The following is a 57671-nucleotide window of genomic DNA, read 5'->3' as shown; positions in this document are numbered from 1 at the left end:
AGCAATTTCATTTGGTGCTTGTGTTTGGTCTAATTGCGCAACTTGCTCTGGATTAAATAGAATATCAATCAGTCGATTAAATCTCTGACTATCTAATTGCTCATTGGCAGCTATACACACTAGTGTGTTTAATTTTTTTCCGTTTAGCTCTAGAGCATGGCGAGGTTTTACAATGCTGATCGCTGGTTGTTGAACAAACTTACTACTTGAAATAGACCAGATCTGATCTTGTAGTTGAATAACTTGATCAGGGTCAAGTGAACTTAGAAAACCGCACTTTACGAAATTGTGCTTTTTTAGAATCTGAGATGCAGACCAAAACAAATCTTCAATATCTTGAGATTCAATTTCAGTTTGAATTAAATTCTCATGCAAAGTTAAAGATAATGGTTGAGCTTGTAAGATTTCAATAATTTGTTCAGGTTGTTTAGCATTTTTTACCTGTTCACTTACATCATGCATTAAAGCTCGAGTTAATATTTGTAGAACTTGTAAATGTTCATCAGATTTTGCTGCAATAACAACAGCTAAATAAATTCTGTTTTCACCATCCCATATAATTCCTTCTGGAAAGTGAGCTAAACGGATACCTGTTTTTAGAATAAATTCGCGAGATTGGGGTGTACCGTGGGGAATAGCAATGCCTTGACCTAAATAGGTGGCACTTTGTTGTTCCCGATTGATGAGTCCTGTAATGTAGTCAGATGTAACTAACCCATCTTTTACCAATATATCTACTAGACACTGTAATGCATGCTTTTTATCAACAGCATGTTGATTCATATGAATATGTCGAGGCTCTAGTGCTAGCATACTTATCCTTGAACAATTTCTTTGGTTTAGCTAAACAGAAAAAAAGAAGCTGTTTGTGTTAAAAATAGGTTAGTTTAACCGTTTTTAAACAACAGCTTCGTATAAATAACGATAGCAGAACTTTAAAGCTATATCGACGTATTTACGTAAATAATGCTTGTTTTTAATACAAAGGAATAGGTGGTTAATATATTTTGATTTCTTATGATAATTATTAGGTTAATAAACTAACTTTATAAAAGAAGTGGGTATTAATATTAAAAAAAACCTCTATACCGGATTACGGGTATAGAGGCAAAAGTAAAAGATCAATAGATTAGTGTTGGATTTCCTGTTCTAGGAGTGACCATAAGTTTTGATGTGATTTTTTAAACATTAGCATGTGCCCAATTGATTTATGCCCAAGTTTCATGGGATTTAGCTCTAGCATTTTTGTAGGTGCATTAGGATAAAGTTTTAATAAATCTTCAACGTTACGCTCGGTTGCAATTTCATCGTCACTTGCCCAAATTGAAGTAATGGGGCAGATAATTTCACTATGAAAATCATGATGGACTGTTTTACCTATAGCATTTTTCACATAGCCAGGATGGCTGCAAAATTCTCGCCATTGTTGAGCGACTTTTTTAGGTAAGTTTTCTCCCATTCCAATAAATTGAGTAGCACCATAACCTTTAAAAGCACTAGAAATTGGAAAGATGACATTGAACATTACCGGTGCTAAAAACTTGGTTTTACCTTTAAGACCTTTTACATGGCCAGTGGAACCTGCGACCGCAATAACTTTTGCTACTTTATGAAAATTAGGAACAATTCCTAATAACTGACCACCAGCACTGTGGCCCAGAAGGGTAACTTGTTCTGCTTTAGTTTTTTCTAATAACGTATCAATTGCGCAAGGAATATCGAGAACTCCCCAATCATTAATACTTGCTGTACTTTGCTTCAAAGACCCGTGTAAGGAGCCTCCAATTCCACGGAAATCAAAGCTTAATACGTCATATCCTTGTTCGCTTAACCATGTAGCAAAAGAGTGATAGAAGTTTTTAGTAATACCTGTTGCAGGACAGATCAACACGGGATTTACTGATTTTGGGGATTGAGCTGGATAAAAATGTGCAGCAAGTTGATAACCATCTTTACAGGTCATCCAAAATGATTCAAAAGTGTTATCCATAATATTTCGTAGTGATTGGTTTATTGATATCTTTAATTTACACGAGTTCTGAAATGAAACTTGGTTAAAATGTGACTATAAAGTCAATATTTATGTTATATAGCTCATTAAATTTGAATAAAACAAATAATTGGAAAAAAGATGGATTTACCGAAAGCTGTACAGCTCGCAATTGTGTTTAGTGGCATATTTTTATGGATAGGGATGCTCACTGGGGTATGGAAATATTGGCGAATACGCCGTTCAGAATTAAGTCGTGCTCATTATTATGTGGATATCGCTCATCGAAGTAGTTTGTTATATGCATCTGCTAGCTTAATTCTAGCTGTATTAAGTTATTTTACTGTTTTAAATGAAAATATTACTTTATGGTGTGTGTTCGCAAATATTCTATTTTTTAGTTTTTCAATTCTGGTTTATATCATACATGGCTATTTACAGGACACAACAAATCAATTCAAACGTCCTCACAAGCTAGGTCGTTTTAGCTTACCTTCATGGATGATGACTTTAATGATGGTGGGATTAATTTTGACTGAATTATTAGCTACAGCTATTTTAGTTATCGGAACAATTTTTTTATTTTTGGATGTATAAAAATGGATGATTGCTCATCCATTTTTTAAGTATTCAAGTTTTGTTGACTAAGACGTCTTTTAGCTAGTTTTCGCATCTTATGGTCGACAAAGGCCCACACACAAAATATGAAAGAAACAACCATCGCATACATAAAGTATTCGGGTTTCAGATTTCCTTTAATCATACCTTGAAACAGTAAAGTCAGCATAAGAGCAAGCGGTGTTACTCCATAAACAACTGAATCTTTGCTGTTCAGAGTGTTAATGAAGACTTGTTTGTTGAAATGTAATGATAACATCTCCATCCCTCCTTGTGGTTGCGCTAAAACCGAATGTTTTAGTCAAGAATAAGTTTAATGTTGTACTTCTATTTTTAATTCAATTCAATAGTGAATAGAAAATTTTTTGAACAGTTTTATAAAAAACTCTATGTTTATAAATAGTTAAGGTATTAAAAAAGTAAATATTAAATATTTTTGTATAAAATACTTAATATTTTAGAAAAGAGAAAATATTTTAATGAAAAGTGTAATAATTTCTCTTTTCTATCATTTCAGTTTAGCTGTTTTGTTTTTTTAAAAATGTATCAATCGCATGTTGAGCAATTTCTGCATCTTCAAAAGATTGGACACCAGAAACGCCAATCGCCCCTAAAATTTGCCCGTCATAAATAATGGGTTTTCCACCTTCTAACATTCCTTGAGCACTAGGCATACTTAAAAAACCTAAGCGTCCACTTTGCAGAAGTTCTTCATAAAATTTTGAAGGTCTACCTGATATTGAAGAGCATTTTGCTTTTTCTAAACATAAATGTGAGGATAAAGGTGAAGCACCATCTAAACGCTTCATCAACAGTAGAGAACTTGTTTCATCAACAATAGCGATACTGACTTTAAAGTTGTGTTCAATTGCATATTTTTGAGCTTCTTCCATTAAAAACTCTGCATCTGCTTGTGTTAGGTAATATTTACTTTTCATTGTTGCTCTTCTTTCCTAGTAAGCTAAAAATTATTTTAGTGTAATTTTACAGTAAAAACTGATTATATCTATAGTTGATTTGTCATTGAAAGTAGTGTGGAAATAAAATGCCGGTTGGGTAAACTCAGCATTTTATTCAATATATAAAATCATGTTTGGGTAAAACTCGATTTCAAAAAAGACACTAGATTAAATGTTTTTAAATTTAACTTTGTCGATAATTACGGTAATTGCTAGAACAACTAAAGATGGGATCAACCAAGCTAAGTTTTGTTCATTTAAAGGTAAATGTTGAAGAAAATTAGGTAAATAATCACCAAAACCAGCAACTTTAATACCGTCAATAATACCGAAAATTAAAGCAATACTTGTTACTGAACCGACAATAAAAGAAGGTTTGTGCCAAAATTTCCAAAAGAAGCTCAGCATAATCACAACAATTGCTGGTGGATAAATTGCACTTAAAACAGGTACTGATACAGCAATAAGTTTGGTTAATCCAAGATTAGAAATAATGAAAGAGAAACCAACTAAAATGAATACTAAAAGTTTGTAAGGTAACTTAGTTAACTGAGCAAAATACTCACCGCAAGCACAAGTTAAGCCAATCGCTGTCACCATACATGCTAGAAAAATTAGGCCAGTTAAGAATAATGAGCCCATATTACCAAAAGCATGTTGAACATACGCATGTAAAATTACAGCACCATTTGCTGCATTTGGTGCTACTTCATGACTACCTACGCCTAATTTGAATAAGCTTAAATAGACTAAAGTAAGACCCGCACCAGAAATAAGACTGGCAATAATCGCATACTTAGTGACTAATTTTTTATCGGTAACACCACGCGAATAAATCGCTTGAATAATTACGATACCGAATACTAGTGCGCCTAAAGTATCCATAGTGAGATAACCATTTACGAAACCTTCCGAAACTGGAGATTCAACGTAATGGTTGATTGGAGCAGGGACGTAACCCGCTGGGATCATGACTGCTGCAATACCTAAAATTGCTAAAGCAATAATTTTTAGAGGAGCAAGCACATGGCCAACAGTATCTAATAACTTGTTTGGATAAAGTGAAACTACAGTTACAAATGAAAAATAAATTGCGCTGTAAATTAAAAGGCTACTACTTGATGTTCCAAAATAAGATGAAAAACCAATTTCATAAGAAACAGTAGCTGTACGTGGAGTAGCAAATAAAGGGCCTACTGATAAATAACAAACAACGGTTAAAATCAGACTTGCTACTCGACCAAGAGGAGAGCTAATAATTTCAATGGAACCCTGCATACGAGAGAGTGCCATGATGGTAATTACAGGTAGACCAACTGCAGTAATCAAAAAGCCTATAGAGGCTAGCCATACATGATCACCGGCTTGTTGAGCGACAATGGGAGGAAAGATAATATTGCCAGCCCCAATAAAAAGAGCAAAGGTCATAAAACCTAGGGCAATAATATCTCCAGTACGAAGATGTTGCATAAATTAAAATTAATAAAAAAGAAGGAATTTTAGAGCAAACGAGAGCATGATCAAGCGGTATTTTATGTGAAAAAGATTTTTTTCAGAGCATAAAAACCTTTAGTAGATATTAAAAATATCAATTGGTTAAGGTATGTATTTGAAAAACCATTGAAAGAAATTAGGAAATCATTTTTTGTCTCTGACTTTTTAAAGAAACTATGCAAAAATAAAAGTATGAATTTCTATTATGAATGTTGAATATTTGGGCATTTAATGCTTCCAGCCTATCCTATATCCGTTCTAGAATATTCTAAATTAACTTACATTTTTGTAGGCGTGGTAAAAAGCAGTGTCTACGAGGATAAAACTGAATGAGAGCTTCTACTGTTACAATAAAAACTGAACAAGATCTGGAAAAGTTAAGAATTTCTGGACGCTTGGCTGCACAAGTTTTAGAAATGATAGGGGCATATATTAAACCGGGTGTATCTACTGAATATTTAGATAACCTGTGTAATGACTATATTGTAAATACTTTAAAAGTTATTCCTGCGAATGTAGGATATCATGGTTTTACTAAAACAATATGTACATCAGTAAATGAAGTAGTTTGCCATGGAATTCCTTCACCGAATAAGATTTTAAAAGATGGCGATATTATTAATATTGATGTCGCAATTATTAAAGATGGCTATTTTGGTGATACGAGCCGCATGTATTTTGTGGGTGATGTAAACCCGCAAGCAAAAAAACTTGTTGATACAACTTATGAAGCGATGGTTGCTGGGATTCATACTGTTAAGCCAGGAGCTACACTAGGCGATATTGGTTATGCTATTCAGTCAGTTGCTCATCGAGAAGGGTATAGCATTGTTCGAGAATATTGTGGTCATGGGATTGGTAAGGTTTATCATGAACAACCAAATGTTCTACATTATGGACAGCGTGGCCAAGGCTTAGTATTAAAAAAAGGTATGGTCTTTACGATTGAACCGATGATTAATGCGGGTAGACCACAGGTTAAAGAATTAAATGATGGATGGACAGTTATTACTCAAGATCTTTCGTTATCTGCGCAATGGGAACACATGGTTGCTGTAACTGACACTGGCTTTGAACTCTTAACACCTTGGCCTGAAGGTGTAGGAAATTATCCTGCAATTTAAAAATAAAAAAAGTTCGATAATTATCGAACTTTTTTATTTTCATTCATTTTAATGCTCAGAAAGATGTTCTACCAAATAATCAATAAATACTCGTACAGCAGGTAGTAACCCTCGGCGTGATGGATATACGGCATGTAATATACCGTGAGGAGCTTTCCATTCCGGTAAAATTTGTACAAGCTGTCCAGATTTTAGAAAATCTTCTGCTGCGCTCTCTGGTAGTAAAGCGATCCCACAGTTTTGACTCGCTAATTGCGCCAACATATGAATATTTGTACCCATTACGATAGGGCTGACTTTGATTTTCTTTTGCTGATTGTCTGGACCATGCAAAAGGAATTGTTGATCAAGATGCTCTTCTGACAAACTTAAAATGCGATGCTCACTAAGTTGTTCTGGATTTTTTATATCTCCAAATTCATTTAGATATGCTTGACTTGCAAATAGACTCTGTTCAATAAGTGCAAACTGTCTAAGAACTAAACTTGGATCATCATCTAGTTTTGAGCGAACACGTAAAGCAATATCAATTCCTTCATTAATGACATCTACTCGACGATTGCTGACCATAAGTTGCAAACGAATTTCTGGATATTTTTTTAAGAAAGCAGGCAAAATTTTAGGCAGTTGATTTTGAGCAATATCAACAGGAACACTAACCTTTACAACACCTCTAGGTTGAATGCTTAGATGATCAACCAAATCATGAGCAGCTTGTGCAGCATTCATCATGACTTGAGCATGTCTATAAATATCCATCCCAATATCTGTAACAGCAAAATGACGAGAGCTGCGTTGAATCAGGCGAACGCCTAAGTTTTCTTCTAGGCTATATACGCGACGACTTAGTTTTGATTTTGGTATATCCGTTACACGCTCAGCAGCACTAAAACCACCATGCTCAACGACGAGAGCAAAACAATAAAAATCATCAAGATCAGTGAGCATTAAAATATCCTATTTCTGCAACAACCATGATTTTACATTATTATTTTTGCAACGATAATTCTTAAACTAAATTTTTTGTAATTAAAACATATACTAAGATATTTCCTTCAACTGAGAGTTTGAAATTATGTTGTCATTACAATGTAATTTTATTGTGTGTTTTTTGATGAGTGGTTCTAGCCTTTTCTAGAACTTTCAATTAATTTCTTTTACACTACAATTTTCTATTCTTTTCAAATCTAATGCACTATCAATTAATTGAACTTAACGATGCTTCTGCGAATATTGAATGTCCATTTTGCAAACAAGCAATAATTGACTGGGCGCAAGAACAATATATTCAGCCATGTGAACATACCTTATTTATTGCTATGGATTTGGGGTTTGAATTTATTGCTGATCGATTTGAAGAGTGTATGGATCAAAATGTGGATGAGTTGCACGAAGATCCGAATATGAATATTTTTGAAGCTCTCACGACAACAACTTATGAAAATCTAATTATTTTAAAATCTGATTTAGGTGTGGAAAATTTATTTCGCTATGTCGGGGTAAGTGATCGTTAAAATTGAGAGTATAAAAAAGCCAATCTATTGATTGGCTTTTTTATTATTTACGCTTCTGGCGCTGCGCTGTATTGTTCAACTAATGGTTTTAATTCGCCATTTTGGAACATTTCAAGCATGATATCGCTACCGCCAATAAGTTCGCCATTTACCCAAAGTTGCGGGAATGTAGGCCAGTTCGCAATTTTTGGTAATGTTGCACGAATATCAGGGTTTTCCAAAATATTTACATATGCAAATGGACGACCAATTTGACTGAGCGCCTCTACAGCACGTGCAGAGAAACCACATTGTGGAAACTGTGGAGTGCCTTTCATGTAAAGTAAAACGGGATGCTTCGCAATTTGATCGCGGATTAACGCTTCAGTATCACGTGCTTGTTCAGTCATAAAGAGATCCTCAACTAATCTAGCAGCATTATAGGGGGTGTTCACATCGCTTTGCAAACCACCTGATTACTTAAAGTTGCATTGAATATTCAATATTTTATTGTATAAACCGAAGCGATAGCAAAAAGCGGACGAAATTTTAGATAAATGAGTAATGAGACTTTTCATCAGAGCCAGTTTTTGCTTATATAAACCCTTCTTAAAACCTCATACAGACAGAGTTCGTTATGAATGATATTACCCTAGCTCCAATACAACCTGATCAACCATCACATTTAATGGCTACTTATGGTCGCCAAGCGATCAGTTTTGTACGAGGCCGAGGGGCATATCTATATACCGAAGATGGCACAGAATATTTAGATGCTTTAACCGGTATTGCTGTATGTGGTTTAGGTCATGCGCATCCAGTCATTGCAGAAGCAATTGCTGAACAAGCTGCAACACTTGTGCATACGAGTAACTTATTTGAGATTCCTTGGCAAACGGCAGCTGCTCAGAAGCTTGCTGAAGTTTCAGGAATGGAAGAGATCTTCTTTTCAAACAGTGGTGCAGAGTCAAATGAAGGCGCCATTAAAATTGCTCGTAAATTTGGTACTCAACAAGGTGTAAGCTCCCCAAAGATAATTGTGGCAGAGCAATCATTTCATGGTCGTACCTTAGCAACACTTTCAGCTACTGGTAATAAGAAAGTACAAGATGGTTTTGCTCCTTTAACCAATGATTTTATTCGTGTGCCATTTGGTGATGTAGAAGCAATTCAAGAAGCTGCTTTGCAGCACCCAGATATTGTTGCGATTTTGATTGAACCTATTCAAGGTGAGGGTGGTATTAATACAGCACCTCAAGGCTTTAGCTATCTTGAAGAAGTCCGCACCATATGTAATCAACATAACTGGCTAATGATGCTAGATGAAATCCAAACAGGTAACGGCCGTACCGGTAAGTATTTTGCTTATCAACATACAAACATTGTGCCTGATGTTTTGACGACTGCTAAAGGACTTGGTAATGGCTTTCCAGTAGGCGCGGTAATGACCCAAGGTAAAGCTGTTGGCTTATTAGGACCTGGTAGCCATGGGTCTACTTATGGTGGCACAGTGCTAGGTTCTCGTGTGGTTTATACAGTAATTGATACAATCCAAAAAGAGAATGCTATAGAAAACGCGGCAGTTGTTGGTGGTTATATTGTTGATCAATTACGTGCGCAATTAGTACATAAAGATGTGCAAGTACGTGGCTTTGGTATGATGATTGGTATTCAATTGCCTAGAGACTGCGCTGAGCTCGTTGCAATAGCTCGAGATCAACATAAACTTATTATTAATGTTACAGCTGGTTCAGTAGTGCGTTTGTTGCCACCAATTAACATGACTCAAGCACAGGCTGATGACTTGCTAGAGCGTTTAGTTGCTTTAATTAATAACTATCTTTAAGTTTTTACATTAATAAAAAATGGGCATATAAATGCCCATTTTTTATATGAAATAATTAACCAGAGATGTACTGTTTTAATTGTTCAATGAGGTTTTTCTGATCTTCCATCGCAGCTTTTACTAAGTCGCCAATAGAAATAAATCCAACTAGTTTTTCATTGTCTAATACAGGTAAGTGGCGTAAGTGACGATCTGTCATAAGCTGTAAGCACTCTTCAACTGTATTGTTTAGGCTTACTGTAAGCACTTTAGATGTCATAATTTCAGCAACGGTAGTGCTATATGATGAACGTTCCATAAGCGTTACTTTTCGTGTGTAGTCACGTTCAGACAAAATTCCGACAACTTTTTCACCCTCAGCTACGACGAGCGCACCAATTCCTTTATCCGCCATAATCTTAATTGCTTCAAGGACAGTGGCTTCTGGAGAAATTGTAAAAATATCTTGCTCTGCTTTGTTCTTGATTACTTGTGCAACGATTGTCATTTCTTCTGTCCTATGTTTTATCATTTTGTTTTAAATTAGCTTGATTTTATAAAAATGCAAAGACTGGATAGTCATTAAATACAAGTTTCACACTCAAGCGTTCAAAAAGCATTCTAATAGAGATTAAGAACCTAAAGAAAAGTTTACGCTCCTTGCCAATTCGGATGTTTGAAAAAGAAATGCTGCATTTGCTGAGTAGATAACTTTAATTTTCTATGAGATGAATTAAACAAAGCTGGAGTGACGTTGAGTCGAGTTAAAGTTGGTAGCAAAGACTCATGGAAATCTTTAGGTGTAATTCTTCTTGGTTTGTAATGTGGCCAATGCTCTTTTGCGTAGCGATGTGCTTGCAAGCCATTAAGCCAAAAAGGAAAAATAAAGTCTTCCTGATCTGATTTAATTGCCCATCCTTGATGAAATAATCCCCAAAGAACCCCGCAATACATCATGGTTCTTAAAATATAAATCTTAATCATCAAGTCTCTTGAAACCGGTTGTAGATTACTTAAACTTTTCATTGTGAATTTAAAGGTTCTAACTTGTCTTGCTTATTATAAAAAAATCAGATGACATTTCAGTTTAAACAGGTATCAAATCGTAAACAAATATTCCAGCTGTGAAATTCATATCCTTTACTTAAAGTGGCTAAAGCCTGAGTTGTAATACAATACGAACCAAGTGCGTAGTGAATTATATTATAGAAATTTTTTACAGCGTAAAAACGCCACCTGAGCCACGATTGAAGTGGCGAAATAAAGCTTTTGATAAATTTGGGTTTTTACGGGCATAAAAAAACGCCACCTAGGTGACGTTTCTTTATGCTTGCATTGTGGCTAACTTTTGCCAATATTGTGCTTTAAGTGAGTCACGTTCAACACGGAAACCTTGATAATACAATTCTGCTAAAAACAGAGCAGCTTTACCGTGCCCAGCACGAGCAACTTCTTCTAACTGTGCAACTGCATCCTGAAAATTCATTTGAGAGTGAATTGTGTTTACTGCGGTTGCGTACACATGTTCTAAATCATGATGAGAGATACGTTGAATCATAGAAAACTCCTTATTGTAATTATGATTACTTTTTCTAAAGGCCACTGCCTTTAAATTAATTTAACTTAGAATTATTAAACTAATATTACAAATTAATGGATTTGTCAACTATTAGTGCATACCAGTTAATTCACTATTAGGATACATGATTAAACATTATTCACAAATAATTTTGAGTAAAATCAATATGAGAATAAAAGACAAGGAGAATAAAATATGACAAATACAATCGATGGCTTTGTTTTTGACACGCCTCCTAAAGAGGAACAAATCATAGAACTGGCCCATTATCACCGTAAATTATTAGATGAAGCTATTTTTCATGAGGAAATCCATTTAGGGGATTACTGTCTTGCACAGCGCAAAAGGGTGTTTGATTTTGCTGGGCATTTGGAACCCGCCCAAAAAAACTGGTTTTATCAAGTTTATGATGGGGAACTTCGAAAAATTGCTGATGAAGACGAATTGCATCCAGCAGATGCAGAAGAAGGATTAAGTATTTTTGCTATGTTTCTAGTCTTGGTGATTATTGCGGCAATTTTATACTTTTCCGTCATTCGTTCACTAATAAGCTAAGTATTATGATCCAGTAAGGTACGATTCTTGGCCTTACTGGATGTTTGATCTTGTGCTTATGAGTATTGAACCCTACACTACACTAATTCGAGGTAGGTCATGCTCATATTCAAACAAAATTTTCTTAAATTAAAATCTGAGTTAAAAGTTGATCAATGTTTTAACCTATTTGTGGTTATTGTCATTGGCTGTATTTTTGTGCTGTCATATTTAGCATTACTTCGGCCTATTAGTCCGGAACAATATCAACGAATTATACAACTCTCTCAACAAGCCACTTATCCTAAAACTCAGGATATGGCTGAGCTGCTAATAGCTCAATCAGAAATTCATAGAGCAGAGTATTTAAGGTTAATGCATGCATATCAATTTGAAGGTGCTCATATTAGACAATATCCAGCACTTGCTCAGGAAGATACTCAGTAAATAGGTTAATCAGGCTAAATCTTGGTTTCCAAAGCTTTTTGAGCACTATTGTGGCAGGCAAAATTTTGAATTTATGCTAAACTTTATCTTTTTAAACGCGCTGCTTTTCAAGGAATCCGCATGGAGCAACAATCGAATATGCAAAATAAATTCTTGATAGATGCTGAGATCGGTGATGACGATGTCACATTACCTAATTTACCTGCTATCGATGTTCCCATCGTTGAATCTCCTGCTAAATCACAAGAAAATATTGAAGTAGCCAAAGACGAAGTGGCTTCTACAGAAACACCGGTTGAACAACCAAAAACTGGTTTTTTTGGCCGGATGAAAGAAGGCTTAACCAAAACTCGTCGTAATTTCGCTGATGGTATGGTCAATATCTTGATTGGCGGAAAGGAAATTGACGATGAGTTACTTGAAGAAGTCGAAGAGCAATTATTGGTTGCAGACATTGGTGTTGAAGCAACAAAAACCATCATTACCAATTTGACAGAGCGTACAGCTCGTGGTGATTTGATCTATTCCCACTCTTTATATAAAGCGTTACAAGAAGAGTTGGTTGCTTTGTTGGCTCCACGTGTTAAGCCATTACATATTGACCCTAATAAATCACCTTATGTGATTTTGATGGTTGGGGTAAATGGAGTGGGTAAAACTACAACAATTGGTAAGTTGGCGAAACGTTTACAAGGTGAAGGTAAAAAAGTGATGTTGGCTGCTGGTGATACATTCCGCGCTGCAGCAACTGAGCAATTACAGATCTGGGGTGAACGTAACGATATCTCTGTAGTAGCGCAAGGTCATGGAGCTGATAGTGCTTCTGTTATTTTTGATGCCTTTGAAAGTGCTCGTGCTAAAGGAATTGACGTATTAATTGCAGATACGGCAGGTCGTTTACATAATAAGAGTAACTTGATGGAAGAGCTCAAAAAAGTTAAACGTGTTATGCAAAAAATTGATGCAACTGCACCTCATGAAATTATGTTGGTAGTAGATGCAGGAACAGGTCAAAACGCCATTAACCAAGTACAAGAGTTTGATCAAGCTGTAGGTTTAACGGGTATTACCATTACCAAACTGGATGGAACTGCGAAAGGCGGTGTGCTCTTTAATATTGCAAGTCGCACCCATGTGCCAATTCGTTTTATTGGTGTAGGTGAAAAAATTGATGATTTAAGACCATTCTCGGCTAAATCTTTTGTTGCTGCGCTGTTTGAAACTGATAAGTAAATTGCTTGGTAACCCTAAAAAGCTTCACTAAATCGTGAAGCTTTTTTTATATGTATATCTTTTATTATTGTTGCGAAAATAAAACGAACTGTCATATTTTTAATGCTGATTATGAAAAATGACTTTAATACACTGTACTCATTCCCAAACAACGACCCTTGGTCAAATCAATAGGTAGGAAATAACAAAATGTCTACTTTCTTAGATAAAATTAAAAACCGTCGTACAATTTATGCAATTAGTAAAAACGTTGCATTAGATCGCACTAAAATTGAAGAAACTATCCGTGAAGCAGTTAAACATAGTCCTTCAGCTTTTAACTCACAATCTTCACGTGTAGTGACACTATACGGTGAATCTCATGCTAAATTCTGGAATTTAGTTCGTGAAGCATTGCGTAAAATTGTTCCTGCAGAAGCTTTTGCTGGTACAAATGCAAAAATTGATAGCTTTGTAGCGGGTGTTGGCACGGTTTTATTTTATGAAGACCAAGCTGTTGTTAAAAGCTTACAAGAGCAATTCGAACTATATGCGGATAACTTCCCAGTATGGTCTGAACACTCAAGTGCAATTGCTCAATTTGCAACTTGGACTGCGCTTTCAGAGCTTGGTTTAGGTGCTTCTTTACAGCACTATAACCCAATTGTCGATGCAGACGCAGCTGAAGCATTTGATGTTCCTGCAACTTGGAAATTACGTGCTCAATTAGTATTTGGTTCGGTTGAAGCACCAGCAGGTGAAAAAGCATTTATTAATGATGCTGATCGTTTCAAAACTTTCAATTAATTTAATTGAAGTTAAAAAAGAGCACCTATTTTAGGTGCTTTTTTTATATTTTTAGAATGAATAGGAAGAATATATAAAACGAAAATTTATGAAATTCAAATGCATATTTCAAAATAATAAATCAAGAAATTAGTCGATAAATGCTTTGTCATAAAATAGTCACAATCATATTGCATATTGCTCATGATTTAATAGCTTATCAAACACAGAGAAAGAGACAGATGACTTTAAGATTAGGTGTTGCTGCAATTGGTTTATTACTCAGCGGTTCGGTATTTTCAGCAGTTACAATTACAGCACCAGAGGAAATTGTAATCCTTGCGGTGAATGGTCAGGAAGTCAACTCTGGGTTATTTCGTTCATCTAAAAATAATTATAAAGTCGATGCTGGTGAAACAAGCTTAAGTGTGCGCTATCAAGAATACTTTGAACATTTAAGCGGGGAGCATGACATTGTTAAATCTGGAGTAGTCACAATTCAAACTCCGGCTCTCAAAGATGGGCAAACTTATAAGCTCAGAATGGTAGATGCACCAAAGCAATTTGAACAAGCAAAGAAATATGCTGAGCAACCAACTGTGGCTTTGTACAGCGCAAATAATGAATTAATCGTACAACAAACTGGTGCAAACAATGAGGCAAAACCATGGTTTGCAACGGGCTTATTAGGAAAAGTCACTGACTTTACGACTAAATCATCTAAATCGCAGTCTGAGGCGGTTTATGCATCTGCTAAACCTACTTCTGTTCAGGCGGCTGTACCAGCTCCAACATCTATGCCTGTAACAGGCGTAGCCCAAACGAATGATCAACGTTTAGTAGAAACTTGGCAAAAAGCTTCTAAAGCTGAGCGTCAAAAATTTATGGCGTGGTTAGCTGAACAATCAAATTAATTTAATATTAGTACCTATTAATTTAATCGAAATGAAAAAAGACCTCAGATGAGGTCTTTTTAATTTAGGTTAGAAACCAGATGTAATAACCTAAAAGCATGAGAGGCCAAGCCACCCACGGGCTAAATAGCCATTTCCATAACCAGAAGTTAGGTACGAAACCCACTCCGTAAATAAAGCCACCAGAAATACCAATCATCACCAGCATAAGCTGGCTATGATTGTAGTGCCCATTAGCATCTAGCATGAGTGAAGGGTAAACCAACAAAATTGCAGCAAGAGGCAATGCCAACAGAAAAGAAAGGGCCATTGCAAATGCTTGAGCTTTTCGATGATTTGATGCTGTCATTGCTTTTGCCATCATTTATTCCTCATCTAAATCTTGATGATGTTCGATATAAAGCGCGCTGAGTACACCCGCAAAACATGCCATCAAAATGCCTAGGATCCATGCGAAATACCACATAGTTTTCTCCTTAATACAAGCTATGCGAGTTTGACTCGATATGTTTGTTAGTGATCACTCCCCACATTTTGTAATAAGACCAGCTGGTATAGATCAGAATAAGAGGAACAAAAATGCAGGCAGCAACCGTCATAACGCCTAAAGTAAGGTGACTTGATACAGCATCCCACATTGTCAAGCTAGAGTTAGGATTGATACTAGATGGAAGTAGGAATGGGAATAGGGCAAAACCAGCAGTTAAAATTGCTCCTACAATCATTAAACTTGTACCAGTAAAACTTAAGCCTGCTTTTGCTTTTGAAGATGCAAAAATTGCAAAAATTGCGCCTAAGATGGCAAGAACAGGGGCAATTTTAGTAATTGGATAAGTACTGTAATTGTTCATCCAACCTGGATTGCTATTGGTAATCACTTCTTTAGCTAAAGGGTTAAGCGCAGCATTTGGGTCTATAGCAACAGCATAGCTATAACCTGGAACTTGCCCGAAATACAGCCATGCTCCAATTACAAGGAAACAAATTAAAAATATAATCGCCATAATTTGAGTGGCTTTGGCAGAGCGCTGTTTTAAAGCTTCATCAGTACGCAGCATGAGCCATGCACCGCCATGTGCACAAAGCATAGACAGACTTACCACACCGCAAACTAGAGCAAAGGGGTTAAGAAGGGCAAAAAAGCTGCCTGTATATTCAGAGCGTAAAGTGCTATCTAAACTAAAAGGAATACCTAAAAACAAATTACCAAAGGCCACACCAAATACAAGTGCTGGAACAGCACCACCGATGCACAGACCCCAGTCCCAGGAGTTACGCCATTTGGTATTTTCAAGTTTAGAGCGATAATCGAAACCTACAGGTCTTAAGAAAAGTGCAAATAGAACTAACAAAAGTGCCCAGTACATGCCTGAGAAAGCGACTGAGTAAACCATTGGCCATGCAGCAAATAGTGCACCACCCGCTGTAATAAACCAAACCTGATTACCATCCCAGTGTGGGGCAATGGTATTGATTGCAGCACGGCGTTCGCTATCGGTTTTTCCAACGAAAGGCATGAGAGCCATAGACCCCATATCAAAGCCATCAGTCAGAGCAAAGCCTATGAGTAGTACACCAACTAACACCCACCAAATGATTTTCAATAATTCATATTCAATCATGATAAGGCCTCCCCATTAACCGCTGCTTTCGGTTCTTGCTTTTCAAAATGATATTTGCCAGTGCGTAGAGAGCTTGGTCCTAAGCGAGCAAATTTAATCATTAAATACATTTCAATAATCAAAAGAGCAGTGTAGAACGCTGCTAGCGCAATAATCGAACCCCATACATCACCAGTACTTAAACTAGAAGTAGAGAGATGGGTTGGTAAGATTTCACCAATAGACCACGGTTGACGACCGCCTTCAGCTACATACCAGCCAGTTTGTGCAGCAATCCAAGGAAGCGGTAGAGCAAACAATGCATATTTCAGGAGCCAAGGTTTATTTTCAGCATTTCTTTTTGCTACAGCCCAAGTCGCTAAAATGAAAAGTAATAGCATTAGGAAACCAGAGGCAACCATTGCGCGGAAAGAGAAAAATAGCGCTGTAACATTTGGAACAGTATCTTTTACAGCAGCTTTAATATTTTGCTCGCTTGCATCAACTACATTGGGTGCATATTTCTTAAGAAGTAGGCCATAACCTAAATCTTTTTGATTTTTTTCAAAAGAGGCTAATAACTCTGGTGAGCGATCACCTGCACGTAATTTTTCAAGTTCAGCATAGGCAAGCATACCGTTGCGAATACGAACTTCGTGCTGTTGCATGAGATCTTTAAGGCCAGTAACTTCTTTGGTTGTTGAACGAGTTGCAATTAAACCTAATGCATATGGAATTTTAACTGCGTAATCTGTCCGCATCTCTTCATGGTTTGGTACACCAAACAAAGTAAACGGAGCAGGAGCAGGATGAGTATCCCATTCGGCTTCGATCGCAGCGAGTTTAGTTTTTTGAACATCACCGAGTTCATAACCAGATTCATCACCTAACAAAATCACTGAAAGTGTAGATGCAAGACCGAAAATGGCAGCAATTGCAAATGAGCGACGTGCGAAAGGAAGATCACGTTTTTTAAGTAAGTAGTAGCTTGAGATGGCAAGTACAAAAATTGCACCAGTTACATAGCCCGCAGAAACGGTATGTACGAATTTCACCTGAGCTACAGGGTTAAAGATAAGCGCGCCGAAATCAACTAATTCCATACGCATGGTTTCAAAGTTAAATGCAGCACCTACAGGGTTCTGCATCCAGCCATTCGCCACTAAAATCCAAAGCGCTGACATGTTGGAACCGAAAGCGACTAACCATGTTACGCCTAGATGCTGAACCTTACTTAAACGATCCCATCCGAAGAAGAATAAACCAATAAATGTAGACTCAAGAAAGAATGCCATAAGGCCTTCAATTGCTAATGGAGCACCAAAAATATCACCTACATAGTGTGAGTAATAAGCCCAGTTTGTTCCAAATTGGAACTCCATTGTTAAGCCAGTTGTTACCCCTAAAGCAAAGTTAATACCAAATAATTTTCCCCAAAATTTAGTCATATCCTTGTAAATTTCTTTACCGGAAATGACATAAGTGGTTTCCATGATGGCAAGGATAAATGCCAAACCTAGAGTTAAAGGGACGAAAAGAAAGTGATACATTGCGGTCATCGCAAATTGAAACCGCGAAAGATCAACCACGCTTTCAGAAATCATCAACGTGTCTCCTTAATGTGGGAAATATTATCGCCAGCAATATGCTCGGCGACCTGATTGTCAAAATTTTTGGGGATGGTGGGAGCATCAAACCAAATATGTTTGATCGTTAAGAGAAGCACTATTTTTATTATTAGAATAATAGTGATTTCTTTAACTAAACGACCATTAAGATTTTTAAAATTAAGGCTCATAAATTAAACCTCATTTGATATTAATTTTATTATTAATCAAAATATAATAAAAATAAACATTAAATATATTTTAAATGAATATTTAAATAATTAATTTATATAAAACAATAACTTAATATTTTAAAATAAATACTATACTAAAATAGTTTGAATTGATTATTAAATCCTACTAAAACACTTGTAAATAAAATATTAAGTTGATTAAAATAGTTTGTTTTAATTTAATACCAACTAAAATGGTTGTATATTATATTTATAAATACTATTTCAAACTAAAATAGTTGGAATAATAAATAATTAATTAAAAAGAAAATAATAAAATATAGTCATAATAAAGCCTGCAAAAAGCAGTAAGTAAATAGAATAGTAGTAAGAATTTAATCGGGGGCGAAAAGATCGTTTGATACAGAAATTTTCTTGGCTACATAATGGCTTTTATGTACTCTGACAAGGATAACTTGAGAGTATAATTCGAGTTCGCCGTATTCTGGTTCGACTTGAACATAATGGAGCTGGCCGAATTCATCACGCACTCGCGCTTGGGCAGAAAATCCAGGTCTAGCATTACCACTGGAAACCGTCGCTAATCGTCCTAAAAGATTATAGTTTGTATGAGTAAGCTTTGGTTTAATTACTTGGTCAAGGCAGTGAATCATGAACACAGTAAAAAAGATTGCGATGACAAGAGCTGGGACAATTAAATAAAATGGTGAAATAAAATAATGCTGGATTGCAAAGAAAGAGAGCTGTAAAAAATAGCCTGCAAAACTAAAATTGATAAGTAAAAAAACGAAAATTAAAGCTTTAGAAAATTTAACGTTAAGTAGTGGCGAGTTAGAAAGCCAAACAGGCGCAATTTTTTTGAGTAATTGACTTGGACGAAGACCAATATACATACCAATGGTTTCTACCACGCTGAGTAATATCAAAGCCACTACACTTAAGTGAAATGGCATAAGATAATAATTGAAAAAGAAATCAGCCATGGCAGAAACTCTAATGTTGATCGCTTCAGTCTACGATATAGATACCGCCATCTGAATGTACTTTAATCTCAACTTTATTTAAAAAATCACCTAAACATGGTCCTGAGATACATTCGCCTGTTTCCACAGTGAATAAAGCACCATGGGTAGAACATTGAATATATTCTTGGTCTTGATCAAGAAATTGATTTTCTAAATATTCAAGCTCTGTTTGCAAGTGAGGGCATAAATTTTGGTAAGCATAGAATGCGCCATCACGTTGCGTAATGAAAATAGTCGTTCCTTGTAAAGTGTCAAAAGCTCTAGCTTCACGCTCAGGAACTTCTTCCGTCATACAGATCCTTTCCATTTCAAGCACATTCCTTCTGAAAATTTTCAAGAAGTTTAGCATAATCATTAATCGCTAAACGTGGGCCAAATTGAGAAACAACTTCACTAGAAATCAAGACAGCCAACTGTGCAGCAGCATTCAAATCTTGATGATGGTTTAAGGCATAAAGGAATGCGCCTGCAAATGCATCACCCGCACCATTGGTATCAACGGCTTCTACATGACGGCCTGCAACATGGAAATGTTGAGTAGAGTTAGAAACTAAAGCACCTTTAGCACTTTGTGTAATGACTACTGTATGATTTTTAAAACGTAATTGAGCAAGAGCATCTTCAACAGTTGTTGTATTTGTATACATTAAGGCTTCTTGTTCATTACAAAATAGTAAATCTACGCCATCATCCATGAGCTCTTCTAAGCCTTCGCGAGCGTATTGCACCATGGCAGGATCTGAAAGAGATAAAGCAATCTTAACATCATTTGCTTTTGCAATTTCTCTGGCTTGTTTTACAGCTTTACGCGCTGTTTCACTTGTAGAAAGATAACCTTCAATATAAAGCCATTTTGCTGTTTTTAACGGTTCAAAGTCGATTTGATCTTGAGAAAGTTCAGCAGTGATGCCTAAATAAGTATGCATTGTACGTTCAGAGTCAGGACTAATGAGTACCATGCAGGTGCCTGTTACACCTTCACTAATTGACTTTGGAGTGGTTTGGATGCCAGCTTCATTTAAACCTTGCAGATAAATTGAACCCAAATCATCGTTACCAACGCGGCAACCATAAAAAGCACTTCCACCTAATGCACTAAAGGCTACAGTAGTATTCGCAGCAGAACCACCACTTGCTTGACCTTTGTAATCTTGATGCTGTTTTAACTCTGCATAAAGAGCAGATTGAGTGTCGCCATCGGACAACTGCATGGTGCCTTTTTGCAAACCTTGTTGACTAAGAAAATCATCAGACACTTTAAATTCTTGGTCGATTAATGCATTACCAATTGCAAAAAGATCTACAGTTGCCATATGTGTTGTCACAAAATAAAAAAATCAGGTTGCTAAGTTTACACCATTGCTTGGATTTGCTGTAGTTTGTTGAATAAAATTCAGTTAAATCAAAAATTAGTGGAAAAATATTGTTGTGTGAATATTCTTTAGATTCGAAAATAGCTCGTTAAGATAAAATTGATAAGCTTTTTAATTCAATACCTAACATATACATAGAATTAAAAGCTTTTGTTCTGTTAGGATAAAACATTCATGACTATGTGCTTGATATCAAAGCTGTGCCAATGAAAACTAATACTCAACAAAAACATAGTATTTTACTTGGTTTTTGTTCGCCAATCTCAAGCTGACTCAGGCTATAATGAGACTTATTAACTTATCCGATATGTTAGGAGATCACATGACTGTAGATGTCACTGAAACCATTTCTCAAACTGTTCACCCTGCGTTTCAGTTGCTACGTCAGCACCATGTAGAAGCATTAGATATTTTAGTGTCTGAATATAAGCATAAAGTCACAGGTGCGGTGCATTATCACTTGGCAACTGATTATGATGAAAATGTATTTCTTGTTGCTTTTAGAACACAGCCTATGGACTCTAAAGGCACGGCACATATTTTAGAACATACGGCTTTGTGTGGCTCTGAAAAGTTTCCGGTACGTGATCCGTTCTTTTTAATGATTCGTCGTTCTTTAAATACTTTTATGAACGCATTTACCGCAGCAGATTGGACAGCATATCCATTCGCTACTCAAAACAAAAAAGATTTTCAAAACTTACTTTCTGTTTATCTTGATGCGGCATTTGCTGCCAATTTGAATCCACTTGATTTTGCTCAAGAAGGTATTCGTATTGAACTGGAAAATGGTCAACCTGTTTATAAAGGTGTTGTTTTTAATGAAATGAAAGGTGCGATGAGTGCGCCGTCTGACCAACTTTATCATCAGTTGGCTCATCATTTATTTCCTGAAACGACCTATCATTACAACTCAGGTGGTGATCCAAAAGATATTCCTGATTTAACGTATGAGCAGTTAGTCGATTTTTATAAAGTACATTACCACCCAAGTAATGCTGTATTCATGACCTTTGGTAATCAAACAGCATATGAATTACAAGAGCAATTTGAAAAACTAGCTCTACATAAGTTTTCTGCAGGAACAACTTTATATTCTAAGCCTGAAAAACGTTTAGCTGCACCAATTGAAGTAACAGAAAACTATGGTGTTGATAGTGATGATTTAAAAGATAAAACTTATCATGTTCTATCTTGGTTATTACCAGAAGCAAATGACATTAAATTGCGTTTAGGAATGCGTTTAGTAGAAGGGATTTTATTAGAAAATTCAGCTTCGCCACTACGTCATTACTTAGAAACTTGTGGTTATGCTCAATCAACAGGCCCATTAATGGGCGTAGACGATAGTAATTTTGAAATGACTTTCTACTGTGGTGTTCAAGGTTCAAATCCTGAACATGCGCAAAGCTTTAGAGATGGTGTTTTAAATATTCTGCGTGATGTTGCTGCAAAACCAATTGATAGTAATTTAGTCGATGCAATTTTGCATCAAATCGAGTTACATCAACGTGAAATTAATGGTGATGGTACACCATATGGTTTAAGTCTAATTTTAAATGGCTTAAGTGGTGCGATTCACCATAATGATCCAATCCAAATTTGGGATGTTGACAGCGCAATTGCACAAGTTAAAGAAGAGTTGAAAGACCCAATGTGGTTATCAAATCTGATTCAAACACATTTGCTCGACAACCCTCATCGCGTACAAATGACTTTAGTTCCAGACCCGACCAAGTCTGTAAAAGAGCAGGAAGCGGAAAAAGCTCGTTTAGCGGCTATTGGTGAAAAGCTAACAGATGCTGATAAGGCTGAAATCATTGCTAAGACTAAGGCTTTAGAGGAACGTCAGGACACTCCTGATAATCTTGAGTTATTGCCAAAAGTAGGTTTGGAAGATGTACCTGCTGACTTGCATATTGTGCAAGGTCAGTTACGCGAAATTATTTGTAATCGTATGGATACGCCGTTGAACTTGTACCATGCGGGTACTAACGGCATTTACTATCAACAAGTACTCATTCAGATTCCTGAAGATATTGTGAAGTCACCTTACTTCAATTTGCTTTCTATTTTGATGGGTGAAGTGGGTGCAGGCGAATATGGCTATCTTGAACTACAAAACTTGCAAACCGCTGTAAGTGGTGGTTTAGGAATGGGCGCTTCTTTACGTAGTAAAGTTGATGATAAAGATAAAATTAGTGCTTGGCTGACTTTAACGACTAAATCGTTGACTCAGAAATTTGATGCAATTCATTTATTAAAATTAGCATTTGAACAGCTTCGATTTGATGAGAAAGAACGAATTATCGAGTTACTGCAACAACGTAAAACACGTTGGCAATCTCGTTTATCTGGTTCAGGTCACAGCTATGCGATGCAGATTGCTTCTCGTAACATGAGTGCCCTGGCTCAACGTGACTATCAAAACACGGGTTTAGGTGCATTGAACTGGTTGGGTGAGCTTGTTACTAAAATTACCCAAGATGATGCCGCTTACGATGAGCTGATTGCAGAATTAAAACGTATTCATAGTAAGTTGTTGCAAGCACCTAAACAGTTCTTACTAGTGTGTGAAGAACATCAATCTGAACGTTTGGTTGAAGAAATCCAGAATGTTTGGGATAAGTTGAATGTTGATACAGCTACAACTGAGTTAACTCAAGTAGAACAAGCTAATGATAATAATCATGAAGCATGGTTAATTCAGGCAAACGTTCAATTCTGTGCGTCTGCATATCAAGCCGTAGAAGTATCACATCCAGATGCGGCTCCATTAATGGTATTGGCAGCTTATTTACGTAACGGATTCTTGCACAGTGCTATCCGTGAAAAAGGTGGTGCTTATGGCGGCGGTGCTAGTTATGATGGAAATGCGTGTTCATTCCGTTTCTTTAGCTACCGTGACCCACGTTTAGCAGAGACGTTTAAAGACTTTGAAGCAAGCGTGCAATGGTTATTAAATACAGAGCAACAACCTCATCAGCTTGAAGAAGCAATTCTTGGTTTAGTGGCAAGCATGGATAAACCAGGCTCTCCAGCAGGTGAAGCGATTACAGCATGTTATGCATTGTTGCATGCGAGAACTCCAGCTTTCCGCCGTACTTTGCGTGAAAGATTATTGCATGTAACATTGGATGATTTAAAACGTGTTGCTCGTCAATATTTAGTAGAGCAAACTCCTGTAAAAGCTGTAGTTGCGCCATTTGCTAAACGTGATGAATTGCAGCAATTAGGTTTTACCATTCAACAAGTTAATTAAAATAAAAATTGGAGATTGAACATGGCGTTCAAACAATTTGAACGCACATCTTTACAGCTAAGCATGGGAATCGTGCTTAGCTGTTTATGTGCGTCTGTAACATATGCTGATACCTTAGCTCCAGCAACCCCTGCCACAGTTGATGCATGTGTTGCTCTTGCTTCGAATGCCGATCGTCTGGCTTGTTACGACTCTGTATTTAAGCCAGCAACTCTACCTGTTGTACAAGCCGCGGTAGTACGTGAGCCTGTTAAAAAAATCGATCAGCCCGCTGTTCAACCAGAAACATTTAAAGAGAAGGTTGTAGATACAGTTAGTAATATTAAAGTGATTGGTAAAGCACCTACACTTGAACCTACTACTTCTTTGCTAGATCAACGTTGGGAATTATCTGAAAAAAGTAAGCTAGGTGTTTGGAATATTCGTGCTTATCAACCAGTCTATTTACTACCTGTATTTTGGACCAGTGACAAGAATGAATTCCCGAGTAGTCCAAATCCAAATAACACTGTAACGGATGCTCAGAATCTGAAATCAACAGAAAGTAAGTTTCAGATTTCTTTGAAAACCAAAGCTTGGGAAAATATTTTTGGAAATAATGGTGATTTGTGGGTAGGGTATACACAATCTTCACGCTGGCAGACGTTCAATGCTGAAGAATCTCGCCCATTCCGTGAAACGAACTATGAGCCAGAAGCAAGTTTAATGTTTAGAACGAACTACGAGTTGCTTGGTTTAGATGGGCGTTTGCTTGGAGTTACCTTAAACCATCAGTCAAATGGTCGCTCAGATCCATTATCTCGTAGTTGGAACCGTGTAATTTTTAATGTTGGATTGGAGCGTGGTAATTTTGCTTTAATGCTTCGTCCATGGATTCGTCTTGAAGAAGATAGTAAAGATGATAATAATCCGGATATGGAAGATTACATTGGTCGTGGTGATTTAACAGCGTTTTATAAGTGGAAGCAGAATGACTTTTCTTTAATGCTGCGTCATTCATTGAAAGGTGGTGATGACTCTCATGGTGCTGTGCAATTTGATTGGGCTTTTCCAATCAGTGGCAAATTACGCGGACATTTCCAGTTGTTTAATGGTTATGGTGAAAGCTTGATTGATTATAACCATCGAGCAACTTATGCTGGTTTGGGTGTGTCGCTCTTGAATTGGTACTAAGACGCTATAAGAAAAGCCGCTTTTAAAGCGGCTTTTTTATTATCCAATTTGGATGTTGGCTTGAGGATGTTTAAGCCGGCTCTTTTTAGGAGTAGCGATTAAATAGGCGAGTGTTAAAGGTCCAAGCCTTCCAGCAAACATGAGTAGGCTTAAAATAAATAAACTACCGTTATGTAAATCAGGTGTGATTCCACGAGAGAGGCCCACTGTACATGCTGCTGAAACAACCTCAAAAAGCAAATTCATAAAATCTGCTTTAGGCTCTAAAAGCAAAAGAATAAAGAAGCCCATGAAGATGAGGATGCTCGTAATAGCAGTTACCGCTAATGCTTTATAGGTCGTTTCGTGAGATACAGAGTGATTAAATATTCTAATTTCATCTGTACGGCGTAAAAATGAAATTACACTAAGTACTAAAATGACAAAGGTTCCAACTTTGATTCCACCCGCTGTACTCAGTGAGCCACCACCAATAAACATCAGTAACATCATCAGTAAGGAACTACTGTTGGTCATTGCACCTGTATCAATGGTATTAAAACCTGAGGAACGAGGGACTGTTGCTTGAAACCAAGCATTTAAGGCTTGTTCACCTGAGTTTAACATCCCTAAAGTCGCGGGATTTTGAGCTTCTAAAGCCCATATTAAAATAAAGGCAACGAGGTTAATAATTGCAATGGTGGTAAGAATAAGCTTGCTATTTGGTGTTAGTTTTTTCCATTTTTTGTTTTGTTTAATATCCATGAGCACTAAAAAACCAAGGCCACCTAAAGTGTAAAGGATGCTAATGGTTATACAAATAATATAGTTGCTTTGGAAATTCATTAAACTATTGGAAAATAATGAAAAACCAGCATTATTGAATGAGGAAATGCTGTAAAAAGCTGCATAATATAAACCGCGTGCAAAGCCATAGGTTGGTGCAAAAGCGGTGGTAAGAATAACTGTACCAATCAGCTCAAAAATAAGGGTGTAAGTGACAACGCCTTTAGCAACAAAGGTAACTTTTGATAGGCTTGTTTGCCCGAGACTATCTTGAGCCATCATTTGCTGTTTAAGACCAACTTTTGGTGACAAACTTAATGCGGCCAATATCGCAAAAGTCATAAAACCCAAACCGCCAGACTGGATCAGTAATAAAATAATAGTTTGCCCAAAGAGGGTAAAAGATTCATGAATATTTAAAACAGATAGACCAGTAATGGTAACTGCTGAGGTGGCTGTAAAAAGCGCATCCATCCAACTGACATTGCCTGTATTCGCAAATGGCAATTTAAGTAATAAAGTGCCAAAAGTAATAAAGCCTAAAAACCCTAGCGCTAAAAGTGAAGGAGGGCTTAAATTTAACGTTTTATGAGGCTTGGGATATAGAGACATATTCTCGAGTTCGTTTTCTTATAAGAAGCAATTAGAAAGTTTCTTTAACTGTGATAAATGACCTTCTAAAATAAGAATATCATGTGTTTGCAAAGTGAAATTTTCTTCGGTCTCAAACAAAATTTGCTGCTGTCTTTTCACAAGCAATGTTTTGACCTGAGGCGCTTGCTGCATAATGCCATATAAATTGATGCCGTTAAGCTTATCTGGGATTTCAATTTTGATAATGTAATGGTCATCTTCTAAAGACATATAGCGGCTTACCATAGGGTAGTTCAGAGCTTGAGCAACTCTTACCCCCATATCTTCTTCAGGATGAATAATCTTATTGATATTAAGGTGTGACAAAATGGTGTGATGAGCTTTGGTTTTTGCTTTTACCCAAATTTTATCAATGCCTAGATTTTTTAAGTTCAACACACACAAAATACTGGCTTCAATATCTTCACCAATTGCAACTACAACAGCGTCACAATTTTGGATATTCAATTCGTCAAGTACATGTTCGTCAGTAGCATCGGCAATGACGGCATGAGTTAAAACGTCGGCAAGATTTTCGACATTCTTTTTTACCGTATCGATGCCAATAACATCATGATTCAATTTTGTGAGTTCTTGAGCAACTGTGGCTCCAAAACTACCTAAGCCAATTACTGCAAACTGTGCCATGTTGGTCCTTTTTTCCGAGTTAGATCATTATTTTTAAGGATATTTTCTTTAAGATAAAGAGAAGCAATGTAAATATGCTAGAAATATAAAAAGATTGTATAAAAAAGCCGACAACTATGTCGGCTTCTTCATCAAAACTAAAGATTATTTTAAGAAACGTTTATAGCCAACATTATCAGTAATTTCTGCATACGGATAATTAATCTGCTCGAGTGTCTCAATCAATCCATCAGGGTTTTGTTTAGCATCTGTTGCTTGTAAGCCCACTAACACACGTCCTTCTGCCGCACCATGGTTACGGTAATGGAAGAGGGTAATGTTGTGGGTTGGACCTAAACGAGTTAAGAAGGTTAAGAGCGCACCCGGACGTTCAGGGAACTCAACACGGAACAATCTTTCATCATCTAGATTTGCATGACCACCAATTAAATAACGAATATGTAATTTGGCAACTTCATCGTCAGAAAGGTCATCTACAATATAATCTTGCTGTTTTAATTGTTCCAAAATTTCATGGCGCTCTGCATCTCCACCTTTTAAACTAATACCGACGAATACTTGTGCTTCCTCTGTATTGTTTGCTCGGTAGTTAAACTCAGTGATATTGCGGCCTTGTAAAGCACGGCAGAAGCCTAAGAAAGCACCTTTTTCTTCAGATAGGGTAACCGCATAAATCGCTTCGCGTTGCTCACCTAACTCAGTACGTTCAGCAATATAACGTAGGCGGTCAAAATTCATATTGGCGCCACAAACAATCGACACCATATTTTTATTACTGATTTTATGTTCGTGAATATATTTTTTGATACCCGCTAAAGCCATTGCTCCAGAAGGTTCAACAATGCTGCGGTTTTCATCAAATGTGTCTTTAATTGCTGCACAGATTTCATCTGTATTCACAGTCACAATATCAGGATCAACAATCGGTCCTGAGTTATCAGATTTGCGCAAACGAATAATATCAAATGGTAAAGCACCAATTTGGGCAACAGCTGTACCATCTGCAAATAGGCCTACATGTGGCAAAATTACACGTTCATTTGCTTCTAGGGCTGCTTTTAAACAAGCTGACTCTTCATATTCAACGCCAATAACTTTTACGTGCGGTGCAACTTCTCCAAGATAAGCTGCTACGCCTGAAATAAGGCCACCACCACCTACGGCAACAAACACGTACTCTACATCACGCCATTGACGTAATATTTCATTGGCAATTGTGCCTTGACCTGCAATGACAAGTTCGTCGTCATAAGGTGGAATAAATACAAGACCTTCAACTTCAGCACGTTGTTGAGCATATTTATTTGCGATATCGAAGCTATCGCCATGTAATACGACTTGACCACCTAAGCGTTTAACAGCCTGAACTTTAATGTCAGGTGTTGTGCTTGGCATAACAATAATAGCGGGAATTCCTAATCTTTGTCCTGACAAAGCTACGCCTTGAGCATGGTTACCAGCAGAGGCGCAAATTACTCCGCGTTCAAGTTGTTCTTTTGGTAATTGACTAATACGGTTATAGGCACCGCGTAATTTAAAAGAAAAAACGGGTTGTAAATCTTCACGCTTAAAACGAATTGTATTGTTTAATTTTTGACTAATTCGTGGAGCTGCTTCGAGAGGTGTTTCAATTGCAACATCATAAACCGTTGCTTGTAAAATTTGTCGTACCACACGAGACAGCATGTTCATCTTCCCTATAACAGTTTAAAATAGGAAATTATTGTAGCAAACCCTTGTGCATTTGCGCCGTTTATTGGCGCATAAATGTCAAAAAATAGTTGAGTGATGTAATGAGCCTATATGCAACCCAAGATGAAAAGAAACAAGCTGCTGCGAAAGCTGCTTTAAAACACTTACCCAAAGGTGGCATTTTGGGTGTTGGGACTGGAAGTACCGTAAACTTTCTAATTGATTTACTCCCAGAATTACAATTAGAAGCAGCTGTGGCAAGTTCTCAAGCAACTGCTGATCGTCTTAAAAAACTTGGTATTGAAGTGGTTGATATGAACCATGTAGGTAGCCTAGATGCCTATGTTGATGGTGCAGATGAGATTGATCGCCATATGCATATGATTAAAGGTGGTGGTGCTGCATTAACACGTGAGAAAATCGTTGCATCAATCGCTAAGAAGTTTGTGTGTATTGTTGATGATTCAAAATGGGTTGATCAACTTGGACGTGATTTTCCACTTCCAGTAGAAGTTATTCCAATGGCGCGTTCGGCTGTAGCTCGTAAATTGGTAAGTTTAGGTGGTGATCCGGTTTATCGTGAAGGTGTAGTTACAGATAACGGTAATGTTATTTTGGATGTTTTCAATCTTAATATCTTAAATGCTATTGAGCTGGAAAAAACAATTAACAATATTCCTGGTGTGGTAACTAACGGTATCTTCGCCTTAAATCCAGCAACAATTGCCATTGTTGCAACAAATAATGGTATTGAAGAGCGTACAGCACAGTAATGTCTGCAAAAATGCCAGAGATTAAAATCGTTCGACACGTAAGAGCAAGAAAATTGCGCTTACGTGTCGAGCCTGCTTCAATCCGTCTTACGGTTCCTTTATTTTGTAGTAAGAAGCAAATTCAGCATTTTTTAGCACAATCTGAACAATGGTTAACCGAGACATGGAATAAGCAACAAAACGTCCAATCGGCGTCCATTGATATTCCTTCTGAAATTTATTTCTTTAATAAAGAACAACCATTTCAAGTGATTGTTCAAAAGCAGCATCGTGTTTTTCAATTCGACTGGGAAAACAACTCTTTATTTATTAAAGACACACAGCCATATTTGGCATTGCAAAACGCAGTTATTGCCTATGCGAAACAAGAATTACCAGAGCTTTTAAAAGAATTAAGTGAGCACACTCATTTGGCTTATAGGAGGTGTACAATTCGTCGCCCGAAAACTCGATGGGGAAGCTGTAGTAGTCAGCATAATATTATGCTACATGCAGGATTGGTGCTTATGTCACATGAAATTGCTCGCTATGTGGCTATTCATGAGTTGGCGCATACTAAACATTTTGACCATAGTCCTGCATTTTGGGCAGAAGTTGAAAAATACGATCCATATTTTCAAAAACACCGCAGACAACTTAAATCAAATCCATTGCCTGCATGGTGGTATGTTTCAGCTTAACTAAAGGCACATTCTAGTTGCGGTGTTTGTAAGCTATCGGGTGCTTTCCGGCTATCTAAACCTGCTTTAGCACTCATGATCTTATTTGCTTTAATAGATAATTGGATAAAGTTGTATTGTTGCGTCGAGTTATTTGGTTCGGCTGAACTTGAATTGAGTAAATAACTTGAGCTGGCAGCATCTGTTTGCAATAAATTATCGGTACTATCAGCACTTAAAGCAGCACGATAAATTTGTGAACCTTTACTTAAGTCGATTTGACCGTTCGCGCGAAAATTAAGCTGACATCCAGTTGAGGTGTCTTCATAGTGACCCACTAAATAGTCTGTAGCTGGTAGGTTTGGATCTGATAGGTTGATGCTGGTTAAGCCTTGTTTGCATGGGTAGGTTGATCCATTACACGTCGCTGTGGTGGTAAACCCAACAGCTCTACGGTAATCTCCAGCACCGTCAATGCGAATGAATGTTGTTGAATTTACAGTAGGAACAATTCCTGTATATTGTTTTTTTTGTAGAAGTTCATAACCCGTCTGATCTAAAGACTGTTGTGAATTAGCCTGAGCCAATTGCAAAGTAAATGCTTTTAGGTTGGTTCCAAAATAATCGCGCGTTACTTTTTGATTAGCTGCAATATCTAACAGTGTATTTTTTAGTGGATCAATATTATCTGGAGCAGCTGTGAAAATAGGAGTGAAGGATGTTTGATCCCCATGAAGTTTTTTCCCATCCAAAAAGCCATCTTTTAAATCAGTTGCTAAACTTTTAACAAGTTCTTGGTAGGTGTTTGCTCCGCCATGAATCGTTGACCAATATTGTAAGTAACCAAAGCTAAGATAACTATCTACATATGTACTAGGTTTAGTAGTTGAGTATCGCAACAAAGTTAAATTCAGAAGGGAATTAGCTGGACTTAAACTTGGAATGTCACCATCTTTAAACGCATTCATTAACGATTTGTAGACATCTTGAGAAGCTAAATCCACATGTAATTGCTCAATACGGGTTGGGTCAACCGTTTCTTGAGGGAGTTGTCCCGAACGTATGACAGCTCGTTGATAAACTGCTTCACTGCTTGGGCTAATGAATTGGAGTCTGCCACTTACACTGTTTGGTGTAATAAATGCATGATAAATACCTGACAAGTTTTGGTATTGTGGAGTAATGGGGTCAAACACTTGAGATGAGCTTTGAGTTGTAATTTCTACGCGATATAAACGATTCAATTTTGCAGTAGGAATTTTGACATTAAAGCTATTTAAACTCGCAATAGAAGTATCCACTAGAACAGCGTTGTTGGTGTTGTCATATACTTTAAGCTGGATATTACGCATTTCTACAGGGGTTTTTAAAGTAACATCAGTTGTTGCTTCAGGTGTAGGGTCAACTGGCGTTGGTGTAGTGGGTGAACTGCCTCCACTATTACCTCCACCTCCGCAACCAGTAAGGGCTACACTTAAAATGAATGTGCTCAAGCCAAGGTATGTGCGTAATTTTGTTTCTTTTGATTGATGAAGCATCCTAGCTCTCCAAAAATTAATCTGGTATTTATTTGCTGATATTTATGTGGTTATGACAGTCCAGTAAGTGCTATCTGATTGTCGCTAAAATTAAAAAAATTAAAATTACCAAGCATGAAATGGTTTTGTAAGCTTGGACATCCTGTCATACTACTGCCCAAGTATAGATTCAAAAATTGAGGTAATGCACGTGATTTCTGTCGGAATTGTTGGTGGAACGGGTTATACAGGCGTTGAACTATTACGTATTTTATTACGACATCCTAAAGCGCAGGTTCGAGTTCTTACTTCACGTACAGAAGCGGGCAAACCAGTTGCAGATATGTTCCCTAATTTACGTGGACATACAGATCTTCAATTTTCAGATTTAAACATTGATGCATTAAAAGAGTGTGATGTTGTATTTTTTGCAACGCCACATGGTGTTGCCATGCAACATGCCAAAGATTTAATTGCAGCTGGAACTAAAGTTATTGATTTAGCAGCAGACTTTCGCTTACAAGATCTTGAACAATTTGAAAAATGGTATGGTATGGAGCATGCTTGCCCAGATGTACTAAAAGATTCTGTATATGGTCTAACTGAGTTAAACCGCGAAAAAATTAAACAAGCTCAAGTTATTGGTAACCCTGGTTGCTATCCGACGACTGTTCAATTAGGTTTAGCGCCACTATTAAAATCATCACAAGCACTCATTGAAACCAAAAATATTATTATTGATGCGAAGTCTGGTGTTTCTGGTGCTGGTCGTAAAGCAAGTTTGGGCATGATTTATAGTGAAAACGCTGATAACTTTAAAGCATATGGTGTTGCAGGTCATCGTCACCATCCAGAAATTGTAGAAGCCTTAGAGAATATTGCAGGACAAAAGGGCGGGTTTGATGGACTCTTATTTGTTCCTCATCTAGTACCTATGATTCGCGGTATGCTGAGTACAATTTATGTAGATTTGACAGAAGCTGGTAAGCAGACAGACTTACAAGCTTTGTATGAAAACTTCTATGCTAATGAAAAATTCGTAGATGTTATGCCTGCAAATAGTTCACCTGAAACACGTAGTGTACGCGGTGCGAATGAACTTCGTATTGCATTATATAAACCACAACCAAATAAACTGATTATTTTGGCGGCTCAAGATAACCTTGTAAAAGGTGCATCTGGTCAGGCTGTACAAAATATGAACCTTATGTTTGGCTTTAATGAAGATGAAGGCTTACAAGGGATTGGTTTATTACCATAAAAAACTCTTTTTTGCTTCACACACATTTAAATTTCGATTTAAATGTGTGTCTTGACTCTGATCTTGAACACTGAGATGACGATGCAAAACTCTGGACAGACGACTTCAGCAGAAAGTTCGTTGCAAAAGAAAAAATTTTTAAACACCAATAAGCCTTTGTTTATTGGTGCTGCTATTTTAATGAGTGGTTGTTTTGCGCTCGGCTATACAATTGGGCACCGTCAAGGTTTAACTGTTGTTGGTTACGATGCAGATGCGGAGCAATTGGTTGAAGTGGTGCAAAAGCAAAAAACAGCTTTAGATGCAGTTAACAAAAGCCTTAATGCAGCGGTGCAAGAGCGTGATGTGGCTGTAACAAATGCAAATGATCTGTTTGAAGCGCTTAATCAAGCGAACGCCGATAAGACTCAGCAAGAAGGTATGAGTAATATCTATCGTGAGATTTTGAGACAGCGCGGTGGTTTAAGCTTAACGATTCAAAATCTGGCTATTAAGCCTTTACCTGAAAATGCTTATGAATATCAACTAGATTTAGTTCAAGTAAGTCCAAGTAAGCGTCGTGCTTTAGGATCGGTTGAAATCAGATTGATCAAAGATACTGAAGTTTTAGTCGTACCGCTTGAAGCGAAGAACTTCAACTTTACTGACTTTGAACGTTTAACAGGTCGCTGGACAATGCCTAAAGGTTTCACGCCTCAATTTATTGAGGTACGTTTAACTGGTGGTTCTGATACACCGATTATTAAACGTTTTAGTTGGCAGCGTGGTAAACCTGTCGAAACATCTTCTGCTTTCGTGGCAGAAATTCCTCAAGCTGAAGCAAATTCACAATAGTAACATCCTATGCGAACAAATAAGCGTCAAACAAACTTAAAAGATATCAAGGCTTCTTTTCAGCAGTCTGGCTATGTCGATTGGCACTTCCACCCACGCTTAAGTGATTCGCAAAACGAAGATCATGATGGAGAGGTTGTTGTACAAACAGCTCCTCCTGAACTCAAGCGTCCCCCATTATATGCAGTCGTATTAATGAATGACGATTACACTCCAATGGACTTTGTAATTGAAATTTTACAACAATACTTTGCAATGAATCTTGACCAAGCAACTCAAGTAATGCTAACAGTACACTATGAAGGTAAAGGTATTGCCGGAGTCTATCCAAGAGACATCGCGGAAACTAAGGCAAACCTTGTTAATAATTACGCTCGATCGCAAGGTCATCCATTACTTTGCCAGATTGAGCCTAAAGCATAAGGGGGTTACATGCTCAGTCGTCAATTAGAAGTATCATTACGTTTGGCTGTTAGCATGGCTCGTCAAAAGAGACATGAGTTTCTTACAGTCGAACACTTATTATTAGCATTACTCGACAACGATTCAGCCGTGAATGCACTCAAAGCATGCGGGGCTGATATAGTTTCTTTGCGTAAAGAATTAGAAGAATATGTAGAACAACATACTCCTAAGCTTGGCGAAAATAGCGAGCAAGCTCCTCATCCAACAGAAAGTTTTGACCGCATTTTGCAACGTGCTATTTTCCACGTTCAATCAAGTGGCGGCGATCGTACGGTTGAAGGTGCAGATGTTTTGGTCGCAATGTATTCAGAGCGTGATTCTTTTGCTGTGTATTTACTTAAACGTCATCAAATCAATCGTTTGACATTGACTCAATACTTGTCTCATGGGACACGTAAAGACGAAGTGCAAGTTGAAGAAGAAGTTGAAGATATTGAGGGTGAAACTAGCGCAAGCAATGCAGGGCCACTTGAGCTTTATACGCTGAATCTAAATGTTGAAGCGCAAAAAGGCAAAACTGACCCGTTGATTGGTCGTGAAAAAGAAATTGAGCGTACAGCACAAATTCTGTGCCGCCGTCGCAAAAACAATCCATTGCTTGTAGGTGATCCAGGTGTAGGTAAAACCTCGATTGCCGAGGGTTTGGCATGGTTAATTGTGAATGGTAAAGCACCTAAACCTTTAAGTCAGGCTGAAATTTATAGTCTGGACATTGGTGCATTAGTTGCTGGAACTAAATATCGTGGTGACTTTGAAAAACGTTTAAAACAGTTGCTTAATGCATTGAAGAAAAATCCAAATGCGATTTTATTCATTGATGAGATTCATATGATCATTGGTGCAGGCTCAAGTATGGGTAGCACAATGGATGCGTCAAATCTTATTAAGCCAGCTTTAGCTAATGGTACTTTACGTTGTATTGGTTCAACGACTTTCCAAGAATATCGTCAGGTTTTTGAAAAAGACCATGCGTTATCTCGTCGTTTCCAAAAAATTGATGTCAATGAGCCAAGTATTTCGGAAACGATTGATATTTTACGTGGATTGAAAACTAAGTTTGAAGATTTCCACCACGTACAATATGACGATAAGGCTTTGGTATCAGCTGTAGAGCTTTCTGCTAAGTTCATTAATGATCGTTTCTTGCCAGATAAGGCAATTGATGTCATCGATGAAGCAGGTGCTCAACGCCGTTTGAAAGCTGAAAGTGATGATAGTTTAATTACTGTAGAGAATATCGAAGATATCGTTTCTAAGATTGCTCGTATTCCACCAAAAACTGTGTCTAAAGATGATAAGTCAGTGCTTGAAAATCTTGAGCGTGATTTGAAACGTGTGGTGTTTGGTCAAGACGAAGCAATTACTGCATTAGGCTCAGCGATCAAGTTATCTCGTGCTGGATTAAAATCACCAGATAAACCAGTGGGTAGTTTTGTTTTTGCTGGCCCAACTGGTGTAGGTAAAACTGAGGTTACTAAGCAACTCGCTAAATTATTGGGTGTAGAGCTTGTACGTTTCGATATGTCTGAATATATGGAACGTCATGCAGTTTCACGCTTAATTGGTGCACCTCCAGGGTATGTGGGTTATGACCAAGGTGGTTTGCTTACTGATGCGATTCATAAAAATCCGCATTGTGTTTTGTTGCTTGATGAAATTGAGAAAGCACATCCAGATGTGTTTAATCTATTGCTACAAATCATGGATCATGGCGCTTTAACGGATAACAATGGACGTAAGTCAGACTTTAGAAATGTGATTATTGTTCTGACTACGAATATTGGAGCGGAAAGTATTTCTCGCGCGAGCATTGGTTTCACGGAACAAGATCATAGTTCTGATAACCAAGAAGCGATGAAACGTGCTTTCTCTCCAGAGTTCCGTAACCGTCTAGATGGTGTTATTCAATTCAAAGCATTGCCAACAACTGTGATTGAGTCTGTAGTCGACAAATTCTTGACAGAATTACAAGCGCAATTGGATGAAAAACAAGTTGTGCTTGATGTTGATCAAAGTGCACGAGATTGGTTAGCTACAAATGGCTATGATCGTTTGATGGGTGCTCGTCCAATGCAACGTCTCATTCAAGAACACTTGAAGAAACCACTCGCTGAAATGATTCTGTTTGGTGAACTTGCAGATCATGGTGGTAACGTGGCTGTATCTGTGAAAAAAGAAGATGGCAAAGCTGTCGGCTTGAAACTTGAAGTGTTTGAAGATCATCATACGGCAGAACCAGCATAACTTATGTTAATTGATAGTCTTGCTATAACCCGAATACTCAGTGTATTCGGGTTATTTATTATCACAGCAATTGCTGAAATTCTTGGTTGTTATTTTCCTTATCTGATTTTAAAAGAGGGCAAGTCGGCTTGGCTGTGGCTACCTACGGTCTTAAGTCTGGCTATCTTTGTATGGTTGTTAACTTTACATCCAGCAGCTTCTGGGCGCATTTATGCGGCCTATGGCGGTATCTATATTTTTACTGCGCTTATGTGGCTACGCTTTGTTGATCAGGTGGGATTAACAAGATGGGATATATTAGGTGGTCTAATTGTGCTTTGTGGAGCTGGTTTAATTATTTTGCAACCTCAAGGGTTGATTCGTTAATGCATCATTGAATCAAATCTTAAGCGAGAAAATAAGAAGTTTTTTTCAAAAAAAAGACTTGTCAAACTCATCAACAATGCGTATTTTAGATTTAAGGAACATTTTTTAATATTTGAGATAAAGATGTTAAATCAATCTGTGAACACTAACGCTTATTATTACTTTTGGCAATTTAGATAGTTGCCTGAGCGTATTCGGGCATGAGAAAGTTGCCCATCACAGTTAATACCTGATCGGCAACCCCGATCAGGTTTTTTTATGCTTTATCTTTTTAGAATCGAGGAACTTAAAATGAACAACATGACTTATTCGTACTTTAGCAACTTTTATTGGTTTTACTTTTGCTTACCTTTACCAACGAATAGATCCAAAACGCTCAAATAAATGATCGGACTGAGTAGATTGCAGTCCCAAGGAAAAAACCAATGAATGCCCTAAATACTTTACTGACTCAAACCAATACAAAAGAAACACCAGTTAGTTTACCTATCCAGTTAAAAGCGAAATACACGCTTGCACACTCTTTCGCACGTCAAATTGCCGAACACCGCCAAATTATTCAAAATATTCTTAACGGCAACGATCATCGTCTAATGGTAATTACGGGGCCTTGTTCAATTCATGATCCAGTTGCAGTACTTGAATACGCTGAAAAACTGCAAAAATTACAAGAAAAAGTTAAAGATCAGATTTTTATCGTGATGCGTACATACATTGAAAAACCACGTACCACAGTTGGTTGGAAGGGGTTCATGTATGATCCGAATTTAGATGGTTCATCAAATTTACAACTTGGTTTAGAAAAGTCTCGTGAACTCTACCTACAGATTATTGAAAAGGGTTTGCCAATTGCGAGTGAAATTTTAAGTCCAATGGCAACTGGCTATTTTGATGATTTATTGGCTTGGGGTGCAATTGGTGCTCGCACAAGCGAATCTCAGATTCACCGTGAAATCTCAAGTCATATGCCATACAGTATTGGTTTCAAGAATGGTACTGATGGTTCTATTCAGATTGCACTAGATGCGATTCAATCCGCGCAAAATGAACATCAATTTTTAGGAATGAATCAACAAGGCTTACCTTCAGTGATTCAGAGTGCTGGAAATCCATTACCTCACTTGATCTTGCGTGGTGCGAATCATGGGCCAAATTACGATTTGGCTTCAATTCAGGCGATACGCGAAAAGTACAAACAAAATTTACCTGCACTGGTGATTGATTGTAGTCATGGTAACAGCGGTAAGGATCCATTGCGTCAGCCAGAAGTTTTACAGCAAATCGTTGCTGAACGTTTAAAAACGCAAGTTCGAGGTGTCATGATTGAAAGTCATTTGGTTGATGGTAACCAAAAAATTTCTTGTAATATGACTTATGGCCAGTCAGTAACTGATGGTTGTTTAGGGTGGGAAAAAACAGAGCAGCTTTTATTAAATGTCTCGAAGCAATTAAAGACAAAAGAATTGGCTCATTCCGCTTAATTATTTTTAGATTTTAAAAAGGGATCTATAAATAGATCCCTTTATTTTTTAAGAAGCATGTTTGAGTTCGGATAGGAATGTATTGATTTCATGTCCAAACTTTTTAGGCTCGGTTAATAAAGGTGTATGGCCTGAACGTTCAAAATATATTGCTTTTGCATGCTCAACGCTATGTGCAATTAGTGTCTGACCAGTTTCTGGATAAAGTGTCGAATTGCGACCAATAAAGAAAGTGGTAGGACATGCTAACTGCTGAATTGCTTCTCGATAATCTTCATTATGATAAAGATAGTTTTCAACATACCAAAACAAGTAATCTAAACGTTGAATAGGTAATAAATATTTTTGTAGAAAAGGCTGTTTTAAAGCTGTTTTAAAAACTAGTGGACTAAATGGATTGCTACTTTGTAACTCAATAAAATCTACCCATAGACGGACTAGTTCTTGTCGATCTGGAAGAGATAGTTCATAAAGATATTTGGCGTTTTTATGCTTTAGCAATAATTGATAAATATCATTTAATAGTTGTTTGAACTGGGTGTGAAGAGGGCCGAATAAACCATATTCCCAAGTTGAATCTACTGATATTTTGGGTGTCTGATCAATATGTAAATAGGCTTTTAACTGCTGTGCCAGTTGAGCGTGTTTCATGCCATGCATGGCAGTTGTCGCGCCCATTGAATAACCCATCAAGATAAAGTTATCGAGTTTTAATTGATCTATCAAATGAGCAACATCTTGCCAATGACTAGAAATGGCATCTTGCTCGGGAATTGCACAATTCTTTGATCCACCGAAACCACGCCAGTCTGGAATAATAAACTCATATTCTTTGCGGTTTGCATAAATAAACGGTAGCCACTGCCAACTTTGCATGCCAAGGCCAGATAAAACCAAAACAGGCTCACCACGACCAACACGGCGTACAAATAAATTTTCCCGATCGGGCATGGTGTAATACGGCATGGCTATTCTCCAGATGGGTTATCTTGGGCAAAGCGTTTTAATTGAGGGATGACTTGTTCCAACCATTTGATCCATTCACTTTCCATCGTAATTCCAAGTTCTAAGATCATTTTGTGGATGTATAACACACGGTCATTTAGATCATCACTGTCTTTAAAATCTTTATCATAAATACTTTGATAAAGTTTGAGCTTCTCTTGATGTAAACCAAGATGCCTTAACAGTTCAGGTAATATCTGATTATTGCTCAATTGTGCTTCTGCACGCAATCTAACCATTAAATCATCACGAAGCTGCGCAGGTTCACTTTGTTGCGTCATCCATGAAGCCAGTTCTATACGACCCAGTTGTTCGACCTGATATGTTTTTTTTCGGCCATTATCCATTTCATTTTCTAAAGTGGAAACCCAGCCTTTTTTAAGCATGTTATTGAGTTCACGATAAATTTGCTGGTGAGTGGCATTCCAGAAAAAGCCCATTGAGCGGTCAAAGCGACGGGCAAGTTCAAACCCTGTACTTGGACGTTCAAGCAAGCTGGTCAATAAAACATGAGGAAGTGACATGGCAATCCAGTTTGTAAGCAAAAGTAAAGTGTGACTCATGAGATTATGCAACATGTTGCATAAAAGTCAAAATTTGATTATAAATTTATGCAACAAGTTGCATTAGCAAGCTTATTGCTAGCCATAGGAGAAAATATGTCAGCTTATCCACATTTATTAAAGCCACTTGATTTAGGCTTTACTACTTTAAAAAACCGTGTGCTTATGGGGTCGATGCACATTGGATTAGAAGAAGCACCGCAAGGATATGAGCGCATGGCTGCGTTTTATGCTGAGCGTGCAAAAGGTGATGTGGGTTTAATTGTAACTGGCGGTGTTTCTCCAAATGATGATGGTGTTGTATTTAGCCATGGGACCAAACTAGATACAGTTGAAGAAGCTGAAAAACATAAAGTGATTACCCAAGCTGTTCATGACGCTGGGGGTAAAATTGCTATGCAGATTTTACATACGGGTCGTTATTCTTATCAGGCAAACAACGTTGCACCTTCAGCAATTCAAGCCCCTATTAACCCGATTAAGCCTAAAGCTTTAAGTTCTGCCGAAGTACAACAAACCATTGATGACTTTGCTAACTGCGCCAAACTTGCTCAGTATGCGGGCTATGATGGCGTAGAAATCATGGGGTCTGAAGGCTATTTAATTAATGAGTTTATTGCAGCTCGTACGAATCATCGTGATGATGAATGGGGTGGTAGTTACGAAAATCGTATCCGTTTTCCAATTGAAATTGTAAAGCGCACACGTGCTTTAGTTGGTGAAAATTTTATCATTATTTATCGTTTATCTATGCTTGATTTAGTTGAAGGCGGTTCAAGTTTTGATGAAGTGATTCAGCTTGCAAAAGAAATTGAAAAAGCAGGCGCAACAATTATCAATACAGGTATTGGCTGGCATGAGGCACGTATTCCTACAATTGCAACCAAAGTTCCTCGTGCTGCATTTACTTGGGTAACTGAAAAACTTAAAGGTGAAGTCTCTATCCCTTTAATTACTTCTAACCGAATCAATACGCCTGAAATGGCTGAACATGTATTGGCATCTGGTCATGCTGATATGGTGTCTATGGCACGACCAATGTTAGCAGATGCTGAATTTGTCTTGAAAGCAAGTGAAGGCCGCAGTGATGAAATTAATACGTGTATTGGGTGCAACCAAGCTTGTTTAGATCATATTTTCTCAATGAAAATTGCAACTTGTTTAGTAAACCCGCGCGCATGTTATGAAACTGAACTGATCTTTAAAGAAGCTCAGGTGAAAAAGAGTATTGCTGTTATTGGCGCAGGGCCGGCAGGTTTAAGTTTTGCAGTATATGCAGCTGATCGCGGACATCAAGTTAAAATTTTTGAAGCAAGTCATCAAATTGGTGGTCAGTTTAATATTGCAAAAACAGTTCCTGGAAAAGAAGAGTTCTACGAAACTTTACGCTACTTTAGTCGTCAAATTGAATTGCGACCAAACATTGAACTTGTGTTAAACCATCAAGCAACTTACGAAGAATTAAGCCAAGTAAATTTTGATGAAATTGTGGTTGCAACAGGTGTAACACCTCGTCAATTACAGTTTGAGGGAATTGATCATCCTAAAGTACTGAGCTATTTACAGGTTTTAAAAGAGCGTGTGCCAGTAGGCCAACGTGTTGCCATTATTGGAGCGGGTGGTATTGGTTTCGACACAGCTGAATATCTTACTCACGAAGGGGAAAGTGGCAGTTTAAATCCGGAAAAGTTCTATGAAGAATGGGGAATCGATACTCAATATGAGCATGTTGGTGGTTTAAAACAATCAAAAGTTGAGGCATCTGAACGAGAAATTTATTTACTGCAACGTAAAACTGCTGCTGTAGGCGCTGGTCTAGGTAAAACAACAGGCTGGATTCATCGTACAGGGCTTAAAAACCGTCAGGTCAAAATGTTTGCAGGAGTGCAATATGACAAAGTGGATGACCAAGGTTTACATATTACTGTGGACGGGAAACCAAGTGTACTTGAGGTTGATCATGTGGTGATTTGCGCAGGCCAAGAGTCATTTACCGCAATGTATGATCAATTAAAAACAGATGGAAAAAATGTTCATTTAATTGGTGGTGCTAAAGAAGCAGGTGAACTAGATGCAAAACGTGCAATACGCCAAGGCGCTGAATTAGCAGCGACACTATAAATTTTTATGGGCATTTCTTTTAAAGAGAAATGCCCGTTACTTCTTTGGTTAAATTATAGGATATAAAAACAATGACACTCGAAACAACAAAACAGTCTTTAGAAAAATGGCATGAAATGGTTCAGGCTGGTAACTTATCCGATCTAAATGACTTGCTAGCGGATGAAGTGGTTTTTCGCTCACCAGTTGCTTACAAACCTTATGAAGGAAAGCAGGTTGTTTTCTTCATTCTTACCAATGTGATTCAGGTGTTCGAAGACTTTACTTATCATCGTGAGTTCTACACAGAAGACGGTGAAAATGTAGTGCTTGAGTTCAGTGCCAATGTCAGTGGTAAATCATTAAAAGGTATTGATATGATTCGTTTTAATGAACAAGGCAAAATTATTGATTTTGAAGTAATGATTCGTCCAATGAGTGGCTTAGCTGCATTGGCTGAACAAATGGGTATAAGAATTGCTAAGTTTCAACCTCAATAATTTTAGTAAACAGCCTAAGTAAGATAGAGATCAATAAAATGTGGTTAAAGCTTTCAACTCTAGCATTGCTTCCAGTACTGTTTGTACAGGGAACAAAGGTTCGTAAGAATACGCCACGCTTGCTAGAAGCCAGTGGTGAGAGACAAGGCATCGTTGGCAAGGGAAGACCTCTATCATTGCTTATTTTAGGAGACTCTGCCGCAGCAGGTGTTGGGGTAGAAAACCAAAAAGATGCTTTATCTGGTGCAATTATTTCTGAGTTGCAAGATCAATATTCGATACGCTGGAAACTGCATGCAAAAACAGGTGATACAACTAAGCAGGTTTTTCAAGCAGTACAGCATTTAGAGCAACAAAATTACGATGTGGTGGTTACGTCGATTGGTGTTAATGATGTCACGAAACTAACCTCAGCAAGTTCATGGATAAAACAACAAAAACAATTATTTCAATATATACAGGCACGTTTTCAGCCTAAGCTCATTATTGTTTCTGGTGTTCCGCCAATGCAGCATTTCCCAGCGTTACCAAATCCATTGGCTTGGTTGTTTGGAAAATATGCGGAACAAATGAATCAGGTACTAGATAAATGGTTAGAATCACAAAACCAATTTAAGTTCATTCAATATGATATTGAGCATTTTCAAGCGATGAATCTGCCTATGGCAAGTGATGGTTTTCATCCGAGTAAGGAAATTTATGCAATTTGGGGACAACAGGTTGCAGCCTTAGTGCGGCAATCATTTAACTCATAATCAGAGGTAGTGATTGAAAATGGGCATATCTACTTTAAATAAAATTAAAGCTTTCGGTTCAGAATTGTTCGATTCGGTATTAGGTGCTGAACAGCCAAAAATCTATTATGATCCAAATGGGAAAATAAAAGATATTTTGGAGAAATTGCCCCAGCTCAAGCAAAAATATCGGCCTACACCGTGGTTAAGCAACAATCACGTGCATCTTTTATATTTTGATATTATTAGAAAAAAAACCATTAAGCTTGAATATGATCGTATTGATCAGCTCACCATGAAAGATGGTGGGATAACTGCGATCGCGTGGTATGGCTATGATCTTCCTCCAGATACTCCAACAGTTGTCATTATGCATACCATTACAGGGACCCCTGAAAGTATGCGTGAACTTGTGAAAGATATACATCACTATACAGGATGGAGAATAGCGCTATGCTTACGCCGTGGGCATGCTGGCTTACCTATGCCTGTACCACAGATTTCTCTTTTTGGGTCAACAAGCGATCTTAAAGAGCAACTTGAGCATATTCAAAATTTGTTTCCTAAATCGGATTTATACGCTGTAGGTTCCTCTGCTGGAACAGGACTACTGGTTCGCTACTTAGGAGAGCAAGGTACAGACACGCCATTTAAAGCTGCCTTTGCAATGTGTCCAGGCTATAACACAGAGATTGGCTTTAAAAATGTTCATCCGTTTTATAGCAAAATGATGACCAAAAAGTTATTTAAATATTTTATTCATCCTTATCAAAATACATGGAACCAACTTTCTTCTATTGAAAAAGTTCTGGCGACCACAAGTCTGGAAGAGTTTGAAAAAGAATATTTTGAAATGGCTGGCTTTGAGGATTATCAAAGTTATTGCCAAGCCATTAATCCAATTTATGTATTTGAGAATGTAAAAATACCATTAATGATTCTTAATGCTGAGGATGATCCTGTCTGTTCCATTAAAAATTTGGAGCCTTACAAAGAAACGATTCAACAAATGAGTAATATTGCGGTAATCACCACAAAAAAAGGAAGTCATTGTGGCTTTTACGAAGGCTGGAAAAGTACCTCATGGGCGGCCAAATTAATATCAAATTATTTTTTGGTTGAACATAAACAATAACGGCAACTTCGCAATAAGTTAAATAAAGCCCATTCAACAGATGGGCTTTATAATTTTATTAGATCAAGATAAAAGCAATTTAGGATCTTTTAGTCCAATTTTGACTTTTGTACTAGCCACGAGGTCTTTTTCATCTGTTTGGTTGGGATGAAAGTCAAAGCGATAATAATCAAAAAATTGAGGGATCAATGTTCTATATTGTTTATTCGCAAAACTAAAGAACTTACGCCAAGATTTGAAATTTAAGAGTTGATGATCTCGTTTCATAAGAACAAATTGATAAATTGTTGAAAAACCAGTAATCAAAAATAGACTTAAAGTAAAGACTGTAATGCGAGGAAGGTATGCACTTAAGCCGCTTCCATATAAATGTTGGTAGAGATCAAAGGCCACAGCTTTATGTTCAGTTTCTTCAATACTATGCCATAGCCACAAATTGCGAATAGTTGAGTCCGTCATCAATTCATTAACGGATTGCATCATGCTAACCACAAGTACTGCTGTGTAGTGTTCTAGACCTACTGTTACAAGCAAATTCCATTTTTTACTAAAAACTTTTTCAATAGTTTTTAAAACGATGCCAGTTACTTTTTCTAAAGATTGAGGATCTAAACCATATTGCTGTGCACTTACATGAAAAGCATGATGTTCTTTCAAATGCATTGCTTCTTGGCCAATAAAAGCACTGATTTCCCGATCTAAAATTTCATTCGACTTTGCTTTGGCGCGTAAAGCTCGAACAGAGCGAACAAAATATGATTCACCTTCAGGGAACAATGTTGATAAACCAGTAAAATAATGTGTAAAAGTAGGCTCGTTATTACACCAGTAGCGAGGTACGTTTTCAAAATTATAGTCCATACGACGGACTGGAAATGAGGCGGGGACACGATTTGATACTGTATTCATTCTAGGCTCCAATCTTCTTTTAATTAAAGTTCCAAAAAGGAACTTGATCAAAAACTACATCGCCCTATATCTATCGTCAATGCTTTTTTTGGCAGAAAAAGTAGATTGTCCCTAATTGATAACTAAGAAAACTTTAAAGATAAATAGAAAGAAAAGTAAAACTTATTATTGTGTTGATAATTTAAATAATATTTAAAAAGCCCAAACTGATGGTTCAATTTGGGCATATTCGCATACGAACTTAGTTCTTAAGCGCTGGAGTAGCAGCCGCAATTGCAGCAGCAACAGCATCATCTTCACTTTGAGCTGGTTCAGCTGGCTTAGATGGTTTTGGCTCTGCTTTTGGTTCAGGCTTAGGTTCAGGTTTTGGCTTTGGTTCTGCTTTAGGTTGCTCAGAAACATTTGTTTGTGAATTTTGCTCAGCTTGTGCTGGGCGAGTTTCACGGCGAATTTCAGTTGTCGTATTTGCTGTTTCTTCGTGATGCACCTCAACTTGCGTTGGTTCCTGAGTTTGAGCTTCTTCAGTTTGAACACTTTCTAGAGACTCAAATTTTGCAGGTTCAGCAGGTGTAGGTTCTGAAACAGCAGTTTCAACCTTTTCTTGCTCTTCTTCTTTAGGTGTTTCTTTTTTGACACATGCGGTTAACAATAGTCCAGCAGCAATTGCAGCACAGATTAAAAGTTTTTTATTTGCCATTGTCCTAAACAACATTTAATTGAGGAGCTGGCATTATAACAGCAAAAGAGAATGAAAAAATCATGTGAGATTGACCTAAATTTTTATTAAAAATGCTGATAGAATAGCCAGTTGTTTAATGATCTTTGAATTGATGCGGTTTGACTTTGCTTTATAGGGGCAGAGTACAGTAAAATTGCCAAACATTGTAGGCCGATTTCGGCTTGATTGTACGAGAAACTTAATGACCCATTTTATTTTTGTCACTGGTGGTGTAGTTTCATCGCTAGGTAAAGGTATTTCTGCTGCTTCAGTTGCTGCACTTTTGGAAGCCCGTGGCTTAAAAGTCACAATGGTTAAAATGGATCCCTACATTAATGTCGATCCAGGGACAATGAGCCCTTTCCAACATGGTGAAGTTTTTGTCACAGAGGATGGTGCCGAAACTGATCTAGACTTGGGTTATTACGAACGTTTCTTACGTCGTGCGAAAATGACCAAACTTAATAACTTTACCAGTGGTCGTGTATATCAGGACGTTTTAAATAAAGAACGTCGTGGTGATTACCTTGGTGGTACAGTTCAAGTTATTCCTCATATTACTGACAACATTAAAGAACGTGTACTTCGCGCAGGTGAAGGCTACGATGTTGCTATCGTAGAAATTGGCGGTACGGTAGGTGATATCGAATCACTTCCATTTATGGAGTCAGTTCGTCAGTTAATGGTTGAGCTTGGTCATAAAAGAACCATGCTTATGCATTTAACTTTGTTGCCATATATCAAATCTGCAGCAGAGCTTAAGACAAAACCAACTCAACACTCTGTAAAAGAGTTGCTTTCGATTGGTATTCAGCCAGATATTCTTATCTGCCGTACTGAATATGATGTGGATGTTGATACTAAACGCAAAATTGCATTGTTCACTAACGTAGAAGCGCGTGCTGTAGTGGTATGTAAAGATGCGAAAACGATTTATCAAATTCCACGTACATTCTATGAACAAAACGTTGATGATTTGATCTGTGAGCGTTTTGGATTTAATGATCTTCCAGAAGCAAACCTAGAAGATTGGGATAATGTAGTCGAAGCATTACTAAATCCTGAATACACTTTACGTGTAGCTATGGTTGGTAAATATGTTGAATTACCAGATGCTTATAAGTCTGTGAATGAAGCGTTATTACACGCAGGTATTAAAAATCGTGTAAAAGTACAAATTGATTATGTCAACGCTGAAGAACTTGAAAGCCAAGACGTATCTATTTTAAGTACAGCTGACGCAATTTTAGTTCCAGGCGGTTTTGGTGAACGTGGTACTGAAGGCAAAATGAAAGCTATTCAATACGCACGTGAAAACAAAATCCCATTCTTGGGTATTTGTTTAGGCATGCAATTGGCTGTTATTGAATATGCTCGCCATGTTGCCGGTATGCCAGAAGCTTCTTCTACAGAATTTAACCGCTCTACAAAATATCCACTCATTGGTTTAATTACTGAATGGTTAGATGAGCGCGGTGAATTACAACAACGCAGCCTTGAGTCTGACTTAGGTGGAACAATGCGTTTAGGTGCTCAAAAATCTGAATTGGTTGAAGGCACAAAAACACGTGAAGTCTACGGTAAAGCTGAAATCACTGAGCGTCATCGTCACCGTTATGAAATGAATAACCGTTTCATCGAGTCGATTGAACAAGCTGGTATGAAGATTTCAGGTTACTCTTCAGCACAACATTTAGTTGAAACTGTAGAAATTCCTGAACATCCTTGGTTTATTGCTGTACAATTCCACCCGGAATTTACAAGTTCACCACGTGATGGACATCCATTATTTGCTAGTTTTATTGACGCTGCAAAAACACAGCATCAAAAAAGTAAATAATGCGATTTTAAATAAACTGGGAAAGTTTAAATGTCACAATTAAAACCACAAGAAGTTGTACGTTTAGGCGATATACAAATGGCAAATCATTTGCCATTTGTATTATTTGGCGGAATGAACGTACTTGAATCAAAAGATTTAGCTTTTGAAATTGCAGAAACGTATGTTGATATTTGCAAACGCTTAGATATTCCTTATGTATTTAAAGCGAGTTTCGATAAAGCAAATCGTTCTAGTCTGCATTCATTCCGTGGTCCTGGACTTGAAAAAGGTATCGAATGGTTAGGTGATATTAAAAAACATTTTAATGTTCCTATCATTACTGATGTGCATGAGCCATATCAGGCTGCACCAGTTGCAGAAGTAGCCGATATTATTCAATTACCCGCTTTCTTAAGTCGTCAGACTGATCTTGTCGAAGCGATGGCAAAAACACAGGCTATTATTAATATTAAGAAAGCCCAGTTTTTAGCACCTCATGAAATGCGTCATATCCTGCATAAATGTTTAGAAGCAGGAAACGACAAACTTATTCTTTGTGAACGTGGTTCAGCATTTGGTTATAACAATCTTGTTGTAGATATGCTTGGCTTTGACACAATGAAAGAAATGAATGTGCCAGTTTTCTTTGACGTGACACATGCGTTACAAACCCCTGGTGGTCGTTCTGACTCAGCAGGTGGTCGTCGTGCTCAAATTACAACTTTAGCACGCGCTGGAATGGCAACTGGTTTGGCTGGATTGTTTTTGGAAGGACACCCAGATCCAGAACATGCAAAATGCGATGGACCTTGTGCATTACGTATGTCGCAACTTGAACCGTTCTTGGCACAAATAAAAGAATTGGATACTTTAGTTAAAGGATTCAAAAAGTTAGACACCCATTGAGTTGTTTTATAACCCTTACGCTGCTTTAACCGCAGCTCATATTCATTCAAAGAGGAATTGTTCATGAGCCAAATCGTTGACATTCGTGCACGTGAAATTTTGGACTCTCGTGGTAACCCAACCATCGAAGCAGACGTAATTTTAGAATCTGGGGTTGTTGGTCGTGCATGTGCACCATCTGGTGCTTCAACTGGTTCTCGTGAAGCTTTAGAACTACGTGACGGTGATAAATCGCGTTACTTAGGTAAAGGCGTTCGTACAGCAGTTAATAACGTTAATACGTTGATTCGTGATGCTTTGTTGGGTAAATCAGTTTTTGAGCAAAAAGACATTGATAATACAATGATCGCGCTTGACGGTACTGAAAACAAAGAGAAATTAGGTGCTAACGCAACTTTAGCTGTGTCATTGGCTGCTGCGCGCGCTGCTGCTGAAGAAAAGAAACTTCCTCTTTTCCAATACATCGCAGATCTTCGTGGTCAAACAATTTTGACAATGCCTGTACCGATGATGAACATCTTAAATGGTGGTGAGCATGCGGACAACACTGTTGATATTCAAGAGTTCATGATTGAGCCTGTAGGTTTCACTTCATTTGCTGAAGCTTTACGTGCTGGTGCTGAAGTATTCCATTCTTTAAAATCAGTTTTAAAGAAACAAGGTTTGAATACTGCTGTAGGTGATGAAGGTGGTTTTGCTCCTAACTTACGTTCTAACGAAGAAGCAATTCAAATCATTTTACAAGCAATTGAATTGACTGGTTACAAAGCTGGTTCAGACATGATGCTTGCACTTGACTGTGCATCTTCAGAATTCTACAAAAACGGTCAATACGTTTTAGAAGGTGAAGGTAACCGTGCATTTACAAGCCATCAGTTTGCAGATTATTTAGCTGGCCTTGTAAATCAATATCCAATTATCTCAATCGAAGATGGTCTTGATGAGTCTGATTGGGAAGGCTGGAGCTACTTGACTTCAATCCTTGGTGATAAAATCCAATTGGTTGGTGATGACTTGTTCGTAACTAATCCTAAGATTTTACAACGTGGTATTGATGAAAAAGTTGGTAACTCAATCTTAATCAAATACAACCAGATCGGTACTTTGACTGAAACTTTAGATGCAATCTATCTTGCTAAAGCAAATGGTTATTCGACTGTTATTTCTCACCGTTCTGGTGAAACAGAAGATTCTACTATTGCTGACTTAGCAGTAGGTACAGCTGCTGGTCAAATCAAGACTGGTTCACTTTGTCGTTCTGACCGTGTGTCTAAGTACAACCAATTACTTCGTATTGAAGAATTGACTAAAGCTGCTTACCGCGGTAAAGCTGAGTTTAAAGGTTTAAACTAATCTTTAAATAAAAAGTTAAAATTAATTTTTTAACATTTGAAGGTGCTATTTCCTGTTTTTAATAGGAAATAGCACCTTTTTTATTATCCTAATCGGCGTGTTTTTAAAGACTCAGCCCAACTGTGATGTTTACAGCGGGTACATTCTTGATCGATTTTATTTAAAATTTTAGTTTCACCACACTTCATACATGAATAAAAAGTATTAAGTTTCAGTATATCGGCTTTACGGTAGGCATCAGGGAATAGAGGCAAGCCCCATTTTACATCTTCATCTTCAAAATAAAGCAGACTGAGAATACCGTCCGACTCCAGCAAAGCTGTTCTTACTTGTCCAAGGTGTTCAACATTTTGTTGACGCATTTCAGAGAAAAACTCATCATGAGAATATGATTGTTTTTGGAAATCTTTGTAGACTACAAGACCATCCTTAACAATACAAAGCGCTTTTCCTTCAAGCAAATCTTCAATTTTTTTATGCTTCACCATACTCCATGTAGCAAGGCGATAAAGAAAAAGGATAACAACAAACGCGACGAAGGCATGGGCAATAGGTAAGTCCTCGGTAAACATCGGGTCACCGGCGGCTGAACCTAAACATAAAATAATTGCGAGTTCAAAAAGGGAGAGCTGACGTATACCTCGTTTACCAGATAATCTTAAAAAGCTAATAATGATGATGAACATTACGGTACATCGAACCAAAATTTCTAAAACAAATTTCCAAGTTGTGTCACCAATGAAAATATTAAAAAAATCCATTTTTTTCTCCTTATTAAAATAGTTAGAAGAGATCCTTATAAATTCTTAACAAAGTAAAAAATAAAAAAATATACTTTTTAGGTAGTTATTGGTTAAAAGCTCGAAATATATGTGACTTTTTATAAATTTATTTCAACTAATTCTCTACGAAGAAGTTTACTGTTGATAGCGTGACCAAGCTGATTTATTGCAAAGTAGATCTATTGAAAAGATACTTTAAATTTATATGAGCTTGTATTTACATGAGAGATAAAAAATATAAAAGATATACTTTGTGGGTGGTTTCTTATTATTAAATAAATTCTCCTTAAGAAAGATATGACTATGAATATGATTAATAATCAAAAATTTATTATATTTAATAAGATAGTTTAACGACAATTAGAGGTATAGGGGATGGCATCTAAACGTTTTTGAAAAGCATAAGGGTCCATAATATTTTTATACATTTGTTGATAGGTTTTTTTGTGATCTTCAATATTATGATAATCAATAATTTCTTGGAGTTTGTCTTTGTATTCTATATGGCCAGCATTGAACAACGCTGCATAGTGTCCCCATAAAGCATATTGATAGCGTAAAGCAGCTTTGGGGATCAAATTTATCTCGGTTAAATAACTATTAGCAGTTTTTTCATAGCATTCTTTTATTTGATAAGGATCTCTTTTCATTTTGCTTAAAAAAATACATTGCATCTCTTGTAGCTTTGAACTATCTGTTTTAGCTAGTATTTTTTCGGTAACACTATATGCTTCCTTAAGACAACCTAAATGTACAAGTATTTTGCGTTTAGTTTTTAAAATATTTAGGTTGTTCTCGCTAGAAGGTATCTTTTTCAATAAGTTTTTAAATCTTAAGTGAGCAGTTGTTTGGTCTTGTTCCGTGTTTAATTTATAAATAATTTCATTATATTCATATATATAAGTATTAATTTTTTCATGTTGCTTATGGTTGTCCTTCATATTAATTATTTTTGAAGGACTATCATCAGTATGGTTATTACAAGCGCTCAAACCTAAGCTTACTAAAGAAAATGCTAAAACTTTATGCACTACAACTTGTACCTTTTATTCTCTCTTAAGAGGTTTGAGAAGAATAATAAAATATAAAAGAAAATACTGTTTAGTTTGTTATTTTTTGAGTTAATCATAAAACTATTGCATAACATTTTATTGATTAATTGAAGGGGCAATTAATTTAAATGATCTGATGATCAAACAAGGTTTGAAGAGAGTGAAAATATATAAGTGATTAGAACCATTGATAATTTAATTTAAAAAAATAGGAATAATTATTAATATATTGTTGATAACAATTATCATTCATGTTAATTTTTGTGCCGACTTTTGCTGCTGTGTAACAAGGATCAAAGTAGCAAAAGGCTAAGGAATCTCGCACAGCACATTGGTTATTATGGAATTTTCTTATGTACACTCCGCCCTTTAGAAAAGCGTTTACATCTCATCCCTTAGCACTTGCTATGGCTTTAATTGCTCCTTCAATTGTTTATGCAGATGAGACAAATGGAACAGCCACTTTAGAAACGATAAAAGTGCAAGCAGAAGAAGATTCCCCTGTTACCGAAGGTTCGGGCAGCTATACAGCAAAAAGCACAAATACTTCTACAAAATTAAATTTATCTCTTCGTGAAACACCACAGTCGGTGAAGGTTTTAACCCGTGAATATTTAGATGATCGGAAAATCGATTCTTTTCAAGATTTAATGAACAATATTACGGGTGTTTCGACGTCACGTACTGATGAGCGTCAGAAAGTTTATGCGCGTGGTTTTGAGGTAGATTATTACTTAATAGATGGAATACCGAGCACGATTAATTTAGGTACAGGGGACCTTGATTTAGATATTTATGATCGCGTCGAGGTGGTGAAAGGTGCTAATGGCCTAACCACTGGTGCGGGAAATCCAGCGATGGCGCTGAACATGATTCGTAAACATGCAAACTCAAAAGAACTTAGTGGTAATGTCAGCACATCTTTAGGCTCATGGAACTCTTGGAGTAGTTCCGCAGATATTTCTGCACCGCTTAATGCTGATGGTTCATTGCGTGGACGTATGTTTGTGAAGCATTCTGATGAAAATTCATTTATGGATTTTTATGAGAAAGAACGGAATGTATTTTATGGTGCCCTTGATTATGATCTGAGCGATAAAACAAGTATGTCGCTTGGAGCTACATATCAAGAATTGCATCGTGATGGTATCCGCTGGGGTGGTACACCAGCTTTTTATACTGATGGGACCCGTACCAATTTTTCTAGAAGCTTAACAGTAAGTGCGCCTTGGACATATTGGGATGTGAATACAACGGCAGTGTTTGCAAACTTAAAACAGAATTTGTTTGGTGATATTAATTTAAATGTTGCTTATACCTTCCGCAAAGAAGATACGGACTCTATGTTGTTATATACAGCTGGAAAAGTAGATAAGGCAACCAACACCAGTCCACTAAAAAATATAGATGATAATAAAAAGGATAATGTTTCTGTATATGGGGCCAAAGCTGCCAGTGAAGAAAATAATATTGATGTTTTTATTAATGCCCCATTTACGCTTTTTAATCGTCCACAAGAAATCATTATTGGCGGATCTTGGAATAAGAATGAAAAGACCAAAGACATTTTTGGTGGATCTAACAAAAATCAAGACATTGAAAAATATTTAGGTGGCCCGCTTAACTATAATGATATAGCTCAAGAGTTGCTTCAGCCTGTTGTTTTAAACGGCAAAAATGCACTCAATGAAACCACACAAACTGCTGCATATGTTGCGGGTAAATTTCAAGTTCTTGATCCTTTGAAAATTATTGCTGGTGCACGTTTATCTAACTGGGAATACAAGTCTGAAAATGATAAAGGTAACCGTGAATTTAACAATGAATTAGCACCATATATTGGCGCTATTTATGATTTTGCCCAAGATCATTCTGTCTATGCGAGTTATACAGAAATTTTCAAACCTCAAGATCGTAAAGATGTAAATGATCAATATATTGACCCGATTACCGGTAAGAGTTATGAGGCTGGCTTAAAAAGTGAGTGGTTTGGAGGGCGTTTAAATACAGCATTGTCAGTATTTAGAATAGAACAATCTAATTTTGCTGAATTGATACCTGGAGTATTTATTGTCCGTAATGGTACACAAACTACAGAACAGGCCTATCGCGCTGTAGATGGGGTTGAAAGTAAAGGTTTTGAGTTTGAAGCTGATGGCGAGATTAATGACAATTGGGGCATTAACTTTGGTATTGCTAATTTTGAAGCAAAAGATGCAAAGGGTACGAAGGTTAATACGACAAACTCTCGAACAACTTCAAATTTATTTGTTAAGTACAAAGTTAATCAGTGGAGTGCAGGACTTGGCTTAAATTATAAGAGCAAATACTATACGGGTAGTGGAAGCTCTCGCATTGAGCAAGATGCTTATGTTTTAGCAAGTGCGATGCTTGGCTATCAAGTAGATAAAAATATTAAACTTCAATTTAATATCGATAATATTTTTGATGAGAAATATTATGAAGGTATTGGTGAAAACTCAATGAATTGGGGAACACCACGAAATGCAACGCTGAGTGTTCGTTATAATTTTTGATATAGACATACTCACATAATTAACCGATTTATAAAAGCCCTCAAAAGAGGGCTTTTTTGTGCGTAGATTGATTTATAAGCAGTTGTACTTATAAATATTATTTCCCTTTCAAATTCCATTCATTTTTGACAAAATGAAACATGTCACAATGGTCAATTAAAGTAATATGCCCATTAATAATTTTGCTTAAATTTTTGCAGGAATTTCGCATGCTACTTCTTAATTACTATACAATACAATCTCTTAACGAAAGTTTTTAATTAAAAATCTTAATGATATGTTAGAAGTATTTCGATCCACTTCAAGCAAACTGATATTGCTACTGGTTATTGTTTTAGTAGCCATACTGCAATATCAATTTTGGTTAGGTGAGGGCGGTTATCTCCCTCATCAAGCTCTCATGCAACAAATTCAGCAACAAGCTGAAGTAAATGAAGAGCTTAAAGAACGAAACCGTATTTTGGCAGCAGAGGTTTTTGACCTGAAAAATGGTACAGAAGCAATTGAAGAACATGCTCGCCTTGATCTTGGTTTGGTTAAACCACATGAGACATTTGTTCAAATGAGTACCATCAGTACCCATTACAAGCCTATTTATATTGACCCGAACGCTAAAGTTGATTTGGAAACGAATGAGACACCTGCATCCCCAGATATCCCAGACTAAATTATGGGCAGTGATTCCAGCTGCAGGGTCAGGAAGTCGATTTTCTAAAACTGAATTGAAGCAGTATCAATATATTCAGAATACGACTGTTTTAGAACATACTGTTCGGCGCATAAGTCAACTTCCATTAAATGGTTATGTTTTGGCAATTGGTACCCAAGATACTTTTGCTCAGACTCTCGCATTTCAAAATATAGATAAAGCCCATTTTTGTATGGGTGGGGCAGAACGAGTCCATTCAGTATTAAATGCATTAAATCATCTTTTAACTTTTGCTGATGAAAATGATTGGGTGCTTGTGCATGATGCAGCACGACCTTGTGTAACAATTGAATGTTTAAATGCGCTTGTCGAACAAGCAATTGAATCAAATCATAGTGCTATCTTAGCAATTCCTGTTCGTGACACGTTAAAGCAGGTTAAGTCAGGCAATCAAATTGATAAAACAGTCAGCCGAGATTTATTATGGCAAGCTCAAACGCCTCAAATTGCTAAAATTGGGAAGCTCAAAAAAGCAATTGAATACGCTTTAGAAAATAATATTGCTATTACCGACGAGGCAAGCGCACTCGAATATATGGGTGAAACTGTGCAGGTTGTGATGGGGCGTTCTGATAATATTAAAATTACTTATCCTGATGATTTAGAGCTTGCACGTTTAATTTTACAATCACAGTCTTAAGATAAAAATCGAATAATAGGTTGTAGTTTTAATTGTAAAATAGCCTAAGTAAATATTTCATTTCTACATATCTATTTATAAGAATTAATGTTTTTTTACATCCCAAGTCTATAAGATTAGTTGAGTAATTTACTTAGATAATGTTCGATCATCGAACAAAATATATTTATACCGAACAAAACTGTATGTAGCTTACTAGATCAAAATACGAAAATTATCAAAAATGTTTAAAAGGGAAATCTAAGGGAAACACTCGGGATTGAGTGAAATATTTATCTATTCTTCTCGCCTCAGTGTGCCTAACTCTCTTATCTCTCTCTTCTTCAATGAGCACAATGGAGTTGTCTAATGATTGACAAAAGTAAGTCCTCACTAAGCGAGGTTCTATCGCAGATTAAAGATGGTGCAACCATTCTGATTGGTGGTTTCGGTACCGCAGGACAACCCGCTGAACTCATTGACGGTCTTATTGAACTTGGCGTTAAGGACCTGACCATTGTGAGCAACAATGCCGGTAATGGCGATTACGGTCTGGCTAAGCTGCTTAAGGCTGGTTCAGTTAAAAAAGTCATCTGTTCTTTCCCACGTCAGTCTGACTCTTATGTTTTTGATGAACTTTACCGTGCGGGAAAGGTCGAGCTTGAAGTCGTACCACAAGGTAATCTGGCGTGCCGTATTCAGGCAGCCGGTATGGGCCTAGGCGCTGTGTTTACCCCAACAGGCTTTGGAACACTTTTAGCCGAAGGCAAAGAAACCCGCGAAATTGATGGTAAAGACTATGTGCTTGAGTATCCGATTAAAGCTGACTTTGCCCTGATTAAAGCTTACAAGGGCGACCGCTGGGGCAATCTGGTTTACCGTAAATCTGCACGTAACTTTGGCCCAATCATGGCCATGGCTGCTGATGTCACCATTGCTCAGGTTTCTGAAGTGGTTGAACTCGGTGGATTAGACCCGGAACAAATCATCACCCCAGGTATTTTTGTACAGCACGTTGTACAAGTAGCGCCAGCACAGTAAGCAATAAGGAGAAATAACATGAGCTACCAGAAACTCAGCCGTGACCAGATTGCAAAACGTGTGGCGCAAGATATTCCAGATGGCGCCTATGTGAACCTAGGCATTGGTTTACCAACCAAGATTGCCAGCTACTTACCTAACGATAAAGATATTTTTCTTCATTCTGAAAATGGCCTGTTGGCTTTTGGCCCGCCACCGGCGGCAGGTGAAGAAGACCCAGAACTGATTAATGCGGGTAAAGAGTTTGTGACCATGCTTGAAGGTGGTAGCTTTTTCCACCATGGCGACTCGTTTGCGATGATGCGTGGTGGTCACCTTGATATTGCGGTACTTGGTGCATTTCAGGTTGCTGCGAATGGCGACTTGGCGAACTGGCACACGGGTGCACCCGATGCGATTCCTGCTGTAGGTGGTGCGATGGATTTAGCTGTGGGTGCCAAGAAAGTATTTATCACCACAGATCATGTGACCAAGCAAGGTGAACCGAAGATTGTGGCTGAGCTGAGCTATCCGGTGACGGGTAAAAAATGTGTTGACCGTATTTACACCGACCTATGTGTGATTGACGTGACTAAAGATGGTTTAAAGGTGATCGAGAAAGTTGAAGGTCTTAGCTTTGATGAGTTACAGGCTTTAAC

At 37.3% G+C, this 57671-nt stretch carries 59 protein-coding genes (1 of these 59 running past the window's edge); 31 read left to right on the top strand and 28 right to left on the bottom strand.

The annotated features are described in order from the left end of the window. Positions 1-813 carry the beginning of a phosphoenolpyruvate--protein phosphotransferase gene (gene ptsP / locus MKL33_RS02770; RefSeq protein WP_270906416.1) on the bottom strand. The gene continues 2040 nt to the left of window position 1, outside the view, so only the first 813 of its 2853 coding nucleotides appear in the window; it begins with the start codon at positions 811-813; its stop codon lies off the left edge, out of view. A 316-nt stretch (positions 814-1129) separates the two neighbouring features. Continuing rightward, positions 1130-1990: an alpha/beta hydrolase family protein gene (locus MKL33_RS02765; protein WP_025464285.1), complete on the bottom strand. Its 861-nt coding sequence runs from the start codon at positions 1988-1990 to the stop codon at positions 1130-1132. A gap of 141 nt (positions 1991-2131) precedes the next feature. Between MKL33_RS02765 and MKL33_RS02760 the strand changes: the two genes are divergently transcribed. Then, positions 2132-2587 (top strand): hypothetical protein, encoded by a 456-nt coding sequence (locus MKL33_RS02760; protein WP_270906415.1) that lies wholly within the window; start codon positions 2132-2134, stop codon positions 2585-2587. A 25-nt stretch (positions 2588-2612) separates the two neighbouring features. Here MKL33_RS02760 and MKL33_RS02755 read toward each other — a convergent pair whose 3' ends face one another. The 3 genes from MKL33_RS02755 to brnQ all read right to left on the bottom strand — a co-directional run bounded on the left by MKL33_RS02755 (position 2613) and on the right by brnQ (position 5037). Then, the gene (locus MKL33_RS02755; protein WP_005073940.1) at positions 2613-2867 is read right to left on the bottom strand and encodes a hypothetical protein; all 255 of its coding nucleotides are present in this window, start codon (positions 2865-2867) and stop codon (positions 2613-2615) included. 259 nt (positions 2868-3126) lie between these two features. After that, a complete protein-coding gene (locus MKL33_RS02750; protein ID WP_014206963.1) occupies positions 3127-3546 on the bottom strand; it encodes a GlcG/HbpS family heme-binding protein in 420 nt (139 codons plus the stop codon). A gap of 189 nt (positions 3547-3735) precedes the next feature. Then, positions 3736-5037, bottom strand: coding sequence for a branched-chain amino acid transport system II carrier protein (gene brnQ / locus MKL33_RS02745; RefSeq protein WP_270906414.1), 1302 nt, complete (start codon positions 5035-5037; stop codon positions 3736-3738). 353 nt (positions 5038-5390) lie between these two features. Here brnQ and map point away from each other — a divergent pair, with 353 nt between their 5' ends. Beyond that, entirely contained in the window at positions 5391-6185 is a 795-nt protein-coding gene (map, locus tag MKL33_RS02740) for a type I methionyl aminopeptidase (RefSeq protein WP_270906413.1), read from the top strand. Positions 6186-6233: 48 nt separating this feature from the next. Here map and MKL33_RS02735 read toward each other — a convergent pair whose 3' ends face one another. Beyond that, positions 6234-7133 carry a LysR family transcriptional regulator gene (locus tag MKL33_RS02735; RefSeq protein ID WP_002120927.1) on the bottom strand — a complete coding sequence of 300 codons (900 nt, stop codon included), beginning with the start codon at positions 7131-7133 and terminating at the stop codon, positions 6234-6236. 242 nt (positions 7134-7375) lie between these two features. Here MKL33_RS02735 and MKL33_RS02730 point away from each other — a divergent pair, with 242 nt between their 5' ends. After that, positions 7376-7699 (top strand): hypothetical protein, encoded by a 324-nt coding sequence (locus MKL33_RS02730; RefSeq protein WP_002121003.1) that lies wholly within the window; start codon positions 7376-7378, stop codon positions 7697-7699. A gap of 47 nt (positions 7700-7746) precedes the next feature. On the opposite strand, the gene grxD is transcribed toward MKL33_RS02730, so the two are convergent. Next, the gene (grxD, locus tag MKL33_RS02725) at positions 7747-8088 is read right to left on the bottom strand and encodes a Grx4 family monothiol glutaredoxin (RefSeq protein ID WP_002120913.1); all 342 of its coding nucleotides are present in this window, start codon (positions 8086-8088) and stop codon (positions 7747-7749) included. A 227-nt stretch (positions 8089-8315) separates the two neighbouring features. Between grxD and MKL33_RS02720 the strand changes: the two genes are divergently transcribed. Then, a complete protein-coding gene (locus MKL33_RS02720; RefSeq protein ID WP_069123508.1) occupies positions 8316-9524 on the top strand; it encodes an aspartate aminotransferase family protein in 1209 nt (402 codons plus the stop codon). A 55-nt stretch (positions 9525-9579) separates the two neighbouring features. On the opposite strand, the gene MKL33_RS02715 is transcribed toward MKL33_RS02720, so the two are convergent. The 3 genes from MKL33_RS02715 to MKL33_RS02705 all read right to left on the bottom strand — a co-directional run bounded on the left by MKL33_RS02715 (position 9580) and on the right by MKL33_RS02705 (position 11061). After that, positions 9580-10011 (bottom strand): CBS domain-containing protein, encoded by a 432-nt coding sequence (locus MKL33_RS02715; RefSeq protein ID WP_002121094.1) that lies wholly within the window; start codon positions 10009-10011, stop codon positions 9580-9582. A gap of 143 nt (positions 10012-10154) precedes the next feature. Beyond that, entirely contained in the window at positions 10155-10529 is a 375-nt protein-coding gene (locus tag MKL33_RS02710; protein WP_005802084.1) for a DUF2750 domain-containing protein, read from the bottom strand. A 298-nt stretch (positions 10530-10827) separates the two neighbouring features. Next, positions 10828-11061: a hypothetical protein gene (locus MKL33_RS02705; protein ID WP_002121063.1), complete on the bottom strand. Its 234-nt coding sequence runs from the start codon at positions 11059-11061 to the stop codon at positions 10828-10830. A 216-nt stretch (positions 11062-11277) separates the two neighbouring features. Here MKL33_RS02705 and MKL33_RS02700 point away from each other — a divergent pair, with 216 nt between their 5' ends. The 5 genes from MKL33_RS02700 to MKL33_RS02680 all read left to right on the top strand — a co-directional run bounded on the left by MKL33_RS02700 (position 11278) and on the right by MKL33_RS02680 (position 14975). Next, positions 11278-11637, top strand: coding sequence for a hypothetical protein (locus tag MKL33_RS02700; protein ID WP_004791942.1), 360 nt, complete (start codon positions 11278-11280; stop codon positions 11635-11637). A gap of 99 nt (positions 11638-11736) precedes the next feature. Beyond that, positions 11737-12063 carry a hypothetical protein gene (locus tag MKL33_RS02695; protein ID WP_270906412.1) on the top strand — a complete coding sequence of 109 codons (327 nt, stop codon included), beginning with the start codon at positions 11737-11739 and terminating at the stop codon, positions 12061-12063. A gap of 120 nt (positions 12064-12183) precedes the next feature. Beyond that, complete coding sequence (ftsY, locus tag MKL33_RS02690) at positions 12184-13296, top strand: signal recognition particle-docking protein FtsY (protein WP_002121114.1); 1113 nt, start codon at positions 12184-12186, stop codon at positions 13294-13296. A 189-nt stretch (positions 13297-13485) separates the two neighbouring features. Then, positions 13486-14082: a nitroreductase family protein gene (locus MKL33_RS02685; RefSeq protein ID WP_270906411.1), complete on the top strand. Its 597-nt coding sequence runs from the start codon at positions 13486-13488 to the stop codon at positions 14080-14082. 221 nt (positions 14083-14303) lie between these two features. Further along, complete coding sequence (locus MKL33_RS02680; RefSeq protein WP_270906410.1) at positions 14304-14975, top strand: YccT family protein; 672 nt, start codon at positions 14304-14306, stop codon at positions 14973-14975. A gap of 64 nt (positions 14976-15039) precedes the next feature. On the opposite strand, the gene MKL33_RS02675 is transcribed toward MKL33_RS02680, so the two are convergent. From MKL33_RS02675 to MKL33_RS02640, 8 genes are all read right to left on the bottom strand, one after another. Continuing rightward, a complete protein-coding gene (locus MKL33_RS02675) occupies positions 15040-15339 on the bottom strand; it encodes a cyd operon YbgE family protein (protein ID WP_004791954.1) in 300 nt (99 codons plus the stop codon). Then, on the bottom strand, positions 15340-15441 hold the full coding sequence (cydX, locus tag MKL33_RS02670) for a cytochrome bd-I oxidase subunit CydX (protein WP_002120988.1): 102 nt from the start codon (positions 15439-15441) through the stop codon (positions 15340-15342). Positions 15442-15451: 10 nt separating this feature from the next. Further along, positions 15452-16597 carry a cytochrome d ubiquinol oxidase subunit II gene (cydB, locus tag MKL33_RS02665; RefSeq protein WP_161282295.1) on the bottom strand — a complete coding sequence of 382 codons (1146 nt, stop codon included), beginning with the start codon at positions 16595-16597 and terminating at the stop codon, positions 15452-15454. Beyond that, a complete protein-coding gene (locus tag MKL33_RS02660) occupies positions 16594-18180 on the bottom strand; it encodes a cytochrome ubiquinol oxidase subunit I (RefSeq protein WP_270906409.1) in 1587 nt (528 codons plus the stop codon). Before MKL33_RS02660 ends, cydB begins: the two co-directional genes overlap by 4 nt. After that, positions 18180-18374, bottom strand: coding sequence for a cytochrome oxidase putative small subunit CydP (gene cydP, locus MKL33_RS02655; RefSeq protein ID WP_005073962.1), 195 nt, complete (start codon positions 18372-18374; stop codon positions 18180-18182). The genes MKL33_RS02660 and cydP overlap by 1 nt, the downstream gene beginning before the upstream one ends. A gap of 377 nt (positions 18375-18751) precedes the next feature. Next, the gene (locus tag MKL33_RS02650; protein WP_002121106.1) at positions 18752-19360 is read right to left on the bottom strand and encodes an OB-fold-containig protein; all 609 of its coding nucleotides are present in this window, start codon (positions 19358-19360) and stop codon (positions 18752-18754) included. A gap of 25 nt (positions 19361-19385) precedes the next feature. Then, complete coding sequence (locus MKL33_RS02645) at positions 19386-19694, bottom strand: Rieske (2Fe-2S) protein (protein ID WP_002121079.1); 309 nt, start codon at positions 19692-19694, stop codon at positions 19386-19388. A 16-nt stretch (positions 19695-19710) separates the two neighbouring features. Continuing rightward, positions 19711-20715, bottom strand: coding sequence for an adenosine kinase (locus tag MKL33_RS02640; RefSeq protein WP_069030050.1), 1005 nt, complete (start codon positions 20713-20715; stop codon positions 19711-19713). Between the two features lie 382 nt (positions 20716-21097). Here MKL33_RS02640 and MKL33_RS02635 point away from each other — a divergent pair, with 382 nt between their 5' ends. Both MKL33_RS02635 and MKL33_RS02630 read left to right on the top strand, forming a co-directional pair. Further along, positions 21098-24037 (top strand): insulinase family protein, encoded by a 2940-nt coding sequence (locus MKL33_RS02635; protein ID WP_002120972.1) that lies wholly within the window; start codon positions 21098-21100, stop codon positions 24035-24037. Positions 24038-24058: 21 nt separating this feature from the next. Further along, positions 24059-25210 carry a phospholipase A gene (locus MKL33_RS02630; protein WP_044100729.1) on the top strand — a complete coding sequence of 384 codons (1152 nt, stop codon included), beginning with the start codon at positions 24059-24061 and terminating at the stop codon, positions 25208-25210. A gap of 39 nt (positions 25211-25249) precedes the next feature. Here MKL33_RS02630 and MKL33_RS02625 read toward each other — a convergent pair whose 3' ends face one another. From MKL33_RS02625 to ilvA, 3 genes are all read right to left on the bottom strand, one after another. Beyond that, complete coding sequence (locus MKL33_RS02625; RefSeq protein WP_270906408.1) at positions 25250-26587, bottom strand: TrkH family potassium uptake protein; 1338 nt, start codon at positions 26585-26587, stop codon at positions 25250-25252. An 18-nt stretch (positions 26588-26605) separates the two neighbouring features. Next, positions 26606-27256, bottom strand: a complete 651-nt coding sequence (locus MKL33_RS02620; RefSeq protein ID WP_005069007.1) for a potassium channel family protein — start codon at positions 27254-27256, stop codon at positions 26606-26608. 144 nt (positions 27257-27400) lie between these two features. After that, entirely contained in the window at positions 27401-28948 is a 1548-nt protein-coding gene (gene ilvA / locus MKL33_RS02615) for a threonine ammonia-lyase, biosynthetic (protein WP_014206951.1), read from the bottom strand. 101 nt (positions 28949-29049) lie between these two features. Here ilvA and rpiA point away from each other — a divergent pair, with 101 nt between their 5' ends. Beyond that, a complete protein-coding gene (gene rpiA, locus MKL33_RS02610; RefSeq protein WP_002046900.1) occupies positions 29050-29721 on the top strand; it encodes a ribose-5-phosphate isomerase RpiA in 672 nt (223 codons plus the stop codon). Beyond that, positions 29721-30401: a YgjP family zinc-dependent metalloprotease gene (locus MKL33_RS02605; RefSeq protein WP_270906407.1), complete on the top strand. Its 681-nt coding sequence runs from the start codon at positions 29721-29723 to the stop codon at positions 30399-30401. Before rpiA ends, MKL33_RS02605 begins: the two co-directional genes overlap by 1 nt. On the opposite strand, the gene MKL33_RS02600 is transcribed toward MKL33_RS02605, so the two are convergent. Further along, positions 30398-31918, bottom strand: coding sequence for a hypothetical protein (locus MKL33_RS02600; protein ID WP_270906406.1), 1521 nt, complete (start codon positions 31916-31918; stop codon positions 30398-30400). The two genes, MKL33_RS02605 and MKL33_RS02600, sit on opposite strands and share 4 nt — an antisense overlap. Before the next feature lie 184 nt (positions 31919-32102). Between MKL33_RS02600 and argC the strand changes: the two genes are divergently transcribed. The 6 genes from argC to MKL33_RS02570 all read left to right on the top strand — a co-directional run bounded on the left by argC (position 32103) and on the right by MKL33_RS02570 (position 38548). Beyond that, entirely contained in the window at positions 32103-33158 is a 1056-nt protein-coding gene (gene argC, locus MKL33_RS02595) for an N-acetyl-gamma-glutamyl-phosphate reductase (RefSeq protein ID WP_017400369.1), read from the top strand. A gap of 75 nt (positions 33159-33233) precedes the next feature. Next, the gene (locus tag MKL33_RS02590) at positions 33234-33992 is read left to right on the top strand and encodes a DUF6776 family protein (RefSeq protein WP_014206946.1); all 759 of its coding nucleotides are present in this window, start codon (positions 33234-33236) and stop codon (positions 33990-33992) included. 9 nt (positions 33993-34001) lie between these two features. Beyond that, positions 34002-34415, top strand: coding sequence for an ATP-dependent Clp protease adapter ClpS (gene clpS / locus MKL33_RS02585; RefSeq protein WP_002121129.1), 414 nt, complete (start codon positions 34002-34004; stop codon positions 34413-34415). A gap of 9 nt (positions 34416-34424) precedes the next feature. Beyond that, the gene (gene clpA, locus MKL33_RS02580; RefSeq protein ID WP_005073979.1) at positions 34425-36701 is read left to right on the top strand and encodes an ATP-dependent Clp protease ATP-binding subunit ClpA; all 2277 of its coding nucleotides are present in this window, start codon (positions 34425-34427) and stop codon (positions 36699-36701) included. 3 nt (positions 36702-36704) lie between these two features. Continuing rightward, positions 36705-37067 (top strand): YnfA family protein, encoded by a 363-nt coding sequence (locus MKL33_RS02575; protein ID WP_005069026.1) that lies wholly within the window; start codon positions 36705-36707, stop codon positions 37065-37067. Between the two features lie 425 nt (positions 37068-37492). Beyond that, positions 37493-38548, top strand: coding sequence for a 3-deoxy-7-phosphoheptulonate synthase (locus MKL33_RS02570; protein ID WP_270906405.1), 1056 nt, complete (start codon positions 37493-37495; stop codon positions 38546-38548). Between the two features lie 48 nt (positions 38549-38596). On the opposite strand, the gene MKL33_RS02565 is transcribed toward MKL33_RS02570, so the two are convergent. Both MKL33_RS02565 and MKL33_RS02560 read right to left on the bottom strand, forming a co-directional pair. After that, positions 38597-39514 (bottom strand): alpha/beta fold hydrolase, encoded by a 918-nt coding sequence (locus MKL33_RS02565; RefSeq protein ID WP_202732322.1) that lies wholly within the window; start codon positions 39512-39514, stop codon positions 38597-38599. Between the two features lie 2 nt (positions 39515-39516). Then, on the bottom strand, positions 39517-40077 hold the full coding sequence (locus MKL33_RS02560; protein WP_005069032.1) for a PadR family transcriptional regulator: 561 nt from the start codon (positions 40075-40077) through the stop codon (positions 39517-39519). Positions 40078-40212: 135 nt separating this feature from the next. On the opposite strand from MKL33_RS02560, the gene MKL33_RS02555 reads away from it, so the two are divergent. The 4 genes from MKL33_RS02555 (at position 40213) to MKL33_RS02540 (ending at position 44585) form a co-directional block, all read left to right on the top strand. After that, positions 40213-42237, top strand: coding sequence for an NADPH-dependent 2,4-dienoyl-CoA reductase (locus MKL33_RS02555; protein ID WP_270906404.1), 2025 nt, complete (start codon positions 40213-40215; stop codon positions 42235-42237). A gap of 71 nt (positions 42238-42308) precedes the next feature. Beyond that, on the top strand, positions 42309-42716 hold the full coding sequence (locus MKL33_RS02550) for a nuclear transport factor 2 family protein (protein WP_005069036.1): 408 nt from the start codon (positions 42309-42311) through the stop codon (positions 42714-42716). A gap of 38 nt (positions 42717-42754) precedes the next feature. After that, positions 42755-43471: an SGNH/GDSL hydrolase family protein gene (locus tag MKL33_RS02545; protein ID WP_202744346.1), complete on the top strand. Its 717-nt coding sequence runs from the start codon at positions 42755-42757 to the stop codon at positions 43469-43471. 19 nt (positions 43472-43490) lie between these two features. Next, on the top strand, positions 43491-44585 hold the full coding sequence (locus MKL33_RS02540; RefSeq protein WP_270906403.1) for a YheT family hydrolase: 1095 nt from the start codon (positions 43491-43493) through the stop codon (positions 44583-44585). 63 nt (positions 44586-44648) lie between these two features. Here MKL33_RS02540 and MKL33_RS02535 read toward each other — a convergent pair whose 3' ends face one another. After that, positions 44649-45494 (bottom strand): metal-dependent hydrolase, encoded by an 846-nt coding sequence (locus MKL33_RS02535; RefSeq protein WP_270906402.1) that lies wholly within the window; start codon positions 45492-45494, stop codon positions 44649-44651. A 241-nt stretch (positions 45495-45735) separates the two neighbouring features. Beyond that, complete coding sequence (locus MKL33_RS02530; protein WP_002121076.1) at positions 45736-46191, bottom strand: hypothetical protein; 456 nt, start codon at positions 46189-46191, stop codon at positions 45736-45738. A gap of 223 nt (positions 46192-46414) precedes the next feature. Between MKL33_RS02530 and MKL33_RS02525 the strand changes: the two genes are divergently transcribed. The 3 genes from MKL33_RS02525 (at position 46415) to eno (ending at position 50293) form a co-directional block, all read left to right on the top strand. Further along, positions 46415-48052, top strand: a complete 1638-nt coding sequence (locus tag MKL33_RS02525; RefSeq protein ID WP_002121060.1) for a CTP synthase — start codon at positions 46415-46417, stop codon at positions 48050-48052. 30 nt (positions 48053-48082) lie between these two features. Further along, the gene (gene kdsA / locus MKL33_RS02520; protein ID WP_002121042.1) at positions 48083-48940 is read left to right on the top strand and encodes a 3-deoxy-8-phosphooctulonate synthase; all 858 of its coding nucleotides are present in this window, start codon (positions 48083-48085) and stop codon (positions 48938-48940) included. 63 nt (positions 48941-49003) lie between these two features. Continuing rightward, complete coding sequence (gene eno, locus MKL33_RS02515; RefSeq protein ID WP_002121066.1) at positions 49004-50293, top strand: phosphopyruvate hydratase; 1290 nt, start codon at positions 49004-49006, stop codon at positions 50291-50293. 83 nt (positions 50294-50376) lie between these two features. Here the strand turns inward: eno and MKL33_RS02510 are convergent, their stop codons facing one another. Both MKL33_RS02510 and MKL33_RS02505 read right to left on the bottom strand, forming a co-directional pair. Next, on the bottom strand, positions 50377-51054 hold the full coding sequence (locus tag MKL33_RS02510; RefSeq protein WP_270906401.1) for a DUF421 domain-containing protein: 678 nt from the start codon (positions 51052-51054) through the stop codon (positions 50377-50379). A 371-nt stretch (positions 51055-51425) separates the two neighbouring features. Further along, the gene (locus MKL33_RS02505) at positions 51426-52106 is read right to left on the bottom strand and encodes a hypothetical protein (RefSeq protein ID WP_270906400.1); all 681 of its coding nucleotides are present in this window, start codon (positions 52104-52106) and stop codon (positions 51426-51428) included. Between the two features lie 374 nt (positions 52107-52480). On the opposite strand from MKL33_RS02505, the gene MKL33_RS02500 reads away from it, so the two are divergent. From MKL33_RS02500 to MKL33_RS02480, 5 genes are all read left to right on the top strand, one after another. Continuing rightward, positions 52481-54664 (top strand): TonB-dependent siderophore receptor, encoded by a 2184-nt coding sequence (locus MKL33_RS02500; RefSeq protein ID WP_333724935.1) that lies wholly within the window; start codon positions 52481-52483, stop codon positions 54662-54664. A gap of 277 nt (positions 54665-54941) precedes the next feature. Beyond that, positions 54942-55331: a cell division protein FtsB gene (gene ftsB, locus MKL33_RS02495; protein WP_005069056.1), complete on the top strand. Its 390-nt coding sequence runs from the start codon at positions 54942-54944 to the stop codon at positions 55329-55331. Then, positions 55297-56013, top strand: a complete 717-nt coding sequence (gene ispD, locus MKL33_RS02490) for a 2-C-methyl-D-erythritol 4-phosphate cytidylyltransferase (RefSeq protein WP_019767711.1) — start codon at positions 55297-55299, stop codon at positions 56011-56013. The genes ftsB and ispD overlap by 35 nt, the downstream gene beginning before the upstream one ends. Before the next feature lie 348 nt (positions 56014-56361). Next, a complete protein-coding gene (locus MKL33_RS02485; RefSeq protein WP_017481035.1) occupies positions 56362-57033 on the top strand; it encodes a 3-oxoacid CoA-transferase subunit A in 672 nt (223 codons plus the stop codon). 18 nt (positions 57034-57051) lie between these two features. Next, positions 57052-57671, top strand: a 620-nt coding sequence (locus MKL33_RS02480; protein WP_270906399.1) for a 3-oxoacid CoA-transferase subunit B, incomplete at its 3' end; no start/stop codon positions are given.

This window comes from Acinetobacter sp. AOR43_HL (assembly GCF_027854635.1).
Classification (GTDB): domain Bacteria; phylum Pseudomonadota; class Gammaproteobacteria; order Pseudomonadales; family Moraxellaceae; genus Acinetobacter; species Acinetobacter pittii.
This window is presented reverse-complemented; position numbering and strand designations above follow the sequence as displayed.

What these genes read in the sequence shown, in the direction of transcription:
- MKL33_RS02575 (WP_005069026.1), top strand. Translation starts at nt 36,705, where the DNA reads ATGTTAATTGATAGTCTTGCTATAACCCGAATACTCAGTGTATTCGGG.
- argC (WP_017400369.1), top strand. Translation starts at nt 32,103, where the DNA reads ATGCACGTGATTTCTGTCGGAATTGTTGGTGGAACGGGTTATACAGGC.
- ilvA (WP_014206951.1), bottom strand. Translation starts at nt 28,948, where the DNA reads ATGAACATGCTGTCTCGTGTGGTACGACAAATTTTACAAGCAACGGTT.
- kdsA (WP_002121042.1), top strand. Translation starts at nt 48,083, where the DNA reads ATGTCACAATTAAAACCACAAGAAGTTGTACGTTTAGGCGATATACAA.
- MKL33_RS02620 (WP_005069007.1), bottom strand. Translation starts at nt 27,256, where the DNA reads ATGGCACAGTTTGCAGTAATTGGCTTAGGTAGTTTTGGAGCCACAGTT.
- MKL33_RS02510 (WP_270906401.1), bottom strand. Translation starts at nt 51,054, where the DNA reads ATGGATTTTTTTAATATTTTCATTGGTGACACAACTTGGAAATTTGTT.
- MKL33_RS02565 (WP_202732322.1), bottom strand. Translation starts at nt 39,514, where the DNA reads ATGCCGTATTACACCATGCCCGATCGGGAAAATTTATTTGTACGCCGT.
- MKL33_RS02625 (WP_270906408.1), bottom strand. Translation starts at nt 26,587, where the DNA reads ATGTCTCTATATCCCAAGCCTCATAAAACGTTAAATTTAAGCCCTCCT.
- MKL33_RS02500 (WP_333724935.1), top strand. Translation starts at nt 52,481, where the DNA reads ATGTACACTCCGCCCTTTAGAAAAGCGTTTACATCTCATCCCTTAGCA.
- MKL33_RS02705 (WP_002121063.1), bottom strand. Translation starts at nt 11,061, where the DNA reads ATGATTCAACGTATCTCTCATCATGATTTAGAACATGTGTACGCAACC.
- MKL33_RS02720 (WP_069123508.1), top strand. Translation starts at nt 8,316, where the DNA reads ATGAATGATATTACCCTAGCTCCAATACAACCTGATCAACCATCACAT.
- MKL33_RS02735 (WP_002120927.1), bottom strand. Translation starts at nt 7,133, where the DNA reads ATGCTCACTGATCTTGATGATTTTTATTGTTTTGCTCTCGTCGTTGAG.
- MKL33_RS02605 (WP_270906407.1), top strand. Translation starts at nt 29,721, where the DNA reads ATGTCTGCAAAAATGCCAGAGATTAAAATCGTTCGACACGTAAGAGCA.
- grxD (WP_002120913.1), bottom strand. Translation starts at nt 8,088, where the DNA reads ATGACTGAACAAGCACGTGATACTGAAGCGTTAATCCGCGATCAAATT.
- MKL33_RS02535 (WP_270906402.1), bottom strand. Translation starts at nt 45,494, where the DNA reads ATGAATACAGTATCAAATCGTGTCCCCGCCTCATTTCCAGTCCGTCGT.
- MKL33_RS02645 (WP_002121079.1), bottom strand. Translation starts at nt 19,694, where the DNA reads ATGACGGAAGAAGTTCCTGAGCGTGAAGCTAGAGCTTTTGACACTTTA.
- MKL33_RS02485 (WP_017481035.1), top strand. Translation starts at nt 56,362, where the DNA reads ATGATTGACAAAAGTAAGTCCTCACTAAGCGAGGTTCTATCGCAGATT.
- MKL33_RS02570 (WP_270906405.1), top strand. Translation starts at nt 37,493, where the DNA reads ATGAATGCCCTAAATACTTTACTGACTCAAACCAATACAAAAGAAACA.
- cydP (WP_005073962.1), bottom strand. Translation starts at nt 18,374, where the DNA reads ATGAGCCTTAATTTTAAAAATCTTAATGGTCGTTTAGTTAAAGAAATC.
- MKL33_RS02685 (WP_270906411.1), top strand. Translation starts at nt 13,486, where the DNA reads ATGTCTACTTTCTTAGATAAAATTAAAAACCGTCGTACAATTTATGCA.
- MKL33_RS02630 (WP_044100729.1), top strand. Translation starts at nt 24,059, where the DNA reads ATGGCGTTCAAACAATTTGAACGCACATCTTTACAGCTAAGCATGGGA.
- ftsB (WP_005069056.1), top strand. Translation starts at nt 54,942, where the DNA reads ATGTTAGAAGTATTTCGATCCACTTCAAGCAAACTGATATTGCTACTG.
- MKL33_RS02715 (WP_002121094.1), bottom strand. Translation starts at nt 10,011, where the DNA reads ATGACAATCGTTGCACAAGTAATCAAGAACAAAGCAGAGCAAGATATT.
- cydB (WP_161282295.1), bottom strand. Translation starts at nt 16,597, where the DNA reads ATGATTGAATATGAATTATTGAAAATCATTTGGTGGGTGTTAGTTGGT.
- MKL33_RS02560 (WP_005069032.1), bottom strand. Translation starts at nt 40,077, where the DNA reads ATGTCACTTCCTCATGTTTTATTGACCAGCTTGCTTGAACGTCCAAGT.
- MKL33_RS02545 (WP_202744346.1), top strand. Translation starts at nt 42,755, where the DNA reads ATGTGGTTAAAGCTTTCAACTCTAGCATTGCTTCCAGTACTGTTTGTA.
- MKL33_RS02600 (WP_270906406.1), bottom strand. Translation starts at nt 31,918, where the DNA reads ATGCTTCATCAATCAAAAGAAACAAAATTACGCACATACCTTGGCTTG.
- MKL33_RS02765 (WP_025464285.1), bottom strand. Translation starts at nt 1,990, where the DNA reads ATGGATAACACTTTTGAATCATTTTGGATGACCTGTAAAGATGGTTAT.
- MKL33_RS02710 (WP_005802084.1), bottom strand. Translation starts at nt 10,529, where the DNA reads ATGAAAAGTTTAAGTAATCTACAACCGGTTTCAAGAGACTTGATGATT.
- brnQ (WP_270906414.1), bottom strand. Translation starts at nt 5,037, where the DNA reads ATGCAACATCTTCGTACTGGAGATATTATTGCCCTAGGTTTTATGACC.
- MKL33_RS02730 (WP_002121003.1), top strand. Translation starts at nt 7,376, where the DNA reads ATGCACTATCAATTAATTGAACTTAACGATGCTTCTGCGAATATTGAA.
- MKL33_RS02760 (WP_270906415.1), top strand. Translation starts at nt 2,132, where the DNA reads ATGGATTTACCGAAAGCTGTACAGCTCGCAATTGTGTTTAGTGGCATA.
- MKL33_RS02755 (WP_005073940.1), bottom strand. Translation starts at nt 2,867, where the DNA reads ATGTTATCATTACATTTCAACAAACAAGTCTTCATTAACACTCTGAAC.
- map (WP_270906413.1), top strand. Translation starts at nt 5,391, where the DNA reads ATGAGAGCTTCTACTGTTACAATAAAAACTGAACAAGATCTGGAAAAG.
- cydX (WP_002120988.1), bottom strand. Translation starts at nt 15,441, where the DNA reads ATGTGGTATTTCGCATGGATCCTAGGCATTTTGATGGCATGTTTTGCG.
- MKL33_RS02640 (WP_069030050.1), bottom strand. Translation starts at nt 20,715, where the DNA reads ATGGCAACTGTAGATCTTTTTGCAATTGGTAATGCATTAATCGACCAA.
- MKL33_RS02695 (WP_270906412.1), top strand. Translation starts at nt 11,737, where the DNA reads ATGCTCATATTCAAACAAAATTTTCTTAAATTAAAATCTGAGTTAAAA.
- clpS (WP_002121129.1), top strand. Translation starts at nt 34,002, where the DNA reads ATGCGAACAAATAAGCGTCAAACAAACTTAAAAGATATCAAGGCTTCT.
- rpiA (WP_002046900.1), top strand. Translation starts at nt 29,050, where the DNA reads ATGAGCCTATATGCAACCCAAGATGAAAAGAAACAAGCTGCTGCGAAA.
- MKL33_RS02680 (WP_270906410.1), top strand. Translation starts at nt 14,304, where the DNA reads ATGACTTTAAGATTAGGTGTTGCTGCAATTGGTTTATTACTCAGCGGT.
- MKL33_RS02700 (WP_004791942.1), top strand. Translation starts at nt 11,278, where the DNA reads ATGACAAATACAATCGATGGCTTTGTTTTTGACACGCCTCCTAAAGAG.
- MKL33_RS02550 (WP_005069036.1), top strand. Translation starts at nt 42,309, where the DNA reads ATGACACTCGAAACAACAAAACAGTCTTTAGAAAAATGGCATGAAATG.
- MKL33_RS02525 (WP_002121060.1), top strand. Translation starts at nt 46,415, where the DNA reads ATGACCCATTTTATTTTTGTCACTGGTGGTGTAGTTTCATCGCTAGGT.
- MKL33_RS02650 (WP_002121106.1), bottom strand. Translation starts at nt 19,360, where the DNA reads ATGGCTGATTTCTTTTTCAATTATTATCTTATGCCATTTCACTTAAGT.
- MKL33_RS02555 (WP_270906404.1), top strand. Translation starts at nt 40,213, where the DNA reads ATGTCAGCTTATCCACATTTATTAAAGCCACTTGATTTAGGCTTTACT.
- MKL33_RS02530 (WP_002121076.1), bottom strand. Translation starts at nt 46,191, where the DNA reads ATGGCAAATAAAAAACTTTTAATCTGTGCTGCAATTGCTGCTGGACTA.
- MKL33_RS02590 (WP_014206946.1), top strand. Translation starts at nt 33,234, where the DNA reads ATGACGATGCAAAACTCTGGACAGACGACTTCAGCAGAAAGTTCGTTG.
- ftsY (WP_002121114.1), top strand. Translation starts at nt 12,184, where the DNA reads ATGGAGCAACAATCGAATATGCAAAATAAATTCTTGATAGATGCTGAG.
- MKL33_RS02660 (WP_270906409.1), bottom strand. Translation starts at nt 18,180, where the DNA reads ATGATTTCTGAAAGCGTGGTTGATCTTTCGCGGTTTCAATTTGCGATG.
- MKL33_RS02675 (WP_004791954.1), bottom strand. Translation starts at nt 15,339, where the DNA reads ATGATGGCAAAAGCAATGACAGCATCAAATCATCGAAAAGCTCAAGCA.
- clpA (WP_005073979.1), top strand. Translation starts at nt 34,425, where the DNA reads ATGCTCAGTCGTCAATTAGAAGTATCATTACGTTTGGCTGTTAGCATG.
- eno (WP_002121066.1), top strand. Translation starts at nt 49,004, where the DNA reads ATGAGCCAAATCGTTGACATTCGTGCACGTGAAATTTTGGACTCTCGT.
- MKL33_RS02750 (WP_014206963.1), bottom strand. Translation starts at nt 3,546, where the DNA reads ATGAAAAGTAAATATTACCTAACACAAGCAGATGCAGAGTTTTTAATG.
- ispD (WP_019767711.1), top strand. Translation starts at nt 55,297, where the DNA reads ATGAGACACCTGCATCCCCAGATATCCCAGACTAAATTATGGGCAGTG.
- MKL33_RS02540 (WP_270906403.1), top strand. Translation starts at nt 43,491, where the DNA reads ATGGGCATATCTACTTTAAATAAAATTAAAGCTTTCGGTTCAGAATTG.
- MKL33_RS02635 (WP_002120972.1), top strand. Translation starts at nt 21,098, where the DNA reads ATGACTGTAGATGTCACTGAAACCATTTCTCAAACTGTTCACCCTGCG.